At 29.0% G+C, this 57,671-nt stretch carries 49 protein-coding genes (1 of these 49 running past the window's edge); 37 read left to right on the top strand and 12 right to left on the bottom strand.

Annotated features, from left to right (window positions below; genetic code table 11):
* The 6 genes from ABDZ60_RS10080 to ABDZ60_RS10055 form a co-directional block, all read left to right on the top strand.
* Positions 1–387 carry the 3' portion of a GNAT family N-acetyltransferase gene (locus ABDZ60_RS10080; RefSeq protein ID WP_343777900.1) on the top strand. Its footprint begins 30 nt before the window's first position, so 387 of the gene's 417 nt are visible here — the last part of the coding sequence; its start codon lies beyond the left edge, outside the window; the stop codon is at positions 385–387.
* A 121-nt stretch (positions 388–508) separates the two neighbouring features.
* A complete protein-coding gene (gene aroE, locus ABDZ60_RS10075) occupies positions 509–1,318 on the top strand; it encodes a shikimate dehydrogenase (RefSeq protein ID WP_016205994.1) in 810 nt (269 codons plus the stop codon).
* Between the two features lie 18 nt (positions 1,319–1,336).
* Positions 1,337–1,828: a shikimate kinase gene (locus tag ABDZ60_RS10070; RefSeq protein ID WP_016205993.1), complete on the top strand. Its 492-nt coding sequence runs from the start codon at positions 1,337–1,339 to the stop codon at positions 1,826–1,828.
* Positions 1,829–2,026: 198 nt separating this feature from the next.
* Positions 2,027–2,482 carry a type II 3-dehydroquinate dehydratase gene (gene aroQ, locus ABDZ60_RS10065; protein WP_016205992.1) on the top strand — a complete coding sequence of 152 codons (456 nt, stop codon included), beginning with the start codon at positions 2,027–2,029 and terminating at the stop codon, positions 2,480–2,482.
* Positions 2,483–2,625: 143 nt separating this feature from the next.
* Complete coding sequence (aroF, locus tag ABDZ60_RS10060; RefSeq protein ID WP_016205991.1) at positions 2,626–3,642, top strand: 3-deoxy-7-phosphoheptulonate synthase; 1,017 nt, start codon at positions 2,626–2,628, stop codon at positions 3,640–3,642.
* A gap of 121 nt (positions 3,643–3,763) precedes the next feature.
* Positions 3,764–4,597, top strand: a complete 834-nt coding sequence (locus ABDZ60_RS10055) for a prephenate dehydrogenase (protein ID WP_047001755.1) — start codon at positions 3,764–3,766, stop codon at positions 4,595–4,597.
* Between the two features lie 415 nt (positions 4,598–5,012).
* On the opposite strand, the gene ABDZ60_RS10050 is transcribed toward ABDZ60_RS10055, so the two are convergent.
* Positions 5,013–6,059: an HD-GYP domain-containing protein gene (locus ABDZ60_RS10050; protein WP_047001754.1), complete on the bottom strand. Its 1,047-nt coding sequence runs from the start codon at positions 6,057–6,059 to the stop codon at positions 5,013–5,015.
* Between the two features lie 244 nt (positions 6,060–6,303).
* Here ABDZ60_RS10050 and ABDZ60_RS10045 point away from each other — a divergent pair, with 244 nt between their 5' ends.
* On the top strand, positions 6,304–6,864 hold the full coding sequence (locus ABDZ60_RS10045; protein ID WP_016205987.1) for a class IV adenylate cyclase: 561 nt from the start codon (positions 6,304–6,306) through the stop codon (positions 6,862–6,864).
* Between the two features lie 131 nt (positions 6,865–6,995).
* Complete coding sequence (locus tag ABDZ60_RS10040) at positions 6,996–7,811, top strand: ZIP family metal transporter (RefSeq protein ID WP_016205986.1); 816 nt, start codon at positions 6,996–6,998, stop codon at positions 7,809–7,811.
* A 128-nt stretch (positions 7,812–7,939) separates the two neighbouring features.
* Here ABDZ60_RS10040 and fba read toward each other — a convergent pair whose 3' ends face one another.
* The gene (fba, locus tag ABDZ60_RS10035; protein ID WP_016205985.1) at positions 7,940–8,803 is read right to left on the bottom strand and encodes a class II fructose-1,6-bisphosphate aldolase; all 864 of its coding nucleotides are present in this window, start codon (positions 8,801–8,803) and stop codon (positions 7,940–7,942) included.
* A 468-nt stretch (positions 8,804–9,271) separates the two neighbouring features.
* On the opposite strand from fba, the gene ABDZ60_RS10030 reads away from it, so the two are divergent.
* The 24 genes from ABDZ60_RS10030 to ABDZ60_RS09915 all read left to right on the top strand — a co-directional run bounded on the left by ABDZ60_RS10030 (position 9,272) and on the right by ABDZ60_RS09915 (position 39,750).
* Positions 9,272–10,126: a MurR/RpiR family transcriptional regulator gene (locus ABDZ60_RS10030; RefSeq protein WP_016205984.1), complete on the top strand. Its 855-nt coding sequence runs from the start codon at positions 9,272–9,274 to the stop codon at positions 10,124–10,126.
* Positions 10,127–10,162: 36 nt separating this feature from the next.
* Complete coding sequence (gene murQ / locus ABDZ60_RS10025) at positions 10,163–11,059, top strand: N-acetylmuramic acid 6-phosphate etherase (RefSeq protein ID WP_016205983.1); 897 nt, start codon at positions 10,163–10,165, stop codon at positions 11,057–11,059.
* 22 nt (positions 11,060–11,081) lie between these two features.
* On the top strand, positions 11,082–12,506 hold the full coding sequence (locus ABDZ60_RS10020) for a PTS transporter subunit EIIC (protein WP_016205982.1): 1,425 nt from the start codon (positions 11,082–11,084) through the stop codon (positions 12,504–12,506).
* 165 nt (positions 12,507–12,671) lie between these two features.
* On the top strand, positions 12,672–17,888 hold the full coding sequence (pbp4b, locus tag ABDZ60_RS10015) for a penicillin binding protein PBP4B (protein ID WP_343777893.1): 5,217 nt from the start codon (positions 12,672–12,674) through the stop codon (positions 17,886–17,888).
* A 207-nt stretch (positions 17,889–18,095) separates the two neighbouring features.
* The gene (locus ABDZ60_RS10010; RefSeq protein WP_343777891.1) at positions 18,096–18,761 is read left to right on the top strand and encodes an HAD family hydrolase; all 666 of its coding nucleotides are present in this window, start codon (positions 18,096–18,098) and stop codon (positions 18,759–18,761) included.
* 232 nt (positions 18,762–18,993) lie between these two features.
* A complete protein-coding gene (locus ABDZ60_RS10005) occupies positions 18,994–20,034 on the top strand; it encodes a nucleoid-associated protein (protein WP_047001753.1) in 1,041 nt (346 codons plus the stop codon).
* Between the two features lie 298 nt (positions 20,035–20,332).
* Positions 20,333–21,223 (top strand): intracellular short-chain-length polyhydroxyalkanoate depolymerase, encoded by an 891-nt coding sequence (phaZ, locus tag ABDZ60_RS10000; RefSeq protein WP_016205976.1) that lies wholly within the window; start codon positions 20,333–20,335, stop codon positions 21,221–21,223.
* 322 nt (positions 21,224–21,545) lie between these two features.
* Positions 21,546–22,382: a BglG family transcription antiterminator LicT gene (gene licT, locus ABDZ60_RS09995; protein ID WP_016205975.1), complete on the top strand. Its 837-nt coding sequence runs from the start codon at positions 21,546–21,548 to the stop codon at positions 22,380–22,382.
* Between the two features lie 310 nt (positions 22,383–22,692).
* Positions 22,693–24,582, top strand: coding sequence for a beta-glucoside-specific PTS transporter subunit IIABC (locus tag ABDZ60_RS09990; RefSeq protein WP_016205974.1), 1,890 nt, complete (start codon positions 22,693–22,695; stop codon positions 24,580–24,582).
* A gap of 84 nt (positions 24,583–24,666) precedes the next feature.
* Positions 24,667–26,106, top strand: coding sequence for a 6-phospho-beta-glucosidase (gene ascB / locus ABDZ60_RS09985; RefSeq protein ID WP_343777887.1), 1,440 nt, complete (start codon positions 24,667–24,669; stop codon positions 26,104–26,106).
* A 284-nt stretch (positions 26,107–26,390) separates the two neighbouring features.
* Entirely contained in the window at positions 26,391–27,410 is a 1,020-nt protein-coding gene (locus tag ABDZ60_RS09980; protein WP_343777885.1) for a 3-oxoacyl-ACP synthase, read from the top strand.
* Between the two features lie 3 nt (positions 27,411–27,413).
* A complete protein-coding gene (locus ABDZ60_RS09975; protein WP_047001749.1) occupies positions 27,414–28,289 on the top strand; it encodes a branched-chain amino acid ABC transporter permease in 876 nt (291 codons plus the stop codon).
* A 13-nt stretch (positions 28,290–28,302) separates the two neighbouring features.
* Positions 28,303–29,313, top strand: coding sequence for a branched-chain amino acid ABC transporter permease (locus ABDZ60_RS09970; protein WP_047001748.1), 1,011 nt, complete (start codon positions 28,303–28,305; stop codon positions 29,311–29,313).
* Positions 29,291–30,079, top strand: a complete 789-nt coding sequence (locus ABDZ60_RS09965) for an ABC transporter ATP-binding protein (protein WP_343777882.1) — start codon at positions 29,291–29,293, stop codon at positions 30,077–30,079. Before ABDZ60_RS09970 ends, ABDZ60_RS09965 begins: the two co-directional genes overlap by 23 nt.
* Before the next feature lie 13 nt (positions 30,080–30,092).
* Complete coding sequence (locus tag ABDZ60_RS09960; RefSeq protein ID WP_016205966.1) at positions 30,093–30,800, top strand: ABC transporter ATP-binding protein; 708 nt, start codon at positions 30,093–30,095, stop codon at positions 30,798–30,800.
* 62 nt (positions 30,801–30,862) lie between these two features.
* Complete coding sequence (locus ABDZ60_RS09955; RefSeq protein WP_343777880.1) at positions 30,863–32,077, top strand: ABC transporter substrate-binding protein; 1,215 nt, start codon at positions 30,863–30,865, stop codon at positions 32,075–32,077.
* 84 nt (positions 32,078–32,161) lie between these two features.
* Positions 32,162–33,493, top strand: coding sequence for an acetyl-CoA hydrolase/transferase family protein (locus tag ABDZ60_RS09950; protein ID WP_047001747.1), 1,332 nt, complete (start codon positions 32,162–32,164; stop codon positions 33,491–33,493).
* Positions 33,494–33,517: 24 nt separating this feature from the next.
* Complete coding sequence (locus tag ABDZ60_RS09945) at positions 33,518–34,333, top strand: alpha/beta fold hydrolase (RefSeq protein WP_047001746.1); 816 nt, start codon at positions 33,518–33,520, stop codon at positions 34,331–34,333.
* A 67-nt stretch (positions 34,334–34,400) separates the two neighbouring features.
* Positions 34,401–34,976, top strand: coding sequence for a TetR/AcrR family transcriptional regulator (locus ABDZ60_RS09940; protein WP_047001745.1), 576 nt, complete (start codon positions 34,401–34,403; stop codon positions 34,974–34,976).
* Positions 34,977–35,116: 140 nt separating this feature from the next.
* Positions 35,117–35,839, top strand: coding sequence for a beta-ketoacyl-ACP reductase (locus ABDZ60_RS09935; protein ID WP_047001744.1), 723 nt, complete (start codon positions 35,117–35,119; stop codon positions 35,837–35,839).
* 10 nt (positions 35,840–35,849) lie between these two features.
* Positions 35,850–37,031: an acetyl-CoA C-acetyltransferase gene (locus ABDZ60_RS09930; protein WP_047001743.1), complete on the top strand. Its 1,182-nt coding sequence runs from the start codon at positions 35,850–35,852 to the stop codon at positions 37,029–37,031.
* An 18-nt stretch (positions 37,032–37,049) separates the two neighbouring features.
* Entirely contained in the window at positions 37,050–37,466 is a 417-nt protein-coding gene (locus ABDZ60_RS09925; protein ID WP_047001742.1) for a MaoC family dehydratase, read from the top strand.
* A gap of 58 nt (positions 37,467–37,524) precedes the next feature.
* Positions 37,525–38,532 (top strand): phosphate acetyltransferase, encoded by a 1,008-nt coding sequence (pta, locus tag ABDZ60_RS09920; protein WP_047001741.1) that lies wholly within the window; start codon positions 37,525–37,527, stop codon positions 38,530–38,532.
* Between the two features lie 18 nt (positions 38,533–38,550).
* Positions 38,551–39,750: an acetate/propionate family kinase gene (locus ABDZ60_RS09915; protein ID WP_343777874.1), complete on the top strand. Its 1,200-nt coding sequence runs from the start codon at positions 38,551–38,553 to the stop codon at positions 39,748–39,750.
* Between the two features lie 157 nt (positions 39,751–39,907).
* On the opposite strand, the gene ABDZ60_RS09910 is transcribed toward ABDZ60_RS09915, so the two are convergent.
* The 10 genes from ABDZ60_RS09910 to ABDZ60_RS09865 all read right to left on the bottom strand — a co-directional run bounded on the left by ABDZ60_RS09910 (position 39,908) and on the right by ABDZ60_RS09865 (position 51,090).
* On the bottom strand, positions 39,908–41,089 hold the full coding sequence (locus tag ABDZ60_RS09910; RefSeq protein WP_425544853.1) for a 3D domain-containing protein: 1,182 nt from the start codon (positions 41,087–41,089) through the stop codon (positions 39,908–39,910).
* A 223-nt stretch (positions 41,090–41,312) separates the two neighbouring features.
* Positions 41,313–42,233 (bottom strand): ornithine carbamoyltransferase, encoded by a 921-nt coding sequence (argF, locus tag ABDZ60_RS09905; protein ID WP_343777870.1) that lies wholly within the window; start codon positions 42,231–42,233, stop codon positions 41,313–41,315.
* A 462-nt stretch (positions 42,234–42,695) separates the two neighbouring features.
* Entirely contained in the window at positions 42,696–43,853 is a 1,158-nt protein-coding gene (locus tag ABDZ60_RS09900) for an aspartate aminotransferase family protein (protein ID WP_343777868.1), read from the bottom strand.
* 11 nt (positions 43,854–43,864) lie between these two features.
* Positions 43,865–44,722, bottom strand: a complete 858-nt coding sequence (gene argB / locus ABDZ60_RS09895; protein WP_343777908.1) for an acetylglutamate kinase — start codon at positions 44,720–44,722, stop codon at positions 43,865–43,867.
* A 13-nt stretch (positions 44,723–44,735) separates the two neighbouring features.
* A complete protein-coding gene (gene argJ / locus ABDZ60_RS09890) occupies positions 44,736–45,956 on the bottom strand; it encodes a bifunctional glutamate N-acetyltransferase/amino-acid acetyltransferase ArgJ (protein ID WP_343777866.1) in 1,221 nt (406 codons plus the stop codon).
* A gap of 103 nt (positions 45,957–46,059) precedes the next feature.
* Positions 46,060–47,094, bottom strand: a complete 1,035-nt coding sequence (gene argC / locus ABDZ60_RS09885; RefSeq protein WP_016205951.1) for an N-acetyl-gamma-glutamyl-phosphate reductase — start codon at positions 47,092–47,094, stop codon at positions 46,060–46,062.
* Positions 47,082–48,482: an argininosuccinate lyase gene (gene argH, locus ABDZ60_RS09880; RefSeq protein WP_343777863.1), complete on the bottom strand. Its 1,401-nt coding sequence runs from the start codon at positions 48,480–48,482 to the stop codon at positions 47,082–47,084. The genes argC and argH overlap by 13 nt, the downstream gene beginning before the upstream one ends.
* Before the next feature lies 1 nt (position 48,483).
* Positions 48,484–49,707 (bottom strand): argininosuccinate synthase, encoded by a 1,224-nt coding sequence (locus ABDZ60_RS09875; protein WP_343777861.1) that lies wholly within the window; start codon positions 49,705–49,707, stop codon positions 48,484–48,486.
* Between the two features lie 307 nt (positions 49,708–50,014).
* The gene (locus ABDZ60_RS09870) at positions 50,015–50,395 is read right to left on the bottom strand and encodes a DUF4363 family protein (protein ID WP_343777859.1); all 381 of its coding nucleotides are present in this window, start codon (positions 50,393–50,395) and stop codon (positions 50,015–50,017) included.
* Positions 50,395–51,090: a DUF421 domain-containing protein gene (locus ABDZ60_RS09865; protein ID WP_343777857.1), complete on the bottom strand. Its 696-nt coding sequence runs from the start codon at positions 51,088–51,090 to the stop codon at positions 50,395–50,397. The genes ABDZ60_RS09870 and ABDZ60_RS09865 overlap by 1 nt, the downstream gene beginning before the upstream one ends.
* A gap of 171 nt (positions 51,091–51,261) precedes the next feature.
* Between ABDZ60_RS09865 and ABDZ60_RS09860 the strand changes: the two genes are divergently transcribed.
* From ABDZ60_RS09860 to ABDZ60_RS09840, 5 genes are all read left to right on the top strand, one after another.
* Entirely contained in the window at positions 51,262–52,917 is a 1,656-nt protein-coding gene (locus ABDZ60_RS09860) for a nucleoside kinase (protein ID WP_343777855.1), read from the top strand.
* Between the two features lie 115 nt (positions 52,918–53,032).
* Positions 53,033–53,668, top strand: coding sequence for a hypothetical protein (locus tag ABDZ60_RS09855; RefSeq protein ID WP_016205945.1), 636 nt, complete (start codon positions 53,033–53,035; stop codon positions 53,666–53,668).
* A 303-nt stretch (positions 53,669–53,971) separates the two neighbouring features.
* Complete coding sequence (sdaAB, locus tag ABDZ60_RS09850) at positions 53,972–54,652, top strand: L-serine ammonia-lyase, iron-sulfur-dependent subunit beta (RefSeq protein WP_016205944.1); 681 nt, start codon at positions 53,972–53,974, stop codon at positions 54,650–54,652.
* A gap of 1 nt (position 54,653) precedes the next feature.
* Positions 54,654–55,532 (top strand): L-serine ammonia-lyase, iron-sulfur-dependent, subunit alpha, encoded by an 879-nt coding sequence (gene sdaAA, locus ABDZ60_RS09845; protein ID WP_343777852.1) that lies wholly within the window; start codon positions 54,654–54,656, stop codon positions 55,530–55,532.
* Positions 55,533–56,474: 942 nt separating this feature from the next.
* On the top strand, positions 56,475–57,671 hold a 1,197-nt coding region (locus tag ABDZ60_RS09840), incomplete at its 3' end, for a hypothetical protein (RefSeq protein ID WP_343777850.1).

Below are 57,671 nucleotides of genomic sequence, written 5' to 3'. Positions count from 1 at the left end.
TTAAAGGATTATGAGGATATTTATAAGCTTAATTCTAAGCTTAATTATTCAAACATAAAATCCATATCAGAGGATAATAAATCTTTAATGATAGTTGCTCAATTAAATGATGATGTTATAGGATATATTAATAGTAATTTTAATGAGGATAGTAATAACAATAAAACAATAAATATTAAAGATATAATTGTTGATGAAAAATATAGAGGACTTGGAGTTGGTCATCAGTTAATGCTAGAAGTAGAAAAAAATGCTAAGGATAATAGAGTAAATTATATTGTTTCTATTAATAAAGATTATCATAAAGAAGAAATTGAATTTTATAACAGACAAGGTTTTGAATTAGATAAAGATTTTAAATTTGTAAAGAAATCATATCTACAATAAATTATAAAAATAGGTAGTGAAAAGGTTTAATCATCCGTTTCACTACCTATTTTTATAAGCAAATAATTAATCACTATGTTATAATATTTTTAAAATAAATATAAAATAAGGGGGCAGAGTTATGGAGTTTTATGGATTATTGGGTGAAAAACTTTCTCATAGTTTATCTCCGTTAATTCACAGTGAGATATTGAAATTAATAAACAAAGAAGGAGCTTATAAATTATTTGAAGTTAATAAAAATAATCTTGAAGACTTTACAAGGGCAGTAAAGTTACTAAAGATAAAAGGAACAAATGTAACAATACCGTATAAGGAAGATATAATAAAACATATTGATATTATATCAGAAGAGGCAAAAAGAATAGGGGCAATAAATACAGTTTTATTAGAAAATGAAGTTTTGTATGGATATAATACTGATTATTATGGTTTTGGATATATGATAAAAATTAATAATATAGAAGTGAAAGATAAAAAAGCAGTTATTCTAGGAAATGGAGGAGCCTGCAAAGGTGTATTATATTATTTATTAGACAATAATATAAAAAGTGTGTATATAGTAAGCAGAAATCCAAATAGAAATGAATTTAATTTAGAAAATGTTCATGTAATAAGCTATGAAGATTTAAAAGAAGTTAAAGGAGATATTATTATAAATTCAACACCTGTTGGAATGTATCCTAATGTAGGTAAAACACCAGTTTCAGAAGATATAATACAAAATTTTAATATAGTAATGGATTTAATATATAATCCTCTGGATACTATGTTTTTAAATACAGGAAAATTACTAGGGAAAAAAAGTATTGGTGGATTATATATGCTTATTGGTCAGGCTGTTAAGGCTCAAGAAATATGGAATAAAGTTGAAATAGAAGAAGAGATAATAAAAGAAATTTATGAAAATATAAAGTTGAAATTAAATTAGAATATAGGTGAATTTAATATGAATAAAGATATAATTTTACTTATTGGAATGCCAGGCTGTGGAAAAAGTACTATAGGTAAAGAACTTTCAAGAAAAATAAATTATGATTTCTATGATATGGATGAGTACATAGAGAAAATTTCTAATAAAACAATAAAAGAATTGTTTGAAATAAATGAAGATTACTTTAGAGATTATGAAACAAAAGCTTGCAAAGAATTAAGTAATAAGAAAAAGGTAGTAATATCAAGTGGTGGTGGAATAATTAAGAGAGAAGAAAATATAAACTTTTTTAAAGAAAAGACTATCATAATATTTATAGATAGATCAGTAGAAAATATAGCTAGTGATTTAGATATATCTTCAAGACCTTTGTTAAAAGAAGGGGTAAAGAAACTTTACAATCTATATATAGAAAGATATAATTTATATAATAAATATTGCGATATTAAACTAGTTAACGATAAAACAATAGAAAATATTATAAATGAAATTACACAATTTATATAGTTCACAGTACACAATTCACAGTCTTTTGGATAAAGTAACAGTGTCAGGGAATTAGAAATATATAGTGATTTTTTGAAAATAAAATAATGATTAAATATATAATTCTATACCTACAAAATGAGAACAATTGTGAACTGTGTTTTGTGAACAGTATACTAAAAATTTTGCTTCGCAAAATATTACGAAGGTGGATGTTTTATGAAAATATTAGTTATAAATGGTCCTAATATAAATATGCTAGGAGTAAGAGAAAAAGGAATTTATGGAACTAAAGACTTTGAATATATTTGTGGATATATTAAAGAAGAAGGAAAAAAAAGAAATATAGAAATTGAGTTATTTCAAAGTAATATAGAAGGTGAAATAATAAATAGAATTCATAAAGCATATTATGAAAAATATGGTGGGATAATAATGAATCCAGGGGCATATACCCATTATAGTTATGCTATATTCGATGCAGTAAAAGCAGTAAATATACCTACTATAGAAGTTCATTTATCAAATATACATGCAAGAGAAGAGTTTAGACATAAGTCAGTAATAGCCCCTGCATGTATAGGGCAAATTTGTGGCTTTAAAGAATTTGGGTATGTAATGGCAATAGAAGCAATAGAACAATGTATAGTTGATAATGAAAGCGTGAAAGAATGAAAAATAAAGGAATAGAAAAATTAGTGAATAAGCTCTAAAGGAGTTTATAAAATAAATTACATAATTCAGCTTGTCTGAATTATTTGAATAATTATCAATTGTTAATTATTAATTATCAATTGAAGTAGTATGGAGGGATAGAAATGATTATTGTAATGAATCCAAATTGTAGTGATGATGAAGTATTGAAGGTTAAGAGAGAATTAGAAAGTAGAGGATTAGGAATCCATTTGTCTCAAGGAGAAACTTTTTGTATTATAGGTGTAGTTGGAGAAACCCGATCTATAGATTCAGATAAGCTTCTTAGATTTTCTGGAGTAGACAAAGTTCTTAAGGTAGAAGAACCTTACAAAAAGGCTAATAGATTATTTAAGCCAGAAGACACAATAATTGATGTAAAGGGTAGTTTAATCGGAGGAAATAATTTAGCTGTTATTGCAGGTCCTTGTTCTGTTGAAAGTGAAGAACAAATAATAGAAATAGCTAAAAGTGTAAAAGAATCTGGGGCAACTTTTTTAAGGGGAGGGGCCTTTAAACCAAGGACTTCACCGTATAGTTTTCAAGGGTTAGAAATGGAAGGCTTAGAATTATTAAAGAAAGCTAGAAAAGCGACAGGGTTACCTATAGTAACGGAAATAATGTCAACTGATTATATAGATATATTTGTTAGAGATGTAGATGTAATCCAAGTTGGTGCAAGAAATATGCAAAACTTTGATTTATTAAAACAACTAGGAAGAACTAATAAACCGATTTTATTGAAGAGAGGGCTTTCTGCAACGATAGAAGAATGGTTGATGTCAGCTGAATATATAATGGCTGAAGGAAATGAAAATGTAATTCTTTGTGAAAGAGGCATAAGGACTTTTGAAACTTATACAAGGAATACACTAGATTTAAGTGCAATTCCAGTTATAAAGAGAAAATCACATTTACCGGTAATTGTGGATCCAAGTCATGCTGCCGGATATTGGTATTTAGTAGAGCCGCTGGCAAAAGCAGCTGTAAGTGCAGGAGCAGATGGACTTATTATAGAAGTGCACAACAATCCACAATGCGCATTAAGTGATGGTCAACAGTCAATTAAACCAGAATCATTTAAAAATATGATGAATAAAGTTAAAGTATTGGCCGAAATGGAAGGCAAGAAAATAAAATAATTTATGATTTAAATAGATAATGCAATATAAATAATGGATAATTGACAATGTATAATAAATAATTGAGGAATAAATTATCAATTTCCATTGTCCATTGTCCATTGATAAATTGGGGGTTTTTATGAGAATATTAATAGTAGGGCTTGGTGTTATTGGAGGGAGTTATGCAATGGCACTTAAAGCAGCAGGGTATGAAGATGTTTATGGAATTGATAACAATTTAGAAACTTTAAAAAAAGCTAAAGAATTAGAAATAATAAAAGAAGGTTATGTAGATGGTAGTGAAATTGTAGAAAAATCTGATTTAATAATTCTTTCTATATATCCAATGCTTATAAAGAGTTTTATAGAAGAAAATAAAAGGTTATTAAGAGCTGGAACAATAATTACAGATGCTACAGGTATAAAGAAACCTTTTATCGAAGATATATTAAAAATACTACCGAAAGAAGTAGATTTTATATTTGGTCATCCTATGGCAGGAAGAGAAAAAAGAGGTATTGATTATGCTTCAAAGGAAGTTTTTAAGGGAGCCAACTATCTAATTACTGTAACTGATAGAAATATAGAAAGTAATATAAAAGTTTTAGAAAAGATTATATATGAAATGGGATTTAGAAAAATTAAAAGGATAGATCCATTTTTCCATGATAAGATGATAGGCTTTACAAGTCAACTTCCACATGCAATAGCTGTTGCATTAATTAATAGCGATGAAGAAGGACGAGATACTGGAAGTTTTATTGGAGACAGTTATAGAGATTTAACTAGAATTGCTAATATAAATGAAGAGCTATGGAGTGAATTATTTATTGGTAATAAGGATAATTTAATAGAATCAATAGATAAGTTTCTTATAGAGATGAATAATATAAAATCTGCATTAATTAAAAATGATGATAATGAATTAAAAAAAATATTTATAAAATCAAGCAATAGAAGAGAAAAATTGTAATAAATTGTGAATATAAAGGCTACGATAAATAGATATGTTTCATAAGCTAAATAGCTACGCAAAGAAGTACTAGGCTCGGAGAACTACTATGCCAAGAGTTTTGGTTAAACTCGCTACGCTCAGACAAACCAACAACACTAAGGCATAGTAATTCTTCCTTCACCAAGTACTTCTAGTTTCTCGCTATATGCTTATTTCACATATTCTATTTACCTTCGCCAACTTATATTAAGAATTTAAATTAATAATGAATTAAGTTATTGGTAAAAAATAATTGGTGAGGGAAATTTAAAACTTACTTAAGTGTAGCATATTCCCTGTTCTCTGTTACTTTATTCCAAAAACTGAAAACTGTGAATTGTGCACTGTGAACTGTGAACTGTGAACTGAAAAATGCTTCGCAATTTAAATCTAATTATAGTATTTCTGTGACATATAAATCGTTGGATTTACTTAAATCTATAAACTCATCATCACACAAAACAAGAGGTGAAGAGATATTATTTAAATCCATTTGTATTACTTTACATTTCTTATTGTTATTTAACAGGACTGTTTGTCCAATATAGAAATTTGACATTCCATTTAAGAATTTAGAACACAATGTATAATCCAATTTACTTAAGCTATCTTCTTTTATAATCTTAAGAATTTCAAGAGGTTGTTTCTTATCTCTATAAGCTCTATTAGAATTGGTTGCATCAAATACATCTGCAATAGCTACAATTTTTGCAAACTCATGAATTTGATTTGATTTAAGGCCAAGAGGATATCCACTTCCATCACATCTTTCATGATGCATTAAAACTGCATAAAGTACTGATTTATTTATAAAGGGCACTTTTTTTATTTCATCATATGCTATTACTGGATGGGTTTTTATTATTTCAAATTCTTCCTCAGAAAATATACGATTTTTATCTATTAAATTTTTATCTATTTTTGTTTTACCAAAGTCATGCAATAAAGAGGCATAAACAAGATTATGAAGTTTATTACTATCAAACCCATGCCATTTTCCAATTAAATAACTTAATGAAGCTACGTTAACAGAATGCCTATAGATACAATCTGAACCACTACCATTTAAAACTATATTTTTTAAAATATATTTATTTAGATTAAGTTCATTTAATAACTTTTTTGCATATTCATTTATTTCATTAGTATTTGAGCTTTCAAGGGTTTTAGCATTATCAAATATAAGTTTAACATCAATTGAAATATCCTTTAAAGTTTTATCAGCAGCCTTTAACTCTAAAATTTCATTAGAATTATCCTTTTCATCACTATATACTTCAATACTATCGAAAAGAAAAAATGTATTCAATTTCTCTAACATTTGCGCGTTAATAGTAATCCCCTCTCCAATTAGGATCATACCATTATAAACAACTTCGTTAGCAGTAATCATACCTATTTTTAAATCTCTTACAGGTATAAGTTTTTTATTATTACTCATAAAATATAACCTCACAAAATAATTGATAATTGAAATAAATTATTTCTCAATTTACTTATAATCTCGTATAAGATACATATTTTTTTATACCTTAATAGCAAAATTATTAAAAAATACTAAAATTTTCTTGTTAATAAACATAATGCAACAATGTGTACATATAGTCTTATCTTAAGGATCTATTAATTGATGTGCATAATTTTTATATGATATAATAATGTAAAAATAGAAATGGAGAATAAATATGAAAGAGTTAGAAACTAGAATAATTGATATAGATGTAGATTTTATTAGGAAAAGGCTTAAGGAATTGGGAGCTGAAAAAGTAAAGGAAGAATATCAAATAAATAATATTTATGATTTTGATGACAATAGATTATTAACTTCTAAGGGATATGCAAGAATAAGAATAACTGATAATAGAATAGACAATAAAGAAATTGTTTATATGACTACCAAAAAGATGTTGAGTCAAGAAACATTTAAAGTCATGGAAGAAAATGAAACTATTGTTGAAGATAAAGAAGCTGCAAGTAAGATTTTTACCTCTTTAGGACTAAAACTTAAGCAATCTATAAAAAAATATAGAGAAAGCTATAAATTAAAAAATTCTTTGATTGAAATTGATATAAATGATAAGGAGTTTTGTCCATTTCCATATATAGAAATTGAAACAGGCTCTGAAAATGAATTAGAAGAAATATTAAGCTTAATAGGATATACAATAAAGGATACTACTTCAAAAACTATCTATGAAATATTAGAAGAAAAAGGATTGAAGTTAGAGAATAGAAAAGGTTTATAAAAAAGACAAACTAAATTATAAACAAATAAATTATAAAAAAGTAATGTAAAAAAATGTATTTATTTGTAACCAAAACTCATTCTTCTTAGTAGATTATAATTAGGAAATTTAATTACTAAGGAGGATTTAAAATGTATTGGTTTAGTGAACTTAATCCTATAATTCAAGGACTTCTTGCAACTCTATTCACTTGGTTTATTACTGCATTAGGTGCGGCACTAGTATTTTTCTTTAAGAATGTTGATAAAAAAATTTTAAATACAATGCTAGGATTTGGTGCTGGAGTAATGGTTGCAGCAAGTTTCTGGTCTCTATTAAATCCAGCTATAGAACTTTGCAATGAACTCGGTTATAGTGGAGTTATTATTCCGGCAGCAGGATTTTTTTTAGGAGGATTATTTTTAATTTTTGCAGATAAATTAATGGATACTTATTCTTATGGGGTAATTACAGATAAGAATGAAGAAAAGTTACCTAAAACAACTAAATATAAAAAAAGTATATTACTAGTTCTAGCAGTAACACTTCATAATATACCAGAAGGGCTTGCGGTTGGAGTTGCATTTGGAGGAGTTGCAGCAGGAATACCTGGGACAAGTTTAATTGCAGCAATTACATTAGCATTAGGAATAGGACTTCAAAATTTCCCAGAGGGAGCGGCAGTATCATTACCATTAAGAAGGGAAGGAATATCTAGGTGGAGAAGCTTTCTTTATGGACAAGCATCAGGATTAGTGGAACCTATGGCAGGTGTAATTGGAGTAATAGCAGCTTTATCTGTAAGAAGTATTTTACCATTTTTATTATCTTTTTCAGCAGGAGCAATGATTGCAGTAGTAGGGGCCGAATTATTGCCAGAAGCGTCTATGGAAAACAAAAAATTAACAACTTTAGGATTAATTTTAGGCTTCATAGTTATGATGGTATTAGATGTAACCTTAGGGTAGGTGTTTGAATAAAATAAATTTAAATAAATCTACCTTAAAATTTAGACTAGGTTAAAATTTTTAGATGTAATTAAAAGATATAAAATAAAAGGTAGAAAGAAAATCTTTCTACCTTTATATTAGTAAAATTATGCTTTATTTACTGAACCGAATAGTTCCATTTTTTCTTTAACTGTAGCTTTTATAGCTTCAAATCCTGGAGCTAATAACTTTCTTGGGTCAAAGCCTTTTCCTTCTAAGTCTTTTCCAGCTTCAATATACTTTCTAGTACCTTCAGCAAATGCTAATTGACACTCAGTATTAACATTTATCTTAGAAACACCTAAAGAAATAGCTCTTTGTATCATATCTTCTGGAATTCCAGTACCACCGTGTAATACTAAAGGCATATCACCAGTAAGATTGCTTATAGCTTCTAGAGCTTCAAAGCTTAATCCCTTCCAGTTAGCAGGATATTTTCCGTGGATATTACCGATACCAGCAGCTAACATAGTAACGCCTAGGTCTGCTATAGCTTTGCACTCATTAGCATCAGCTATTTCACCAGCACCTACAACTCCATCTTCTTCTCCACCAATTGAACCAACTTCTGCTTCTAAAGAAAGACCTTTTTCAGAAGTTAATTTAACCATTTCTGTTGTTTTAGCTATATTTTCGTCTATTGGATAGTGAGATCCATCAAACATAATTGAAGAGAAGCCAGCTTCCATAGCCTTTAAAGCTCCTTCATAGCTACCGTGATCTAGATGTAATGCAACAGGAACAGTAATTTTTAACTCTTCCATTATGCCATTTACCATTCCAACTATAGTTTTATAACCACACATGTATTTAGCAGCACCTTCTGAAACTCCTAATATAACAGGTGAATTATTTTCTTGAGCAGTTAGTAAAACAGCTTTAGTCCATTCTAAATTATTAATATTGAATTGTCCTACAGCATATTTTCCCGCTTTAGCCTTGTTTAACATTTCTTTTGCTGAAACTAACATGGTATAAACCTCCATAACTTTAAATTTTATTACAATTAAGCTGTAAAGCTAAAATGTATCAAAAACATATGATTTACATATTTGTTCTTGTTAATAATATTATAACTCAAAATAAATTTATTTTAAACAAAAATGTAAGAAATTAATTACCAAGTAATAAAAATTATGAATATACATCCATAATTTCTTAAAATATGTTGAAATACAAAGAAATATAAAATTAAATTGTTAATATTTTATCTATGAATTATTCAAATTAATAATTTAAATAATTTAAAATTAAATAGTTAATTAATTTATTTAAGTAATATAATAGAATTAAAAGTATATAATTTTCATTATAATTCATAAAACATATATGAAGGTAATAAAATTTACCAAAAGATGAAACAAAATTCCAAAGGTATGGTAAAATGTTGAAAAGAAAAAATATAAGTTGTAAAATTAAAACATAGATGGAGGTATCTTATGAAAAGTGTAATTGTTAAATTACGAGATTATATCGATAAAGCTAGTGAAACTGAAAGGACGATAATCGAATATATACTGCGAAGTCCGGATTCAGCAGTAGAAAGTAATATATATAGGTTATCTGAAAATACTTTTGCTTCTCCGTCTACTATAATTCGCCTTTGTAAAAAAGTTGGCTTTAATGGATATAAAGAGTTAATACATGCATTATTGTATGAACTAGCAATTATAAGATCAGCTGATGAAGAGAAAGTAAAAAACATTGATAAGGAAGATAGTTTAGAAAAGATTGTTGAGAAAGTTACTTTGAAGAGTATTACCTCTTTAGAAAAAAGTCAAAAGTTAATTGATATAAATGTATTAAAAGATTGTGTGGATATTTTAGATAGTTCTAGAAACATTTGTTTATTTGGAGTAGGAGCATCACTATTAGTTGCTAAAGATGCTTATTTAAAATTTTTAAGAATAAACAAGAGCTGCCACTTAAATGATGATTTTCATGCTCAGCTATTAGAAGCTAAGAATATGGATAAAAATGATGTAGCTATTATTATTAGTTATTCTGGTTTTACAGAAGAAATGATTAAATGTGCTAATATAGTCAAAGAAATAGGAGCCCCTATTATTGCTATTACGAGGCTTGAGGAATCACCGATTTCAAATATAGCAGACTATAAGCTATTAGTAGCACCTACAGAACTTGTTTTTAGAGAAGGGGCAATATCTTCAAGAATAGCTCAGCTAAATATAATAGATATATTATATACAGCTTTTGTAAATAAGCATTATGACTCAAATGTGAAGCAATTTAATAGAACCCATATACAAAAACCAAATTTAAACTTAAAGTAAACGTTAACTTGATAAAATTATATTAGGAGGCCTGTTATGGTAGATTTAACCAAATTAACTACGGAAACCAGAAATAGAGATACTATTAATTTAGATAGAATGACTTCAATAGAAATTGCAACAATAATGAATAAAGAGGACGAGAAAGTAATAAAATCAGTTAGAGATGCTTTGCCTAAAATTGCAGAGGTTATAGATATGTGTACTGAAACTTTGGAGGGAGGTGGAAGAATAATTTATATGGGCGCAGGTACAAGTGGGAGACTTGGATTGTTAGATGCAGTTGAGTGTCCCCCTACATTTGGAGTATCTAGTGATTTAGTAGTTGGATTAATAGCAGGAGGTCAATCAGCATTTATAAAAGCTGTTGAAGGTGCAGAAGATAGTAAAACTTTAGGTGTTGATGAATTAAAAGAATTAAATTTAACTAACAAAGATATAGTAATTGGACTAGCAGCTAGTGGTAGAACTCCTTATGCAATTCATGGACTAAAATATGCTAGAGAAATTGGTTGCAAAACAGCGGTTGTTGTTTGCAATAAGAACTCCGAAATGGCAAAGTATTCAGATGTAGCTATAGAGCTTGTTGTAGGCCCAGAAGTACTTACAGGATCAACAAGATTGAAAGCTGGAACAGCACAAAAGATGGTATTGAATATGATATCTACTGGAAGTATGGTAGGTATAGGAAAAACTTATGAGAATCTTATGGTAGATGTTATGCAAACTAATGAAAAGTTAGTAACAAGATCAGAAAATATAATTATTGAAGCAACTGCAGCAGATAGAGATACAGCAAGAAGAGCCTTAAAGGATGCGAAAGGTAAAGTTAAAACTGCTATTATAATGATACTTCTTAAATGTAATTATGACGAAGCTGAAAAAAGGCTAAATATGGTTAATGGGCATGTACGATATGCTCTAGAAAATTAATTAAAAGAAAGAGGGAGATTATATGACAAACTTAGAATTAGCTAAGGTAATTGTTAATTTAGTTGGTGGAAAAGACAATGTTGTAAAGGCTGCAAATTGCATGACTAGACTTAGACTTACAATAAAAAATATTGATTTAGTTAAAATGGAAGAATTAAAAAATACAGAGGGCGTATTAGGTGTAGTTGAAGCTAATAATTATCTACAAGTAGTACTAGGTCCAGGTAAAGCAAAAAAAGTTACAGATATCTGTATAGAGGAATTAGGACTTCCAAGTGATGGAGTAGTAACAGAAAACTGGCAGGAAAATAAACAAGCAATAAAAGATAATCAAAAACAAAGTAAATTCAAGAAAGTAGTAAATACTATTGCTAATATTTTTATTCCTCTAATACCAGCAATTATTGCTGCAGGTATATTTAACGGATTAGCAAGTTTAGTTTCTACATTACAAGGACAAGGAACTTTACCAGCAGAAGGATTTTGGAAAGCTACTCAATTAATGTTTGCATTAATTGGTGGTGGATTCTTATCATACTTTGCAATTTATACAGGAATTAATTCAGCAAAACAATTTGGAGCAACTGAAGCATTAGGTGGTATGCTCGGAGCTATTTCAATAAGTGCAAATATAGTAGCATTATCAACTATGTTAGGATTATACGATGAAGCAGTTCCACTAAATTCTATTTTAACAACAGGAAAAGGCGGTATTATAGGTGTTATTTTTGGTGTATATATCCTTGCTAAAGTAGAAAAGGCAATTAGAAAGAGAATACCAGATGTTTTAGATTTAATTTTAACTCCACTATTAACATTACTTATAACAGGACTAGTTTTTGTGTTTGCAATAATGCCTTTAGCAGGTTTCTTATCAGATGGACTAGTTTCTGCATTAAGTGTAATTATTAATTCTTCAAATCCAGTTGTTAGCGTAATTAGTGGATTTGTATTATCAGCATTATTCTTACCAATGGTATTACTTGGATTACATCATGGATTAATTCCAATTTATGCGGTTCAACTAGAAGCAATGGGTGGAGTTTCATTATTCCCAGTACTTGCAATGGCTGGAGCTGGACAAGTTGGTGCTGCAATTGCTATATATTTAATAGCAAGAAAAGTTAAAAATACTAGATTACAAAAAGTTATTACAGGTGCACTTCCAGCAGGATTCTTAGGAGTTGGAGAACCTTTAATATATGGAGTTACACTTCCTATGTTTAAGCCATTTATCACTGCAGGATTAGGAGCAGGATTTGGTGGAGCATATGTAATGTTAACACATGTACTAGCTACAGCGTGGGGGCCATCAGGATTAGTAGCTATTCCAATAATGCAACCACAAAGTATGTTAAATTACTTCATAGGACTAGTTATATCTTATATAGCAGGATTCATTATAACTTACTTTGTAATTAAGGAATCCGACGTTAAAAATGCTTAAAAATAATTAATATATAAATATAAGTTGCAATAAATATTCTATGCTTAAATAAATTACCTTGAAATTAATACTATTTAAGTGAAAGTAGTATTTTTGCAACTTATATTATATAAAACAAGTTAAGGTAATAAATTATTAAAATTTTTAAGAGGTAAGGTGGTAAATTTGAAAACCAAGAAAAGATTATGTTGCATGGCTATAGCACTAACATTTATGGCATCAATTGTATCTACACCTACTAAGAAAATAAATGCATTAGAAAACAGTTATGGAACTATAAAAGAAACTGGTGAAAATATGAACATTTCAGGATTACAAGCAGATATAACATTTCCAGACTACATGAATTATGTAGACGATACTCTTATAGTAAACAACATGTTCACTTTCAAAGGATATGAAGGGCAAGGTAAACTATATATAAAATGTAGTGACGGATTAGAAAGTGTAAGAGTTTTTATTAATGGTAAAGAAATAAATGTTACAGAAGCCTGTAAAAATAATGGCAAGACTTATGAAGTGGATTTCTCAGATATTTCAGTAAATGATAGAAATACTATTCAAGTTACAAATTTTGTACCTGAAACAGGTAAGGTGAATATAAAGATACCATATCCAGAAGTTATAGAGGGAAATGCCGAATCAGTCGGAATGGATCAAAACACTTTAGATTTAATAGACACTTTAATAAATAATGATGTTAAATATGGTTTTACAAGTGCACAATTAGCTGTTATTAAAGATGGAGTTTTAGTTAAAAATAGTGCATACGGCACTGTAAACGCTTACAATAAGGATGGCAGTTTAAAAACAGATTCACCAAAGGTTACAACAGATACTCTTTATGATTTAGCATCAAATACAAAGATGTATTCAACAAACTATGCTATACAAAAATTAGTAAGTGATGGACAAATAAATATATCAGATAAGATAACAAAATATTTTCCAGACTTTAAAGATGCAGAAAATGATCCAATAAAGGGTAAGGCAGGACTAACAATACAACATTTGTTAGAACATCAAGGAGGATTCCCAGCTGATCCACAATATCATAATAATAAATTTAACCAAGCGACGCAAAAACCTGATCAAACTGTGGATAATCCATTATATTCACAAGATAAGGCAACAACCTTACAAATGATTTTAAAAACACCTTTGCAATATGCACCTGGAACAAAAACAGTTTACTCAGACGTAGACTATATGCTTTTAGGACTTATTGTGGAAAAGGTAACAGGAAAGGCTTTAGATGAATATGTAGAAAATACATTTTATAAGCCATTAGGACTGAACAATATAGTTTATAATCCGTTACAAAAGGGCTTCGATAAAGATAACATAGCAGCAACAGAGCTAAACGGAAACACAAGAGATGGAGCTATAAGTTTTGAAAATATTCGTGATTATACACTTCAAGGAGAAGTACATGATGAAAAGGCTTATTACTCAATGGACGGAGTTTCAGGGCATGCAGGATTATTCTCAAATGCAGAAGATTTAGCCAAATTAGCTCAAGTTATGCTAAATGACGGCGGATACGGAAATAATAAATTCTTTTCAAAAAATACTGTAGAAGAATTTACAAAGAGAAAAGCATCTAGTCCAATTTGGGGATTAGGATGGTGGAGAGAAGGAGATAACGGAAGGTTATGGTACTTTGGAACTCAATCATCAAGCAATACCTTTGGACATCAAGGATGGACAGGAACCTTAACAGTTATAGATCCTGAAAGTGATTTAATAGTTGTTTTACTAACAAACAAAATTAACTCACCAGTTATAGATAATGCTATAAATGCAAACATGTTCTTAGGAAATAAATTTACTACCTCAACTCTTGGTACAATACCAACTCTTGTTTATGAATCTATAGAGCATAGTAATAAGAAAGCAATAGATGCTAACCTTTCTAATATGGTAACAGAAAAATTAAAGCTGTATAATCCATCAAATTATCAAGGCGAAGCAATATTAAAGGCTGCTTATGCTGTAGCTGATACAATGGTTACAAGAGCAGAAGAATGCAAAGTTAAGTCTACAGTTGACTATGCATATGCATCAATAGAAGAAATAAACAAATTAGACAGTAATAAAACTATTATTAATGAGTTAAAGAGTAGAGTAGATAATATACAGCTAGAAGAAGAAGCTTCAAGTGATTTATCTAAAATTACTTTATCAAAACTAAGCGAATCTCCAAATGCACAATGGCAAGCAGATATAGCTTTCCCAGATTACTTAAATTATGTAGATGATACTTTAATAGTAAATGGCATGTTCACTTTTAATGGGTATCAAAATCAAGGAAAATTATATATAAAAGCTGAGCCAGGAATAACATCTGTAAGGATATTTGTAAATGGTGTTGAAATGGATACAACTGAAATTTGTAGTAATACAGGAAAAACCTTTGAAATAGATTATTCTCAGGTAGCTAATAATGGAAGAAATACAATACAAGTTACGAATATAGAACCTAAGAATACAGCTATGAAAAAGGGAATATCAGTTAAAATACCATATCCAGAAGTTATAGAGGGAAATGCCGAATCAGTTGGAATGGAGCAAAACACTTTAGATTTAATAGACACTTTAATTAATAATGATGTTAAATATGGTTTTACAAGTGCACAACTAGCTGTTATTAAAGATGGAGTTTTAGTTAAAAATAGTGCATACGGTACTGTAAATGCTTATAACCAAGATGGCAGTTTAAAAACAGATTCACCAAAGGTTACAACAGATACTCTTTATGATTTAGCATCAAATACAAAGATGTATTCAACAAACTATGCTATACAAAAATTAGTAAGTGATGGGCAAATAAATATATCAGATAAGATAACAAAATATTTTCCAGACTTTAAAGATGGAGAAAATGATCCAATAAAGGGTAAAGCAGGACTAACAATACAACATTTGTTAGAACATCAAGGAGGATTCCCAGCTGATCCACAATATCATAATAATAAATTTAACCAAGCGACGCAAAAACCTGATCAAACTGTAGATAATCCATTATATTCACAAGATAAGGCAACAACCTTACAAATGATTTTAAGAACACCTTTGCAATATGCACCTGGAACAAAAACAGTTTACTCAGACGTAGACTATATGCTTTTAGGACTTATTGTGGAAAAGGTAACAGGAAAGGCTTTAGATGAATATGTAGAAAATACATTTTATAAGCCATTAGGACTGAACAATATAGTTTATAATCCGTTACAAAAGGGCTTCGATAAAGATAACATAGCAGCAACAGAGCTAAACGGAAACACAAGAGATGGAGCTATAAGTTTTGAAAATATTCGTGATTATACACTTCAAGGAGAAGTACATGATGAAAAGGCTTATTACTCAATGGATGGAGTTTCAGGACATGCAGGATTATTCTCAAATGCAGAAGATTTAGCGAAATTAGCTCAAGTTATGCTAAATGACGGCGGATACGGAAATAATAAATTCTTCTCTAAAAATACTGTAGAAGAATTTACAAAGAGAAAAGCATCTAGTCCAATTTGGGGATTAGGATGGTGGAGAGAGGGAGATAACGGAAGATTATGGTACTTTGGAACTCAATCATCAAGTAATACCTTTGGACATCAAGGATGGACAGGAACCTTAACAGTTATAGATCCTGAAAGTGATTTAATAGTTGTTTTACTAACAAACAAAATTAACTCACCAGTTATAGATAATTCTATAAATGCAAATATGTTCTTAGGAAATAAATTTACAACATCAACATTAGGTACAATACCAACTCTTATTTATGAATCTATGATTCATAATAATGATGATGCAATAGATGCAAATCTTGCTCAAATGGTATCAGAAAACTTAAAATTATACAATTCAAACAACTATACAGGAGAAGCTATATTGAAATCTGTTTATTCTAAGATTGATACTGTTATTACAAGGGCAGAAGAAAATAAGACTAGCTCTAATATAGCATATGCTGAAGAGGCTGTAGCAAAATTGAATGTTGAAGAGAATCGTAAGCAAATAATAAAATTCAATGAAAGAATTAAAAATAGTGGAGGTACTCCTATAGAACTTCCAAACTATAGTTCTGAAATTGAAACATTAAATAAGCTTGCTGAAGAATCAAAGGTTATAGTTGATAAAGGGCAACATTTAGCAGAACATGTTCATTATCAAACTAGTACTTGGGACAAATTTATTAAGGTTTATAATAGTTCAATGGATGTACTATCAAAAGGAATTGAAGCCAATAACAAGGAGTTAAATACAGCAATTGAAGAATTATCAACAGCAAAGAATGCTTTAGTTAAATTAGATAAAACTAACTTAAATAAAGCTATAGAAGCTGCTAATGCTAAAATTGCAGAGGGAATATTAGAAGAATTAGACGAGGAAATTAAGATTTCATTTAATGATGCTTTAGAAGTTGCGAAGACTATTTATAATAACAAAGATACAAACATTCAAGATATAGTAAAGGCATATAACGATATTTTAGTTGAATATAAGAAACTAGGTATTCCAGTAGGAGATAAGAATAATTTATCTGACTTAGTAAATATGGCAGAAGCTATCAATTTAGATAGATTCTTAAATAAAGGTCAAGATGAATTTAAAAAAGCTTTGCAAGGAGCAAAAGATATATTAGGTAAAGAGGATGTATCAGAAATAGATGCTTATACTTCTTATGAATTACTATATAACTCTATGATTCAACTAGTATTAAAGGCAGATAAATCAGAATTATGTAAGGCAATTGCGAATGCTGAAGAAATTAACTTAAGCTTATATACTGAAAATAGTAAAGCAGAACTACTATCAGTACTTGAAACAGTTAAATTAATAAAAGAAAATCAAGAAGCTACTCAAGAAGAAGTTGAAGTTGCTTTAGAAAGTTTGAATAATGCAATAAAAGCGCTAGTAAAATCAGCTGATAAGAGTGAACTTGAGTCTTTGATAAAGAAAGCAGAAGGAATTGATGCTAACAAATATAAGGCAGAAGGTGTAGAAATATTTATAAAGGCTTTAAATGAAGCCAAAAGTATTATGGAAGATAAAAATATTTCAGAAGACAATCAAGCGCTTGTAAATACATCTTATAGTAATTTAAATAGTGCAATTGAATCTCTTCAATTAAAAGAATCATCAAATGGTAATAATGGAAGTGGTTCAAATAATGGAGGTAAAGAAGACAATAAGGATCAAGAAGACTCAAATATAGATAATAAAAATAATGACAAAGGGACAAACAATAATGGTAAAGGAAATAGTGATTTACCAGGTACTGGAGGAACATCACCAATTATTTATGTAGTTATTGGAGCTTTAGCTATAGGATTTGGTGCATATATATTTAGGAAAAAAAGTACATTAGATAAAGTATAATAATTTTAAATAAATAATAGGATTTATATTTCAAATAAGGTTTGTACCTAAAAAGAAATATAAGTCCTATTTTTTTGTAAAAGTATAGTATAAAATATATATAAGCTGAAATAAATATTTTACACTTAACTAAATTAACATTGAAGTTTATAATATTTAAATAAAACCAGCATTTAATATAATAAACAAAAGACGGGAGAAGAAAACATGAAAAATGTAAAATTAGTTATATTTGATATGGATGGATTAATATTCGATACAGAAAGGCTTTCTTATGAAGCATGGAAAGAAGCAGCAGATAAATTTGATATATACTTTGATCTAAATTTACATTATAAATTACTTGGAACTAATCATGAAAGTGTTAGAAGAACTTTAGATAATGAATTTGGTAGTAAAGTAAATTTAGATGATTATATAATGGAAAGAAATAATATATATATGGCTAAAATATTAAATGGAGAAGTTAAAAAGAAAAAGGGAGTAGATAAGTTGTTAAAATATTTAACTGAAAAAAATATAAAAAGAGCAGTTGCTACATCTTCCAATAGAGAGCTGGCAACCAAGATTTTAAAAGAAGCTAATATATACGATTATTATGACTATGTATTATGTGGAGATGAAGTCGCTAAATCAAAACCAAATCCAGAAGTATTTTTAAAAGTAGCAGAAAAATTAGATGTACCAAGTGAAGAATGTATAGTATTAGAAGATTCTGAAGCAGGGACTATAGCAGCTAGTAGAGCAAGAATGACTACTATAATTATTCCTGATTTAAAAGAACCTAACGAAGATATAGAAAGACTTGCATTTAAAAAAGTGAGAAACCTGGAAGAAGTGATAGACGTAGTTGAGAAATTGCATAAGGCATAATAAAGGGTGATTTAGTGTACAGTGCGCAGTTTGCGATTATAAGAAGTGAAGGTAACAAGTAACAGGGAATTTAATTTTACAGTGCAAAAATTAAAAAATCCCTTAAGGATTTTTATCCATAATTTTTTAACTCCTTCATTTTTTCATTAAATAATATTAAATATTATGTAGATTATTGATTAAAATATATATTTTAAAATTATAGATAACTAGTAGTATAGGCGGTGTAATAATGGAATACATAAGTGATATAAATATACAAGAAGGAATAATTCATATAGTAGATTCAAATTCTGATGAACCAATTTTAAATGAATACAGCCTTGAATTAAATGAAGATATTTATAAGTTTCTTCATAAGCATATAGAAAAGTGTTTTAATGATGAAGAGCTAAAGTATGCTGTTTTTAATCCAGAAAGAAATATAGTAAAAGAATTAGTTCAAGATTATTTAAATGGAATAGAAAATGATCTAATAGGGTTATCTCAAGAGTTAGCAAGACAATTATTTATAATAATGAAGGGAAACGTAAATATTCCTTCATGTGATTTAATAATAGTCTCTATAATAACAGATCAAGGCCCAATGATTGGTATACTTAAAATGGACTATGTAAAGAATTTTACTCATCAAGTTGAATTTAAAGAAAGTAAAATAGGTATAGATATAGTTCCACAATCAGCAGGTCTTCCAGCTAGTAGTCAAAGAATACAAAAAGCAGCATTTATAAAGCCTATAAGAGAAGAACAACGATATAACCTTATGGTAATAGACAAACAACGGAAAAGCAAAGATGAAGAGGAATATGGAGCAAATTATTTTATAAGCAACTTTTTAGGCTGTTCAATAATAAATAATGAAAGAGATATGACCAAGACCTTTTTAAAAGCTACAGAAAATTGGACTAGAAGTAATATAGTGGAAGATGCAGATAAAGCAGAAAGAATAAGAACAACAGTTAAAGCAAAATTAAAAGAAGAAGATACTATAAATATAGATGAGCTTTCAAATGAATTATTCAAGGAAAATCCACAAGTAAAAAATGATTTTTCAAGTTTCGTGAAAAGTCATGGATTAGAAGATGAAGTAGCTATAGATAAGCAATGGATAGAGAAGAAGTTGAAGAGAGTAAGGCTAAAGATTGATAGAGATATAGATTTATACATAAATGAAGAAGCTTATCACGATAATACTAGGTTTGAAATACAAAGAAATGGTGATGGAAGTATAAATATGATAATAAAGCACGTTATGAATTACTTAGAAAAATAATTATAAGTAATATTTTGTGAAGTAATTTTCTGGTGCGCAGTTCATAGTTTCATATTATAAGGGGTTAAGGTAATAAGCAACAAGTAATAGGTAACAGGTAAAAGGAAGTTTAATTTTAAATTTATAAACTGTTCTTTGATACCTGTTATTTTATTTGAAAAAATGCAAACAGTGAATTGTACACTGGTAACTGAATTAATTTTGCTTTACAAAATTTCATTTACCTATTGTAACTTTATAAATATTGTAATATGATATAAATGTAAGCGATTACTTTAATATTTTAGGGGGGATTTATATGGTCAATATTCTTGAATTAAAAAAAGTAACTTTATCAAATGGAGAAATTATAGCTTATAGGGAAGAAGGCTTAGGAGAAAAGAATTTATTACTTATTCATGGGAATATGTCATCATCAAAACACTGGGATATTCTTATAAATGAAATTAAGGATAAGTATAAAATAACGGCAGTGGATATGAGGGGCTTTGGTGAATCTAGCTATAATGCACCTATTAATTCATTAAATGATTTTGCTAAAGATATAGAAGAATTTTTAAATATTATAGGAATAAATTCTTGCTCAGTTATTGGATGGTCAACAGGAGGCGGAGTTGCTCTAGAACTAGCAGCTAATTGCCAAGAAAAAGTAGAAAATGTAGTGTTATTGGAGTCTGTAGGGGTTAAAGGATATCCTATATATAAAAAGGACCAAAATGGACAACCTATGAATGAATTATTAAGAACTAAAGAAGAAATTGCTAAAGATCCAGTACAAGTTAAACCGGTATTGGATGCCTTAGAAAATAAAAATAAAGAGTTCTATAGAACATTATGGAATATGGCTATTTATACACATAACAAACCAGAAGAAGAGAAATACAATGAGTATTTAGAGGATATGCTTACTCAAAGGAATTTAGTTGATGTGGATTATGCATTGGCACATTTTAATATGACAAATGAAAATAATGGAGTTATAGAAGGTAATAATAAATGTGAGCTAGTTAAAGCTCCAGTATTAATATTGCAAGGGGATAGAGATTATGTAGTTCCAATGTATATGGCAGAAGATATAAATAAATATATTAAAAATTCCAAATTAGTTATATTAAAGGATTCCGGACATTCACCTATGATAGACGCTTTAGATAAAGTAGTAGAAGAAATAAATAAATTTATACAATAATTATTATAAATATTATTTATACCAGGTAATATTTTTAGTAAAGTTACAACATAAAATATGTTGACAATGTTTACAAAAGATATTAAAATATATTTATATTAAATATGAATCCATTTATGGATTGTTACTGGAAAGCAGGCAAAACCTAAATTGATACCAAATTTGTTATAGTAATAAAACTATAGCTGTTTGATGTTGATTTAGGTTTATTTTTATATAAATGCAAAATAATACATATTAATATATGAAATATGTAATCAGGCTATTTTAGGTAAGGCTTAAATATTTCTAATAAAAAATTACTATAAAGGAGATTAGAGATATGATAATAAATAAGGTGTTAAATAATAATGTTATTACAATTATAAACGAAAATAATGAAGAATCAGTTGTTATGGGAAGAGGAATAGCCTTTCAAAAAAAGAAAGGTGATGAAATTGATCAGGAAAAAGTAGATAAGATATTTGTTTTAAAGAATAAAAGCATAAATGATAAGTTAATAGCATTAGTTAATGATATTTCTGTAGAGAATTTAGAAATAGCTGAAGAAGTAATTAAATATGCAGAAAAAAAGTTAGACACAAAACTAAATGAAAATATATATTTAACACTTACTGATCATATAAGCTTTTCTATAAACAGATATAAAAGTAATTTGGAAATGAAAAATGTGATGCTTTGGGATATTAAAAGATTACATAAGGCAGAATTTGAAGTTGGTTTAAAAGCATTAGAAATTATAAAAAATAGAATAAATATAGAATTACCAGAAGATGAGGCTGCTTCAATAGCAATGCATATTCTAAATGGAGAATTAAGTCAAGATATGCCTCAAATAGTTGATATTATAAATTTAATTAATGAAATTCTTAAGATTGTAAAATATCATTTCAATGTTGATTTTGATGAAGAATCAATAAATTACTATAGATTTATTACTCATTTAAAATTCTTTGCTCAAAGATTAGTTAATGGAAAATACTATGAAGATAATGATAATGATTTATTTGAAATGATTAAAAATAAGTACCCAAAATCATATGAATGTACAAGAAAAATAGAAGGATTTATAAAACAAAAGTTTAATAATGAATTAACAAAAGAAGAAAAATTATATCTTATAGTGCATACAGCAAGAGTTGTAAAAGAAAATTATTAAAACTTAATAAGTTCTAACATTTTTTAGGATTGTAACTGATTCGATCAGGCAAAACCTAAGTTAATTATTAAAATTTTACTAATAGATTTATACTATATTTAAGTATTGTTATATTTATAGTGATTAGTGGAATTCAAAGTTAATTTAGGTTTTTTATTATATAAACTGATAAATAAATACGTTAGGAGGAGATAATAGGAAAATTAATTTTTAACCGGAAGTTTCATAGGATTGTAACTGATTCGATCAGGCAAAACCTTAATTCTTCAAAACTTAAATATATTAAATTTTGAAAGTGAGGAATTAAGCTATGAATTATGAAAATTTAGCTAAGTCAATATTAAAAAAAGTAGGCGGAGAAAATAACATATCAAATTTAACACATTGTGCAACAAGATTAAGATTTAATTTAAAGGACAAATCTAAGGCAAATACAGAGGAACTAAAAACTACTCAAGGTGTTATGGGTGTTGTTGATAAGGGTGGACAATACCAAGTTATAATAGGAAATGATGTAAATAATGTTTATAAAGAAATTATTAAAATTAGTAATATAGAAAGTCAAAATAGTCATGTATCAAATGAAGCAGATGATCGTAAACCTATTGCCAAAATCATAGATACTATTACAGGGATATTTACACCTATATTACCAGCTATAACAGCAGCAGGTATGATGAAGGCAGTTCTTTCATTATTAAATGCATTCAAATTAGTAACACCACAATCACAAAGCTATCAAGTTATAAATTTTATGGCTGATGCTGCATTTTATTTCTTACCAATACTTCTTGCTAATTCAGCAGCAAAGAAGTTTAAAACTAATCAGTATTTAGCAATGATGCTTGGAGGAATGTTACTTCATCCAACATTTGTTACAATGGTAAGTACAGCAAAAGAAGCAGGAACATCTATAGGTGTATTTGGACTACCTATTTCTTTAGCATCATATAGTTCAAGTGTTTTACCAATAATACTTGGAGTTTGGTTTATGTCATATGTTGAACCAATTGCAGATAAAATATCACCAAAAGCAATTAAGTTTTTCACAAAACCATTAATTACAGCATTAGTTACAGGAATAGTTTTATTAGTAGTAATAGGACCTTTAGGATATATAATAAGTGATAAAATAGGATTAGCTATAAGAACTTTAGAATCTTATGCTAGTTGGGTAGTACCAACTATAGTAGGTGGATTAACACCATTATTAGTTATGACAGGTACTCATTATGGACTTATACCAATAGGAATAAATAATCGTATGACTATGGGATACGATACAATAATATATCCAGGAATGTTAGCATCAAATGTTTCTCAAGGGGGAGCAGCTTTAGCAGTAGCTCTTAAAACTAAAAATCAAGAAATAAGACAATTAGCATCTTCAGCTGGTATTACAGCAGTTTGTGGTATTACAGAGCCAGCTCTATATGGGGTTAACTTAAGATTTAAAACACCATTATATTCAGCAATGATAGGAGGAACAGTTGGAGGATTATTTCTAGGATTATTCCGTGTATCAAACTATTCAGGTGGTTCTCCGGGATTCTTAACCTTACCAAGTTATATTGGTGGAGATTCTATGATGAATTTTGCATATGCTTGCATAGGAGCGGCAATAAGTGTAGTTGTAGCATTTGTAGCTTGTTTAATATTATATAAGGATAAGGCTGAAGTTATTGATAATGTTGATAAAGAAGTTGCTGTTAATAAAGATGAAGATAATAAAAAGAAGCCTTTAGTTAATAAAATCACTATTGCTAGCCCGATGGATGGAGAAATTATGCCTTTAAAAGAAGTTAAAGATGAAACTTTTGCATCAGAAATGATGGGAAAGGGAGTAGCAATTAAGCCAATAGAAGGTAAGGTAGTATCACCAATAAATGGAACTGTTGAAACAATATTTAAAACTAAACATGCTATAGGATTAAGATCAAGTGACGGAGTAGAAGTTTTAATTCATATAGGTATAGATACAGTCCAATTGGAAGGAAAACATTTTACATCATATATTAATGATGGAGATGAGGTAAAGGTTGGAGATACTTTAATAGAATTTGATATGGAAGCTATAAAAAAGGAAGGTTATGAATTAGTCACACCTGTTATAGTTACTAATACAGTAGATTATTTAGAAGTTTTACCTATGAATTTAAAAAATGCTAAGGTTGGAGATACTATTATAAGTATTATTTAGTTATATAAATTTTAGTTAAAATATAAGGAAGTATCTTTAAGTTAATTTATAGATACTTCCTTAAAAAATAGTGGAGGAATTAATATGAACAAAGATTTTAATAGATTTCCAGAAAACTTTTTATGGGGAGGAGCTTTAGCGGCAAATCAATGTGAAGGTGGATACAAAGAAGGTGGTAAGGGGCTAACAACTGTAGATTTATGTCCAGCGGGTTTAAATCGTAGAAAAGTTATGGAAGGTAAAATAGATGTTTTAAAACCTTTAGAAAATGAGTATTATCCATCTCATGAAGCTATAGATTTTTATCATAGATATAAAGAAGATATTGCTTTATTTGCAGAAATGGGTTTTAAATGTTTAAGAGTTTCTATAGCGTGGTCAAGAATATTCCCTAATGGAGATGAAGAAATTCCAAATGAAGAAGGATTAAAATTTTATGATTCTATGTTTGATGAAATGATAAGATTTGGAATAGAGCCTGTTGTAACTATTTGTCACTTTGATACACCAATTGGAATTATAGAAAAGTTTGGTGGATGGAAAAACAGAAAGTTTATAAATTTCTATTTAAATTATTGTGAAGCTATCTTCAAAAGATATAAGAATAAAGTTAAGTATTGGATGACATTTAATGAAATAAATATGATATTGCATTTACCTTTCATGGGAGCTGGTGTTAGATTTGAAAAAAGAGATAATGAACTTCAAATTAAATATCAATCAGCTCATCATGAACTTATAGCAAGTGCACTAGCTACTAAGATGGCCCATGAAATAATACCAAATTCAAAGGTAGGATGTATGCTTGCAGCGGGAGAATTCTATCCATATTCATGTAATCCAGAAGATGTATTATTAGCAAAAGAAAAGGATAGAGAAAATTTGTTTTTTATAGATGTACAGTCAAGAGGAGAATATCCTGGATATGCCAAGAGATTTTTAAGAGAAAATGGAATAGAAATAGTCTTTAAAGAAGATGATGAAGAAATATTAAAAAATAATACAGTTGATTTTATAGGATTTAGCTATTATTCAAGTAGATGTGCAAGCTCAGATTCAGAAGTATTAAAGGGTCAAACTGCAGGAAATGTATTTAAGACTGTTAGGAATCCAAATTTAAAGGTTTCAGAATGGGGATGGCAAATAGATCCATTAGGGCTTAGAATAACATGTAATTCTTTATATGATAGATATCAAAAGCCATTATTTATAGTAGAAAATGGTCTTGGAGCTAATGATGTAATAGAAGAAGATGGCTCTATAAATGATGATTATAGAATTGAATATTTAAAAGAACACGTTAGGGCAATGAAAGAAGCAATAATTGATGGTGTGGATTTAATAGGGTACACACCATGGGGATGCATAGATATAGTGTCCGCATCTACAGGAGAAATGAAAAAACGTTATGGGTTTATATATGTTGATAAAGATAATAAAGGAAATGGAACATTAAAGAGAAGTAAAAAGAAGAGTTTTTATTGGTATAAGAAAGTTATAGAGAGTAATGGAGAAGAAATTTAGCAATAAACACTAAGACATTAAAACAGAAGTTAATTTAAACTTCTGTTTTAATGTCTTTTTTATTTTTAAGTTATTATGATCTTATAGTTAGTGTAAAATAACAAATTATAAAAGTATTAAATATAAAATTAGTAAATTATTAAAAATAATTCATAAAAAATATTTTATCAAGAATTATCAGAAAATTCATTAAAAGGATATTGACAGTTAAAAGGGAAAAGGTTTACAATAAAATTGAAAGTAAATACTTACATACTATAAAATTATTGAAATGGAGGATTAATATGATTAATGTAGGAATAGTAGGGTTAGGACTTTATATACCAGAAACTAAAATGACAGCAAAAGAGATTTCAGAAGCAACAAATGGTATTTGGAGTGAAGAAGCTGTAATAAAAAAATTAGGAATAGAAGAAAAGACTATACCAGGAGAAAGTGATGGAACTCAAGAGATGGGAGTAAAGGCAGCTTTAGATGCACTAAAAGATGCTAATATGTCTCCAGAAGAAATAGATGTAATTTTATGTATGGGAGAGGAGTGGAAGGAGTATCCACTTACAACATCAGCTCTTTATATACAAGGAAAAATAGGTGCAAAAAATGCATGGGGAATAGATGTTCAAAATAGATGTTGCACAACAGTATCTGCATTAAAAATAGCTAAAGATATGCTTTTAGCAGATGAATCAATAAATACCATTATGGTAGTTGGAGGATATAGAAACGGAGACTTTGTTGATTATTCAGATTCAAACATGTCAATGATGTACAACCTATCAGCTGGGGGAGGTGCAATAATATTAAAGAAAAATGCAGGCAAAAATATTTTACTAGGATCACATATAAAAGCAGATGGAACCTTTTCAAGGGATGCAGGGGTAGAAATAGGTGGAATAGCCAATCCATTCAATTCAAATAATGTTGAAGAGGGATATAAGTCATTAAGACTAATGGATCCAAAACATATGAAAGATGGATTAAATGCAGTTTCAATGCCAAATTGGTTTGAATGTATTGATAAAGCTCTAGAAAAATCAGGATTAAAAAGAGAAGATATAGATTATCTTGCAGTACTACATTTTAAAAAATCTATGCATGATTTTATGCTAAAAGAACTAGGGCTAAAAGATGAGCAATCAATTTATTTATCAGATTACGGACATATGGGACAAGTAGATCAAATATTATCATTAAAACTTGCATTAAAAGATGGAAAGGTAAAGAAGGGTTCGGTAGTATTGATGATAGCTGCTGGAATCGGCTATGTATGGTCGGCAAACGTAATAAAATGGGGAGAGTGTTAAAGCATGGATACATTTTTTCAAATATTATTTAGTAGTTTAGAAACTGGAAGCGTTTATGCCTTGGCTGCACTTGGAATAATAATAATTTTTAGAACAAGTAAAACTACTAATTTTGCACAAGGTTCAATAGGAATGTTCAATGCTTTTGCTGCAACATTTGCTTTAATTCATTTTGGATTACCGTCATGGGGAGCAGCTATAATTGGAATGATTGCAGCTTTTGTATCTGGGGTATTAGTAGATATCATAATTATTAGAAAAGCTAAAAAGACATCAGCAGTAGGAAAGCAAATTATAACTTTTGGAATAATAATGCTATTTTTAGGAATAGCACCAATGATATTTGGTTCAACACCACTAAATTTTCCTAAATTCATAGAAAGTGGAGCAGTTAATATATTCGGAGCATCTATATCTTATAATGCATTATTAAATATAATAGTTGGACTAATTATAATGGCAGTACTATTTTATTTTTTACAGAATACAAAATGGGGACTTGCTGTAAGAGTTACAGCATCTAATGAACAAACAGCTAGATTAATGGGAGTACCTACTTCATTAGTAACAATGGGAGCTTGGGCAATAGCTGCAGCATTAGGAACATTAGCAGCTTTAATGCTTGCACCAGCAATAACTGTAAATGTATCTATGATGGATAATGTTCAAACTAATGCACTTATAGCCTGTGTACTAGGTGGATTCCAAACCTTCTATGGCCCAGTACTTGGAGCATATATAATTGGACTTGGTAGAAATGTACTTATATATTATGTTTCATCAACCTGGGGGGAGCCTATATTATTTACTTTAATTTTACTATTTATAGTTTTAAGACCGAATGGAATAATAGGCAAGAAAATAATAAAGAAGGTATAGGAGGCGCAAAAGTATGAAAAAACTATTTGAAAATAGATATAGTAAATATATTCTGCTTGGAATTATATTAGCATCATTACCATTATTACAAGATATGGGAATTATAAAAAGTTCAACTATAACTACTTTTGGAACAATACTATTTTATGCAATAGTAGCTGTAGGATTAAATGTTCTTTTAGGATATTCAGGTTTAATATCATTAGGTACTGCAGGATTTATGGGGCTTGGTGCATATTTATCTGCATACTTAACTCAAGATCTAAAATTACCATTTTTGGTTTCATTAATAATATCAATAATAGTTCCTTTAATAATAGGACTTTTAATAGGACTTGTATCATTAAGGATTTCAGGAATGTATCTAGCGATAGCAACCTTAGCAGTATCAGAAATATTTAAAAAGATATTCATTGAATTTGATAATATAACAGGAGGATTTTCGGGGAAAACAGCTTCATACCCAGAAATTTTTGGATTTGGCTTAAATAGGGATACAACGTTCATATTGATTGTAGTTATATTAATCATAGTCATGATACTTACAGATAATTTTATACATTCATCAACAGGAAGAGCACTACTTACAATGAGAGTTAGTGAGCCAGCTGCTCAAGCTATGGGAATTAATTTATTAAAATACAAACTTACAGCATTCGCAATAGCAACAGTATATGCATCTTTAGGAGGAGTGTTATACGTTCATTTTATAAGATTTTCTTATCCAGCCACATGGAATTTACTTTTATCTCTACAAATACTAGCGGTAATAGTTATTGGAGGGTTAAGAACTATTACGGGCCCTATTATAGGTTCAATAATAGTATTTGGGGTGCCAGAATTAATATTAAAGCAGCTTCCGGTAATAGGTAGTATAGATGGACTTGCTTATATTTTTACAGGAATATTAATAATCATCGTAATACTATTTTATCCACACGGATTGATCTATATAGGAAAAGATATTAAAAAATATATTAATAAGAAGAAGGTGAAAGTAAATGAGCTTAATGCAAACACTTAAGGTTGAAAATTTATCAATAGCATTTGGAGGGTTAAAAGCTGTTGATGATTTAAGCTTTCATATAAATCAAGGAGAAATATATGGATTAATAGGACCAAATGGGGCAGGTAAAACTACTGTATTTAATTGCATAACTCAATTTTATAAGCCTAATAGTGGAAAAGTAATATTTAAAACAATAGAAGATAAAGATGTAAATTTAGTAGAAAAAAGTACTCATGACATTATAAGGCTTGGCTTAGTTAGAACATTCCAGAATGTTGAGGTTATTCAAGATTTAAGTTTATTAGAAAATCTACTTATAGGAGCACATATTGATTATAAGTCAGGACTATTTTCTAATTCATTAAGAACTAGAAAGTCTAAAAAGGAAGAAGAAAAAAATATAGAAAAGGCAGAAAAAATTTTAGAATTCTTAGGAATCGAAAGTAAGAAAAATGAACTTGCAGGTGGACAACCTTATGGAATATTAAAAAAGATAGAACTAGGAAGAACTCTTATGAGCAACCCTAAATTAATAATTCTAGATGAACCTGCAGCCGGACTAAATGATACTGAAACTTTAGAATTAGCAAAATTAATTAGGAATATAAGAGATGAATACAAATGTAACATTTTATTAGTAGAACATGATATGAGACTTGTAATGGATATCTGTGATCGAATATGTGCAATATCTTTTGGAAAAAAATTAGCTGAAGGAACTCCAAAGGAAATTCAATGTAATAAAGATGTTCAAGAAGCTTATTTAGGAAAGGAGGAGTAAGATGGATAAAATAGTGTTAAAAATTAATAATCTTACTGTTTCTTATGGAAGTATAAAAGCCTTAAAAGGAATAGATATAGAGGTTCCAGAAGGCCAAATAGTTGCCTTACTTGGAGCAAATGGTGCTGGTAAAACAACTACTTTAAAGACTATATCTGGAATAGTAGAAGCAGAAAGTGGAAGTATAGAGTTTTGTGAAAAAAACATAACTAATTTATCAGCAGAAAAAATTACATCTTTAGGAATCGTTCAATCACCAGAAGGGAGACAAGTTTTTCCTGATATAACAGTTGAAGAAAATTTAAGAATAGGTGCATTTACAGTAAAGAAGAAAAAAGAAATAGAACGCAATTTTGAAAGAGTATATAGATATTTTCCAATATTAAAAGAAAGAAGAAAACAAATAGCAGGAACCTTAAGTGGAGGAGAACAACAAATGCTTGCAATAGCAAGAGCACTAATGGCAAGTCCAAAGCTACTACTTTTAGATGAGCCATCTTTAGGATTAGCTCCACTTATAGTAAAAAATATATTTGAAATTGTAAAAGAGATAAATCAAGAAGGAACAACGGTGCTAATAATTGAGCAAAATGCTCTTCAAACATTAAAGATAGCGGACTATGCTTATGTATTAGAGGTTGGAGAAATAAATATGAAAGGAAAAGCTGGTGAATTAATTCAAGATAAGAGATTATTAGAGGCTTATCTTGGAGGAGAGTAAAGTTTTTAGGGAGTAATCCTTAATATAATTAAAAATAAAAATAATGTATGGAGGGAATTTTTATGAGAAAAAAAATTGCATTGCTTTTAGCTTCGCTTACTTTAACAATGACTTTTGCTGGTTGTGGCAAAAAAGAGGAAGCAGCACAAGGTGTTACTGAAACATCAATAAAGGTAGGAAATAGTATAGCTACTTCAGGAGCATTTGCTCCAGTAGGAGTTCCATTTAAAGCTGGTATTGAAGCTTACTTTAAGATGGTAAATGAAGGGGGAGGAGTTAAAGGAAGAAAAATAGAATATGTTCATCAAGATGACGAGTTCAATCCAGAAAAAGGAAAAGCTATTTTAGATAAGCTTGTAAATGATGAGAAAGTATTTGCTATAGTAGGGCACTTTGGAACTCCAGTTGTAGGAGCAACACTAGATGACCTTAAAGAAATAGGTATCCCTTCAGTTTATTTTGCTACAGGTACAGGAATATTATATAACGAAAATGCTACAAAAGGTAAAGGCGATAATATATTTCCAGTACAACCTGTATATCCAATGGAAGGTCGTATAATGGCTGCTTGGGCAAAGGGAGAATTTAAGGCAGACAAAATAGGTGTAATCTACACTAATGACGATGCAGGTAAGGATTTAGTTAAGGGTGTTGAAACAGAAGCTAAAAACATGGGCGGAGTTGAAGTTATAAGTGAGCAAGTTGCGCCAGGAGCAGAAGATGTTTCAGCAGCAGTAACTAAAATTAAGAACTCAGATGTAGATGCAATAATAATAGCTGGGATTCAAGGAACTTTCCCTCAAATAGCTAAAGAACTAGCTAAGCAAGGAAATACAAAACCAGCTATAACTACTTACGTAAATGGCGATAAAACAATGGTTGAAGCAATAAAATCAGATGTAGCTGATAAATTTGAAATTTATAGTAATTGTTGGGTAGATGTAACAACTCCAGCAATGGCAGAATTTCAAAAATGGGTTAAACAAGCATCAACTGAAGATTTTTCAGCAAATGCGTATGCTATGACTGGTTGGATAGCGGCTGATTTCTTTGTAAAAGGCTTAGAAAAAGTCGATGGAGAAATAACTTGGGAAAATTATATAAAGGCTATGGAAAAAGAGCCAATAAAGAATCCTTTTGGAGGTAACATAGATTTTGCGGATGGCAAGAGACTTGGTACACAAGAAATGTCTTTAGTAAAAATGGATATAAAAAGTGCAATAGGTTGGTCTCCATATATTGGATTTAAGAGTATAAATGATATATTAGGAAAATAAATTATCTTTATGTTTTGTCTATCAGCCAAGAAACACATAAGAAATCTTGGCTGATAGTATAAAAAACTTATAGGAGGGTTTAATATGTTACAAACAGTTAAATCAAAAGACGTAATTAATGGGAAATATATAACTATTGAAGAGGCATTAGGCAAAATAAAAACTGGAGATATTATAGTTTCTGCTCTTGCAGCAGCAGAACCAAGAGAAATATTAAGAAATTTGCATAATATATCTGATAGAGTGAAAGATGTTACAGTAACAACATGCTTACCTATAGAAATGGCAGAATATTTTATAAATCCAAGCTATAAAGAATCATTTAAAATGGATGGATGGTTTTATACCGCAGCAATGAGAAAAGCACATGGGAATGGAAATATTTCATTTATACCCAACCATTTACATTTAGCCGCAATAAAAAGATTAGTTCATAAAAGGCCAAATATATTTATAGGAACTGCAACTATGCCAGATAAACATGGATATGTTTCTTTATCCTTAAGCAATGTATATGAAAAAAGAATGATAGAGGAAGCAGAGTTAGTAATTTTAGAGATAAATCCAAACTATCCAAGAACCTTTGGAGATGTAGAGGTTCATATAAATGATATAGATTATATGATAGAAACAAATTATGATGTTCCAGAACTTTTAGATGTTGAGCCAAATGAAAAAGATTTAAGGATAGGTAAGTTTATATCAGATAGGATTAATGATGGTGATTGTATTCAACTAGGAATTGGTGGAATACCTAATGCAGTTGCAGCTTCATTAGTTAACAAAAAGGACTTGGGAATTCATACGGAAATGTTTACAACAGGTATGATGAAACTTGTAAAATCAGGTGCAGTAAATGGCAAAAATAAAAATTTATATAAAGGAAAACATATAGCAGCTTTTGCTCTTGGAACAAAAGAATTGTATGACTTTATAAATGATAATCCATCAGTTATGATAATGGATGGACATTGGACAAATGATCCATATATAATTGGATTAAATGATAATCAAGTTTCTATAAATACAACAATAGAAATAGACTTAACAGGACAATGTGCGTCAGAATCAATAGGAACAATACAATTTAGCGGAACTGGTGGACAAGCAGATACAGCAATAGGAGCACAAAGATCAAAAAATGGACGTTCTTTTATAGCTTTGTATTCAACAGCTATGGTTAAAAATAAGGACACTGGTGAAAGAGAAGAAATATCGAAAATAGTTCCATTTTTAAAACCAGGGGCAGCTGTAAGTTTATCAAGAAATGATGTTGATATGGTTGTTACTGAATATGGAATAGCAGAATTAAGAGGAACTACTATTAGTGAGAGAGTTTATAGATTAATAAATATAGCTCATCCAAAATTTAAGGAAGAACTTTTAAATAGTGCAAAGAGGCTAGGTCTAATTTAGAAAAGTTTAATTGGGGGTGTTAATATGCCTTTTATAAAATATAATGAAAAAAACATTTATTATGAAGTTCATGGAGAAGGAGAAGTTATAGTAATTTTAAATGGTATAATGATGTCACATATGAGTTGGAAAGCTTTTATTCCAGAACTCAGTAGAAATAATAAAGTTGTACTTTTAGATTTTCTAGATCAAGGAAAATCAGACAAAATGGATAGCTTATACAAACAAGATTTACAAGTTGAAGTAGTCAAGGCAGTAATAGATAAACTAGAATTAAATAAAATTAATTTATTCGGAATATCCTATGGAGGAGAAGTAGCACTTCAATTTGCACTAAAGTACAAAAATTTATTAAATAAATTAATATTATTTAACACTACAAGTAACACAAATTCATGGCTCCAAGATATTGGAAGAGGATGGATTAATGCAGCGGAAACAAAAGATGCAGAAACATTTTATAATGTAACAATACCAATAATATATTCACCAAGTTTTTATAATAAAAATATAGATTGGATGAATAAAAGAAGAGAAATTTTATATAAAGTATTTAAAGAAGACTTTCTTATATCGATGATAAGACTTATAAAAAGTGCAGAAGGATATGATGTTAAAGAAAAGCTAAATAAAATTGATATAAGTACATTAATAGTAAGCAGTGAATATGATTTTATAACTCCAGTTGCAGAGCAGGAGGATATTTACAAAGGTATTCCTAATTCCCAATATATATTAATAAGAGAATGTGGGCATGCATCTATGTATGAAAAGCCTAATGAATTTATTAACATATTAAAAGGATATTTATTTGTTGAGAAAGAAATAAAAATAGTATAATATAGTAATATAAAGAATGTAAGGGAGTACTTACTATATAACTAAACTGCTGAAAGGGAGAAAAATAATGAAATACAACAATGATACAAGTAAAAAGATAATGAAAGTGGCATTAAAGTTATTTTCTGAGCAGGGATATTATCCGACTACAACAAAGCAAATAGCAGAGGAAGCAGGAGTAAATGAATTAACTATTTTTAGGCATTTTGGGTCAAAAAGTAACTTGTTTCAAGTAACTACGGAACATTATGTAGTAGATTCTCATGTTGATTATATATTAAATGATACAGAAGAATTAAATTTTGAAGATAGTATGATGTTAATTTCAAAGAGAATTTATGATTTACTTGTTCAAAATACTAAACTTTATAAAGTTCAAATGAAGCTTGCAGATAATGAAAAAGATTTTGTTAAACTTAAGCTTTCAAGAAAGTTAATAAGTGTTCTTATTGAATACTTTATAAAATTAAATGAAGAAAATATAACAAAGGGAAATCCGGAGATAATGGCTGTAACATTAATTAATAGCCTTTTAGGAGCATTTACAGTTGAGCTATTAAGTGATAACACCATAACAAAAATATCATGGGAAGATTTAGTTAAAGAACATACAAGACAATTTATTGCATTATATAAATTATAATCAATATTCTACAATTAGAAATTCATACAAAATTTAAAAAATATATTAATAAATAAAATTAATTAATCTTACTCCAAAAGGAAGGATTAATTTTTTTAAAACAATATGTAAGTAAGTACTTACAAATATGGAGGGTTAAAATGTTAAGATTAGAAAATAAAATTGCTATAGTTACAGGAGCATCTCAAGGAATTGGAAGATGTATTGCAGAGACCTTTGCTAGAGAAGGAGCTAAAGTAATAGCTGTTGATATGAATAAGTTACCTTATGAAAATAAGAATATATATGGATATGAAGTAAATGTTACAGATAGAAATGGAATAAAAGTATTTTTTGATACTATAATAGAGAAATTTGGACGAGTAGATATTTTAGTTAATAATGCAGGAATAACTAGAGATGCATTAATTCAAAAAATGACAGAAGAAATGTGGGATTTAGTTATAAATGTTAATTTAAAGGGATTATTTAATATTGCACAATTAGTAGGACCTCACATGATGGAACAAGGGATAGGTTCAATAATTAATATAGCATCTATAGTTGGTGAGTATGGTAATGTTGGACAAACTAATTATGCTGCAACAAAAGCAGGTGTAATAGGAATGACAAAGACTTGGGCTAAGGAATTTGCAAGAAAAGGGGCAAAGGTAAGAGTTAATTCAGTAGCACCCGGCTATATAAATACAGATATGATGAAAACTGTACCAGAAAAGGTATTAGAGAATATGAGAGGAAAAACTATGCTTGGAAGACTTGGAGAGCCAGAGGAAATTGCAAATGCAGTTTTATTCTTAGCTAGTGATGAATCATCATATATAACAGGACATAATTTATCAGTTAATGGTGGAATGAGATTGTAGGAGGATGAATATGAGAGATGTAGTTATAGTATCAGCAGTAAGAACTCCAATTGGAAGTTTTGGAGGAAGTTTATCTAAGTTTACTGCTGTAGATTTAGGAGTATTTGCAGCTAAGGAAGCTATAAAGAGAGCAAAGATAAACCCAGAAGAAATAAATGAAGTATTAATAGGAAATGTTCTTGGGAGTGGGCTTGGGCAAAATATAGCAAGACAAATATCAGTAAAGTCAGGAATTCCAGTTGAAGTACCAAGTATGACATTAAATAAACTTTGTGGATCAGGGCTCAGATCAATTACCTTAGCAGTACAAGAAATCATGCTAGGAGATGCTGATGTGATTTTATGCGGAGGAACTGAAAGTATGAGTAATGCCCCATATATAATTCCTTCAGCTAGGTTTGGACAAAGAATGGGACATGGGAAATTAGTAGATACGATGATAGAAGATGGATTAACAGATGCTTTTAATAAATATCACATGGGTATAACAGCAGAAAATATAGCAGAAAAATGGAACATATCAAGAGAAGAACAAGACAAATTTGCAGTAGAAAGCCAAAGAAAGGCAATAGAAGCTCAAGAGTTAGGAAAATTTAATGAGGAAATAGTTAAAATTGAAATTCCAAATAAAAAGGGAGAACCTAGTATATTTGATAAAGATGAGTATATAAAGCCAGGTGTAACTTTAGAGAAATTAAGTAAGTTAAAAACTGCTTTTAAGAAAGATGGTACTGTAACGGCAGGAAATGCATCAGGAATCAATGATGGAGCAGCTATTCTTATAGTAATGAGTAAAGAAAAAGCAGATAATTTAGGATTAAAATCATTAGCAACGATAAGAGGATATGGTTCAGCGGGAGTAGATCCATCAATAATGGGCTATGGACCTGTGCCAGCAACTAGAAATGCTTTAAAAAAGGCAAATTGGACAGTAAAGGATTTAGATTTAATTGAAGCTAATGAAGCCTTTGCAGCACAATCAATTTCAGTAGTCAATGATTTAGAATTAGATTTATCTAAAGTTAATGTAAATGGCGGAGCAATAGCATTAGGACATCCTATAGGTTGTTCAGGTGCCAGAATAGTGGTTACATTACTTCATGAAATGCAAAGAAGAGATGCTAAAAAAGGATTAGCCACACTTTGCATAGGCGGAGGAATGGGAACTGCAATATTGGTTGAAAGAGAGTAATAGGAGGATAGGATTAATATGAAAGGTAAAACTATAAATGAAATAAATTTAGGAGATAAATCTAGTTATAGCAGAACAGTATGTGAGGCTGATGTAATTTTATTTGGAGGTGTGAGTGGTGATTTAAATCCAGCACATTTCAATGAAGAATATTCTAAAGACACTATGTTTAAGGGAAGAATAGCTCATGGTATGTTATCAGCTGGATATATATCAACTGTTCTTGGAATGCAGCTTCCTGGTCCAGGAACTATATATCTTTCACAGGAATTAAAATTTACATCTCCAGTTAGATTTGGAGATACTATAACAGCAACAGTGGAAGTTATTGAAAAATTAGAAGAAAAAAATAGAATAACTCTTGAAACAATTTGTACAAACCAAAGAGGCGAAGTTGTAGTTAAAGGAAAGGCTGTAGTAATGCCTCCTAAATAATATTTTTACAACTTATATATAGTCTTTATAAAAATATCCTAACATTAGGGGGAAAGACATGGAACTTTTAAATAAATTATATGAACTTGCTAAAGAGAATATAAAGAAGATTGTTTTACCAGAAGGAGAAGAGGAAAGAACTATATTAGCTGCTAGTAAAATAAAAGATATAAATGTAGCACATCCTATATTAATTGGTAATTATGAAACTATTTTAAATAAGGCAAAAAAATTAAATGCAGATATTGATGAAATAGATATAATAGATCCAGAAAAATCAGATAAACTTCAATATTATATAGAGAAGTTTTACGAGTTAAGAAAAAATAAGGGAGTGACTATAGAAAAAGCTAAGAGCATAGTTAGGGATCCACTATATTTTGGTACAATGATGGTAAAATGTAATGATGCAGATGGAATGGTATCGGGAGCAATTCATACAACAGGAGATTTATTAAGACCGGGGCTTCAAGTAATAAAAACTTTAAAAGGTGTTTCAGTAGTATCAAGTTTCTTTATAATGATGGTTCCTAATTCATGTTATGGAGAAGAAGGGATGTTATTATTTGCTGATTGTGCTGTAAATCCAAATCCAGATTATAAAGAACTTGCAGAAATAGCAATAGCAACAGCAGATACAGCAAGAAATGTTTGTAAAATAGAGCCAAGAGTTGCAATGTTAAGTTTTTCAACTATGGGATCAGCAGATCATGAAACAGTGGAAAAAGTAAGAATGGCAACAGAACTAGCTAAGAATATGAGACCAGATTTATTAATTGATGGAGAATTACAGCTAGATTCTGCAATAGTACAAAAAGTTGCAAAGCAAAAAGCACCAAATAGTAGTGTAGCTGGAAGAGCTAATGTTTTAATATTTCCAGATTTGCAATCAGGTAATATAGGATACAAACTTGTACAAAGATTTGCTAATGCTGAAGCTATAGGACCGATATGTCAAGGGTTTGCTAAACCTATAAATGATTTATCTAGAGGGTGCTCAGTAGAGGATATAGTAAATGTAGTAGTTTTGACTTCTGTACAATCCCAATCAAAAATTACATTGTAGTAGAGGTGAAGATAAAATATGAAAATACTAGTTATTAATTGTGGAAGTTCATCATTAAAATATCAACTAATAGAGATGAATACTGAGGAGGTTATGTGCCAAGGTTTAGTTGAAAGAATTGGCTTAGCTGACTCTGTATTAACTCATAAGAATCCTATTGGAAAAAAGTATGTTGTAAATGGAAAATTCACAAATCATAAAGAGGCTATTAATATAGTTCTGGAAACATTGCTTGATAAAAAATATGGTGTTATACAAGATATAAATGAAATTTATGCTGTAGGCCATAGAGTAGTTCATGGTGGAGAAAAATATTCTAATTCAGTTCTTATAGATGATGAAGTTTTATGTCATTTAGAGGAATGTATAAAATTAGCACCAATTCATAATCCACCTAATATAACAGGAATAAAAGCATGTAAAGAATTAATGCCAAATACTCCTATGATAGCAGTATTTGATACTTCATTCCATCAAACTATGCCACAGGAAGCTTATATATATCCTATAGAGTATAGTTTGTATGAGAAATATGGTATAAGAAAATATGGATTTCATGGAACTTCTCATAAATATGTTTCACAAAAGCTTGGAGAAGTATTAAACAGAGATATTAAAGATATGAAAATAATTAGTTGTCATTTAGGAAATGGGGCTAGTATATGTGCAATAAAAGATGGTAAATCTATAGATACTTCTATGGGCTTTACTCCTCTTGCTGGAATAGCTATGGGAACAAGATGCGGTAATATTGATCCATCAATATCCACATTCTTAATTGAGGAGTGTGGATATACGCCAGAAGAAGCAAGTGATTCTCTTAATAAAAAGTCAGGAGTATTAGGGATATCTGGAGTTAGTTCAGATTTTAGAGATTTAGAAAAATCTGCATTAGAGGGAAATAGAAGAGCAAAATTAGCTTTAGATATTTTTTATTACAGAATAAGAGGTCAAATAGCTGCTTATGCTGCACATATGGGTGGAGTAGATGCAATTATCTTCACAGCAGGTATAGGTGAAAATTCAAGTATAACAAGAAAATCTTGTTTAGAAGGAATGGATTTCTTAGGAATAAAAATTGATGATAAGTGGAATGACGTAAGAGGAGAGATAGTTGAAATAAGTACTGAAGATTCTCAAGTTAAAGTATTTGTTATTCCAACTAACGAAGAACTAATGATAGCAAATGAAACATTAGAAGTTCTAAATAATATTTAGCTCTCAATACTTATATATAAAAGGATGTAGATATATAGTTTTATTAGATAACTAATAAAAACCCCTTAAACTACATCCTTTATTTTTACTTATAAATTAAATTAGTATTTAAACTTAATATTTAGCTTTTAATATCTGTATATTAAGTTTTAGATGTTTACCATTGTCCAGGATATGCAATAACATTGACTGTAACAGTTCTTCGACCAAAGGCAAAGCATTCTTCATTGGAATTCATATAAACATCTATTTTATTTCCTTTAATTGCTCCACCTGTATCAGAAGCAATAGCATAGCCATAACCTTCAACATAAACTTTAGAACCTAAAGGAATAACGCTTGGATCAACAGCAACTGTACTTAATCCATTAGGATCGCGGACAGGCTTAAGGCCCATTATAGTAAGTCCATGTCCGGTATAAGCTGTTGCAATCATAGAATATGTGGATAAATATTCACTGGAATTTCCCACTGAATTGGAAGTTGCCTGATCACTTTCGCTTAAAGAAATTATATAATTACCAGAATCAATAGCAGCATTTACTAAATCTATGACATAATCACTGTTAAGTTGAGGTAACATATATTGTAGTGTATTAATAGCATTTTGAATTTCTGAAATTGATGAGGAATCTGAGTTTATAATTGACAATGGATAAGAAACTAAATTTTCCTCATTTGCTTCAATTATAGCCATAATCTCATCTTTTCTTGAATTTAATTCATCTAAAAGCTTTTGTTGATTTTCTTTTTTATTATTTACTTCATTTAAATTAGTTTCAATAGATTTTTTTAATTGAAGCAAATTATCTTGTTTTTTTTGGATTTCATTTGCATCTTTATCAAGAGATTCTCTTTTCTCATTTACTTCTAAAATCATTTCTTTATCTACTGAAATTATTTTACTCATAGTTTGAACTCTATCAAACATATCAAATATATTTTCAGAAGTTATTAAATAAACAATCATATCTGTAGCCATATTACTTTTATACATGGAACGAACACGTCCATCAATATTTTTTTGCTTGTCCTCAATTTCTAGCTTTGCTTCCTCAATTTTATGGTTGATAGTTGTTATTTCATTTTCAGTATCTTGGATTTCAGAGTTATTTTCATCTAGCTTAGAATTAAGAGCTTCTATTTCAATATTTAATTTAGCTATTTCAGTGTCTAGCTTTAAAACATCCTCATCTAATTGTTCATATTTAACTTTATTATCTTGGATAACTTGTGTTTCCGAAGAATTAGGTTCTGCAAATGCTATATTAGTATTATTTAAAAGTAACAATAATACCATGCTTGCAGATAATAAAGTTCTTTTTGCCAAAATATACACCTCCAATTAAAATCAAGCAAAGGCTACATTCAATTATATGGAATCCATCATATAATATTCTTTGATATTTTATATCCTACAATAAATATCAAAGATTGGCAAGTTTGTAATAGAAAAGTCACAAAGCAATTTATTAGCGAATAGTGAAAGAGTGAAAAGTTAAGGATTTTTTTCTCAACTATTTCACTCTTTCACTTTTTCATTCTTTCATTTGCAATGGGTTTTATTTCATAAGTTTAACTAATATTGCTTTTTGAACATGAAGTCTATTTTCAGCTTCTTCAAAAATCGTATTTGAATGCTTTTCAAGGATTTCTTCGGTTATTTCTTCTTCTCTATGAGCAGGTAAACAATGTAGTACAATAGCATCATTCTTGGCAAGAGTCATAAGTTCAGAATTAACTTGATATCCTTTAAAAGCCATCATTCTTTCATTAACCTCTTTTTCTTTTCCCATACTTGCCCAAACATCAGTAATTACTACATCTGCATCTAGAACAACTTCTCTCGGGTTATTAACTATTTTAAAAGTTAAATCATTATTTTTAGCGATCTCATTACCTTTATTTATATAATAATCTGTTACCATATAGTCATCAGGTATTGCTAACGAAATATTCATTCCAACAGTCAAGCAGCCAATAATAAGAGATTGAGCCATATTATTTCCATCTCCTATATAAGCAACTTTTAATCCATCTAAAATATTTTTCTTTTCTCGTATAGTCATTAAATCAGCTAAAACTTGACAAGGGTGTTCGTCATCTGTAAGCCCATTTATTATAGGAATATTTGAACATTCAGCTAAACTTTCTACTTCATTTTGAGAGAATGTTCTTATCATTATTCCATTTAAATACCTAGATAATACCCTAGCTGTATCTTGGATAGGTTCCCCACGTCCAATTTGTAAATCATTTGAACTTAAAAATAATGGGTAACCTCCAAGTTGATACATACCAACTTCAAAAGAAACTCTAGTTCTAGTCGAAGATTTCTCAAAAATCATTCCAAGTGTTTTTCCTTTAAGATGATGATGTTTAATATTATGCTTTAATTCATATTTTAATTGATCCCCAAGATTTAAAATATCAAGAATTTCATCTTTAGATAAATCCTCCATTTTTAATAAGTCTTTATTCATTAAAAGCCCCCCTTTTTTTAATTAACAATTAACGATTAACAATTGATATAAAATGCGAAGCATTTTTCAGTTCACAGTTCACAGTGCACAATTTACAGTTTTCAGTTTTTGGAATAAAGTAACAGAGAACAGGGAATATGCTACACTTAACTAAGTTTTAAATTTTCCTCATCAATTATTTTTTATCAATAACGTAATTAATTATTAATTTAAATTCTTAATATAAGTTGGCGAAGGTAAATAGAATATGTGAAATAAGCATATAGTGAGAAACTAGAAGTACTTGGTGAAGGAAGAACTACTATGCCTTAGTGTTGTTGGTTTGTCTGAGCGCAGCGAGTTTAACCAAAACTCTTGGCATAGTAGTTCTCCGAGCCTAGTACTTCTTTGCGTAGCTATTTAGCTTATGAAACATGTCTATTTATCGTAGCCTTTATATTCTGAATTTTTTATAGTTGTGAATTAAATAAAAATTGATTTTAGTATTTCCACTGCTTTCTTAATTTCATCTTTTGTTATTACAAGAGGTGGAAGTAGTCTAACTACGTTTTTACCAGCAGTTAGTAGTAGAAGCCCTTTTTCTAAGGCTTTTTGTTGTATTTCTGATGATGGTATTTCTGTTTCTATTCCTATCATCAGTCCTTTGCCCCTTATATCTTTAATTAAATTAGAATTTATATTCTTTAGTGAATTCATAAGATATTCACCATTTTCGGTGATTTCATTTAATTTCTCTTGAGTACATATATTGTTCAAAACTACTAATGCACCAGCACAAGCTACTGGATTTCCACCAAAGGTTGTACCATGATCACCAGCTTCGAAAACATTTGACAAATTTTCATTACATAAAAATCCTCCAATAGGTAATCCAGCTCCAAGTCCTTTAGCTATAGTTACAATATCAGGCTTGATATTGTAATGTTCATATCCAAATAGCTTTCCAGTTCGTCCTATTCCACATTGAACTTCATCAAAAATCATAAGAATGTCCTGTTTGTTGCATATTTTATAAACTTCATTTACAAATTCATAGTCAAGGGGATAAACTCCACCTTCACCTTGAATTGATTCCATAATAACTGCACAAACATCATTAGAAAGCTTTTCTTTAAAATCTTCTATATCATTTGCACTAAAGTAGTCAAAACCTTCAACAAAAGGGAAGAAGTAGTTATGAAATTTATCTTGTCCAGTAGCAGTTAAGGTTGCTAATGTTCTTCCATGAAAGGACTGTTTTAATGTTAATATTTTATTTCTTTTATTTCCATACTTATCAAAGCTATATTTTCTAGCTAATTTAATAGCACCTTCATTTGCTTCAGCTCCAGAATTGCAAAAGAATACCTTACTCATATCAGATAGACTAGTTATTTTATCAGCCAGATTTAAAGTTGTTTTATTTAAAAATATATTTGATATATGTTGTAGAGTAGAAGCAGCATTACTAATGGCTTCAACCCATTTTGAATTACAATAACCAAGACTATTTACACCAATTCCACTTGTAAAATCTAAATATTCATTGTTTTTATCATCATAAAGAAAACATCCATTTCCTTTAATTAAATTTACAGGTAGATATGAGTAAGTAGACATTAAAGATAAATCAGTTGACATATAAAAACCTCCTAATATATCATTGTTCCTATACCTTCTTTTGAAAGAAGTTCTAATAGTATTGAGTGGGGAAGTGTGCCATCTATTATATGTGCCTTTTTCACTCCCATTCTTACAGCTTCTACACAGCAATCTATTTTAGGAATCATTCCATTTTTAATTATTCCATCCATTTGTAGTTTTTTCACTTCATGTGGTTTTAAGGATGATATTAATGTAGATTCATCACTTGGATCTATCATTAATCCAGGAACGTTTGTTAATAAAACTAATTTCTCAGCTTTTAGTGCCGAGGATATTTTTGAAGCACAAATATCAGCATTTATATTATATACTTGAGTACAATCTTCACCTATTGCAATTGATCCAATTACAGGAATATAGCCAGATTCAATAGCTGTATTTATAATATTTATGTCTATACTAGTTATTTCTCCAACATATCCAAGATCAACAGATTTTTCTATTTTTTTAGCTTTAATAAATGATCCATCCATACCACAAAGGCCAAGTGCTTTTCCCCCTGTGCTTTCTATTAAGCTAACTAAGTCTTTATTAACTTTCCCACCTAAAATCATTTTTACAATTTCTACAGTTTCATTGTCTGTATATCTAAGTCCATCAATAAACTTACTTTCTTTTCCTATTTTATTTAAAAATTCTGAAATATGTGGACCTCCACCATGAACTATAACTGGTTTTATACCAACACATTGAAGTAAAACAATATCAGTTGCTACACTTTTTCTAAGCTCATCACTTGTCATTGCATTTCCACCGTATTTTATTACAACTATTTTTCCAGATAAAGATTGAATATATGGTAGTGCTTGTGTTAATACTTTTGCATGTTCAATGTAGTTCAAAATATACACACCTTTCTTAGCTTCTATAATCGCCATTGATTTTTACATAGTCATAACTTAAATCACAGCCCCAAGCTGTGGAAGAATATTGACCAGAGTTAATATTTACACAAATAGTTATTTCATCATTTAATAATATTTCCTTTGCTTTTACCTCATCAAAAGGTAATCCCATACCACATTTGCAAATATCTATTGTTCCTACTGAACTTTTAAATGATAAATCTACTTTATTAGGATTTATATTTATACCAGAATATCCAAGAGCACATAAAATTCTGCCCCAATTAGCGTCACTTCCGAAGATAGCTGTTTTTACTAATGGTGAATTAATAACGCTTTTAGACAATATTTCAGCATCTTTAACTGATTTAGCATTATAAACTATACATTCAATTAGTTTACTAGCACCTTCACCATCTTTAGCTATCATTTTTGCTAAAGCTATATTAAGAGTATTTAAAACCTTTAAAAATAAATAGTAATTAGAATCCTTCTCTTGAATTTTTTTATTATTAGCTAATCCGTTAGCCATTACTAATACCATGTCATTTGTGCTAGTATCTCCATCAACGCTTACCCTGTTATAGCTAATTTTAGTACTTTCTTTTAAAGCTTCTTGAAGCATTTCCCCGGAAATATTCAAATCAGTAGTTATAAATGAAAGCATTGTACCCATGTTTGGTTCTATCATTCCAGAACCTTTTGCCATTGCACCTATAGTTATTTTTTTATCATCAATAGTAAATTCAAAAGCTAGCTGCTTTTTGTATGTGTCTGTTGTCATTATTGCAGTTGCAGCATCTTCATAGCCATCCTTAGATAATCTTTCAGTAAGTAAGGGTATGCCATTTTTTATAGCATCTATATTAAGAGGGATGCCTATTACCCCTGTAGATGCCACTAAAACATCATTAGCTTTTAATTTAAGAGCTTTAGCTTGAAGTTCAGTCATTTTTTTAGCTTTAGCTAATCCATCCTCACCATTACAGGTATTAGCATTTCCACTATTTATTATGATGGCTTGAGCCTTTTTATTTGATAGATGATCTTTAGTTATATATATAGGAGCCCCTTTAACTTTATTTTTAGTATAAATACCAGCAGCGGTAGCTGGAACATTTGAGTATATAAGGGCTAAATCTAACTTCAAATTATTTTTTTTAAGCCCACAATGGATTCCAGATGCAAGGAAACCTTGAGGAGCAGTAATACCTTTATTATTTATTAATTGCAATTGAAAACCCCCTTTTTATTTAGTTGGCAGTTCACAATTCACAGTTCACAGTTGTAAAGAATCAACTAAAAAAATAACTGTGCACTGTGAATTGTGAACTAAATTAGTTGCATGTTGCAACTAATTTAAGTCCTTCTGTTTCTTTTAATCCTAAAATAATATTCATATTTTGAATTGCTTGTCCTGCAGCGCCTTTTATCATATTGTCTATAGTACTTACTATTATTAAGCCATCACCTCTATGGTTTAAGTGTAGTGATATATTACAATTGTTAGTATATTTAACATCTTTAATAGAAGCTATATCTCCAAGTTCAAGAACATTTATAAAGGATTCATTTTTATAAAAGTCACAGTATAATTTATGAATTTCTTTAATATTAACTTCTTTATTTGGAGTACAATAAATTGTTGATAAAATACCTCTATTTATTGGAAGTAGGTGAGGAGTAAAAGTTATTTTTACTTCTTCCTCAGCTATATCTGAAAGACATTGTTCTATTTCTGGGATATGTCTATGACTTCCTATTCCATATGGAGAAAAGTTTTCGTTTAATTCAGCATAGTGTGATTTTAAAGTAAGTCCTCTACCTGCTCCAGTAGCTCCAGATTTTGAATCACAGATTATATTATCTAGTTTAATTAATGAATTTTTTAATAATGGCATTAACCCAAGCTCTATTGATGTTGGATAGCATCCAGGATTAGCAATTATTTTATGTTCTTTAATTTTTTCTCTATTATGCTCTGGAAGGGCATAAATGCTACTTTTGTGAAGATTCTTATATAAAAACTTTTTTCCATACCATCTTTCATACTCATATTCATTGTTTAATCTAAAATCAGCTCCAAGATCTATAAGGATTTTATTGTTTTTATTAACAAGTTCTGCAATTTCTTCACTAAGCCCATGAGGCAAAGCAGCAAATATTACATCACATTTTTCTATAACTTCTTCTTGATTTTCACATATTAAGTTTGTAACTCCATAAAAGTTTTTATATATAGAAGAAATTTCTTCACCTTCATAAGAAATTGAACTTATAGCTTCAATAGTAACTTTAGAATGATTTAGTAAAAGTCTAATTAATTCAGCGCCTACATATCCAGTTGCACCAATTATTCCTACTTTAAGCATTGTAATGCCTCCTTAGTACTTTCTATTGATTTTAAAAGTAAATCTAGCTGTATTTTAACTGAAGAGGAGCTAGGTCCACCTAATACTTTTCTTTCTTCAACACAAGTTGTTAAGCTAATTGCTTCATATATGTCTTCTTTAAAAACAAGAGAAAACTCCTTAAGCTTATCTAATGAAAGATCATCAATTGCAATATTTTCTTTTATACAATAAAGAACTATTTCACCAACTATTTCATGAGCAGTTCTAAAGGGTACATTATTTTTCACTAAATAATCAGCAACATCTGTAGCATTTGTAAATCCCATAGAAGCGCCTTTTTTCATAGTTTCTTTGTTAATTTTTAATGTGTCTAACATTCCATTAAAAGTCCTAAGAGATATAGTTACTGTATCTAAAGCATCAAATAATGCTTCTTTATCTTCTTGCATATCTTTGTTATAAGCTAGTGGAAGTCCCTTCATAACAGTAAGAAGAGTTATTAAGTCTCCATAAACTCTTCCTGTTTTACCTCTTACTAGTTCAGCAACATCAGGATTTTTCTTTTGAGGCATAATGCTACTTCCTGTACTATATTCATCAGATAACTCTATAAAATTAAATTCATTAGTAGCCCAAATGATAATTTCTTCAGAGAATCTTGATAAATGCATCATTATCAAGGACATGTTTGATAATGATTCTATGGCATAATCTCTATCAGAAACAGAATCTAAACTGTTTAATGTAATAGAAGCAAAGCCTAAATCCTTTGCTACTGAAAGCCTATCTATATTATAGGTTGAAGTTGCAAGAGCTCCACTTCCTAAGGGCATTTCATCCAATCTTTTATAGCAATCAATCAGCCTGCTTAAATCTCTTTTAAACATTTCAGAATAGGCAAGAAGATGATGAGCAAATGTAATTGGTTGTGCTTTTTGCATATGGGTATAGCCAGGCATTATAGTATCAATATTTTCTTTTGCCTTTTTATAAAGTGTTTCTTGAAGAGAGATAATATCATTTACAATATCTATAAGATATTTTTTTAGATATAGCTTAGTGTCTAAAGTGACCTGATCATTTCTACTTCTTCCAGTGTGAAGTTTTTTACCTTCTTCACCTATATAATAAGTTAAAGTTTCCTCTATAAAGCTATGAATATCTTCAGATGCTTCATTAATTTTTATAACTCCATTTTCTAATCTTTTTAAAATTGTTTCTAAACCTTCTGCTATTTTTATACTATCTTTATCAGATATAATATTTTGTCTTCCTAACATTTTTACATGGGCTAAGCTACCAAGAATATCTTCTTTATACATTCTTGAATCTGTTCTAATTGAAGAGTTAAAGTCATTAACTAATGAATTAACTCCTTTTTCAAAACGTCCACCCCAAAGCTTCATTTTACTTACCAGCCTTTTTTAAAGCTTCATTCATTTTTGCTTTAACAGTTATAGGTAGACCAAATAAATTTATAAAACCAGCAGAATCTTTTTGATCATATACAGCATCTTCTCCAAATGTTGCATATTCTTCACTATATAATGAATAAGGAGATGTCATTCCAGCATTAACTATATTTCCCTTGTATAATTTAAGTTTTACTTCACCAGTTACAGTTTCTTGAGTCTTACTTACAAAGGATGAAAGTGCCTCTCTAAGTGGAGTAAACCATTGACCGTTGTAAACTAATTCTGCAAATTTTAAAGCAACTAACTCTTTATAATGAGAAGTTTCTTTATCAAGACAAATTTCTTCAAGATCTTTATGAGCTCTATATAGGATAGTTCCACCTGGAGTTTCATAAACACCTCTTGATTTCATACCAACTAATCTATTTTCAACCATATCAATTATTCCAATGGCATTTTCTCCACCAATTTTATTAAGTTTTTCTATTAATGTAACACCATCTACTTCTTCACCATTTAGTGCAACTGGAATACCTTTTTCAAATTTTAATGTAATATAAGTTGCTTTATCTGGAGCATTTTCTAAAGTATTAGATAATTCTAAGATTTTATCGTATTTAGGTTCGTTATTTGGATCTTCTAAATCTAAACCTTCATGACTTAAATGCCATAAGTTCTTATCCTTGCTATAATTAGTTTCATAACTTATTGAAATAGGAATCTTTCTATCTAAAGCATATTCTATTTCTTCTTCTCTTGATTTAATATCCCAAATTCTCCAAGGAGCTATAATATCCATATCTGGTGCAAAGGCTTTGACAGCAAGCTCAAATCTAACTTGATCATTTCCTTTACCAGTACAACCATGGCAAATTGCATCTGCACCTTCAGCAAGTGCAATTTCAACTAATCTTTTTCCTATAATAGGTCTTGCAAAAGAAGTCCCTAAAAGATACTTTCCTTCATATATTGCATTAGCTTGAATAGTTGGAAAAATATAATCATTAACAAATTCAGAAGTTAAATCTTCGATATAACATTTTGAAGCTCCAGTTTTAATCGCTTTTTCTTCTAAACCTACTAATTCATCTTTTTGTCCAACATTTCCAACAACAGCAATAACTTCGCAGCCATAATTTTCTTTAAGCCAAGAGATGATTATTGAGGTATCAAGTCCTCCAGAATAAGCTAGTACAACTTTGTTAAATTTTTTCATATAATTAAGCCCCCTTATATATTTATAACTTTTTTATTACCAAAAAAGTTAAGTGCATTTAATAATTGCTTTTTAATCCAATAAAAGCTATGTTTATAATTATACGACTTAAGGTATAATTATGCAATAAATAATTTCATATTTATTCAATATTTATGTATAAAAATTTAAAAATGAAGGATTTTTATATACTTTAATGAATTTTTATAAGTATTAGTGAATATAAATAAAAAACTATAGCAACTTTATTCTTAGCTTTGCTATAGTTTAATTGAAATTATGTTAAATAAGTTAATTATATTAAAGTTTAAAATAAGTTTTTAATATCAGGTTTTTGTAAGTTTTTTAGATGTTCAGCATTATATCTTAGTACATGGAGAGTTGCTAAGGATTCAGCTTTATCCTCTCCCTCTATATAAAGGGAGAGCTTTAAAGATTCATTCATAAGAAAATCATAATCTGCATGATTTAAGTATATAGCAGGAATTGAATCTCTTTCTTTTATAAATTCTAATAACTCAACTGAAGTTTCATATGCTAGTAATTCATTTTTATCATCTAATAAAACTTCAATTTCTTCGCATTTCATGATTATATCATCACAAAGAGATACAAATTCATTATTAAGAAATAGTAATGAAAAAACTAATACTATAAAAAGGAGTACAGAAATAACACTGTTTTTCATTATTTTACCTCCTTATTATTATGTAATTGATAAACAAATTTACCATTTGTATCTGTCATTGCAATTAAAACATTTTTAATTGAATTTATATTGTATTTTTTCAACTCACTTTTAACCCAATCATCAGTTTTATTACAGGAAGTTAAAGCGTTTTTATTTATTTTACCATCCAGTATGTAGATGACAGGTAATTGAGGTTTAACTTCTTTAGTTTTATTATTAGAATTATTATTAGAAGAATCTTTTCTAGATTTATCAGAAGTTAAAAATGACATTTGACCATTGTTTTCTAATATTCCAAATTCTATTTCACTTAAATCAAAATATCCAGCAAGTCTTATTTCTTCCATGAGTTCATCTAAATTAATTTGTTGTTTTCTTAATGTTTCAAAATTTATTTTACCTCTAGTAATTAATATACAAGGTTCACCTTCTAAAATTTTTCTAGCTTTTTGGCTTTTTAATTGAATTATAGATAACACTGTTTTTATAAATAGTAAAGTAATAATAGGTATAATTCCTAATATTAAAGGTAATCTTGTATCTTGCATAGGTAAAGCAGCTAAGTCTGAAATCATTATAGTAATTACAAATTCATAAGGTTGTAATTCACCTATTTGTCTCTTTCCCATTAATCTAATCACAAGTATTACTAAGGCATAAAGAAAAATGGTTCTTATTAGTACAATAAACATGTAAAATCACCTCATAAAACATAGTATTCGTATAAATTAACAAGTTTATTCTTATATTAATAAAGATTAATATAGTAGGAAATTTTATAGATTTTTTTCATATACAGTATATAATATTAAATAAAGATGTTTAGAAAATATTGACAAAGTTTATTTCAAGGAGGACGAGGAATGAATACTTTTAAAATAATTTATAAAAACAAAGAGCATTTGGTTAACAAAGGAACTACTTATAAGGAATTTATAGAAAACTTTTTAAATATTGATTCAACTAAAATAGCATTATGCAGATTAGATAAAGATTATTATGAATTATTTCGCGAAATATATAGAGATGGAAAAATAGAATTAATAGAATTTGATAGTCCAATAGGATACAAAATTTATACTAGAACTCTTCAATTTATTTTTATAAAAGCTACATTAGATCTTTATGATAATTCAATTATAACAATTGAGCATAGCATTGGAGACGGTGTATTTGGTGAGCTTCATAAGGAAGAAGTATTAAATAAGGAAGATATAGATAAGATAAAGGTTCGTATGAAGGAGCTTATAGATGAAGATATTCCAATAAAAAGGATAAAAGTTAAAAGAGAAAAAGCTATTGAAATATTTACAGGATATGGCATGGAAGATAAGGTTTCATTGTTAAATCATGTGAATTTTGAAAATGTTAAGTTATATGAATTAGATGGAAGATATGATTATTTTTATGGGCAAATGGCATATTCAACAGGAATTATAAAAGCTTTTGACTTAATGTATTATGAACCAGGATTTGTGCTAAGATATCCTAAAAAAAGTGATTTAAATGTTGTAGCAGATTTTAAAGAAAATAGAAAGTTATCTCAAATATTTATAGAAACAGAAAGATGGCTTAATATTTTAGATGTTGGAGAAGTTGGTTCATTAAATGATAAAGTAGAAAATAAAGAATTTAGAGATTTGGTTATGGTTTCAGAAGCTCTTCATGAAAAGAAAATTGCTCAAATAGCAGATATGATAAATGAAAGAAAAGAAACAAAAGTTGTATTAATAGCAGGACCAAGTTCTTCTGGCAAAACAAGTTTTGCTAATAGATTATCAATACAGCTTAGAGTAAATGGACACGTACCAATCCCTATATCTTTAGATGATTACTTTGTAGATAGAGATCATACTCCAAAAGATGAAAATGGAGAATATGATTTTGAAAGTGTATATTCATTAGATTTAGATTTATTTAATAAACATTTATGCAGTTTGTTAAAAGGCGAAGAAGTAGAAATTCCAAGTTATAATTTTAGAAGAGGGGAAAGAGAATGGATAGGTCATAAACTTATTCTTCCAAGTAATGGAGTTCTTTTAATAGAAGGAATTCATGGATTAAATCCTATTTTAACATCAGCTATTTCAGATAAGCAGAAATTTAAAATATATATATCAGCATTAACACAATTAAATCTTGATAATCATAATAGAATTGCAACTACCGATATAAGAAGAGTAAGAAGAATAGTTAGAGATTACTTATCAAGGGGATATGGCGGAGAAGATACATTAAAGATGTGGCCATCTATTAGAAGAGGTGAGGAAAAAAATATTTTCGTTTTTCAAGAAGAAGCAGATGTAATGTTCAATTCTACCTTAGTTTATGAATTATGCGTATTAAAGAAATATGCCTTAGAAGAGTTAGACAAAATTAGTGAAGATAGTTCAGTGTATTTAGAAGCAAGCAGATTAAAATCTTTCTTAGGATTCTTTAAAGAAATAGATAAAGACTGTGTTCCAACAAACAGTATCCTACGAGAATTCATTGGAGGAAGCGTGTTTTATAAATACTAATATTTAGATTAGGTCACAGTTCACAAGATACAGTGCACAGTTATTAATTAACAATTAGAGAAAACTGTGAATTGTGAACTGTAAACTGTGAACTGAAATAAACTTGGGGGTTTTTATGGTATTAAAAAGTGATTATGGGAAAATAATTTTAGAGGTAAATGATAGCAATGTTATTTATAAAAAGTTATTTAAGAAGTATATTATAAAAAAGAGTGATATTAGAAGTATATTTTATGATGAAAGTGTTTTAGGGATACTAACTTATAGTGGTAGAGTTTACTCTATTAGTATAAATTCGATTTTATGGAGTGAAAGAAGTAAACTTGATGAGTTAAGAAAAGAATTAAATAAGGAAAGCATATTATTTAATTATAGTAAAATTACAAATCAAGGCTTATCATTTTTTATCTGGTGGATACCGTACACAATAATAAACATCATGAAACTTAGATTAGAAATAATGTTACTAGTTATGGTTTTTATTTTATTTATAATAGCTTATTTTTATAGAATTTCTAATAGGAATAATATCATTTATAATATTGATACAAATGAACTTGAAGTTATAAGAAAAAATAATATAGTAAAGTATAAAAAACGTGAAATAGATGAAATTAAAGTAAGAAAACAAAGTACTTATGTAACAGATATTCAATTTATAAAGAATAAGAAAAAATACGATATTTATTTTAAAGAAAGTCCATATTTAATAAAAATATATAGCGTAAGTTTAGTTAAGCTTTTCAATTAAACCGTATCTTACGTGAATTCATTGGAGGAAGCGTATTTTATAAACAATAGTTTTAATTAGTTCACCGTGAACAGATTACAAGGCACAGTGAATAGTTATTAATTATCAACTAGATAAGACTGTAAATTATGAAATACAAACTGAAGTAAATATACTAACTATTAGCATTATATTGTCTTAAATATGTAGATTATTAATTGAAACATATATATAATATTTCTGACAATAAAAAAAGATGAAGCCAGTGGATGGTGCTGATATGATTATTAATTATTAGCTTTCAACTGGAAAATGGAGGTAACAATGAGTAGCATGGGTGTTTTTGATATATTGGGACCTATAATGGTAGGACCCTCTTCTTCACATACAGCAGGGGCAGCAAGATTAGGTAAAGTTGCACGTGCAATTGCAGGGGATGAAATTGTAGAAGTTACTTTTTTATTACATGGATCTTTTGGCAAAACCTATAAAGGCCATGGTACAGATAGAGCATTAGTTGCAGGAATAATGGAAATGGATCCATCAGATAAAAGGCTTAGGGATTCTCTTGAAATTGCAAAAGAAAAGGGAATAAAAATAACATTTAGGGATGAAGATTTAGGTGATTATCATCCTAATACTGTTAGATTTTTGATGAAGTGTCAAAATGGAAAAAGTTGCGATGTTATAGGAAGTTCAGTAGGTGGAGGAAATATCGAGATAGTCGAAATAAATGGAAATAAAGTTAAATTTACTGGAGCATATGCTACTATAATAACTTCACATAAAGATATACCTGGAACTGTAGCAAAAGTAACTAATATTTTATATAGTCATAAAGTTAATATAGCCTTTTTAAATTTAGGAAGAAGTCAAAAAGGAAAAAATGCTACTATGACCTTTGAAGTAGATAGTAAAATTTCAAAGGATTTAATTGAAGAAATTAAATCTGTTGAAGGAATAGAACAAGTAATACTTATAAATAAAGTGGAGGAAGGTGAGTAGTTTGGACATAGCAAAATCAGGAGAAGAACTTATACATATATGTGAAGAGCAGTCAATTTCATTAAGTGAGTATGCAATAATAAGAGAAATGGAAGATAATGATTTATCAAGAGAAGAAGTATTTTTGAAGATGAAAAAAACATTAGATGTCATGAAAGATGCAGCATCAGAAGCAAGAGAAAAAGAAATATTTTCAGTTAGTGGTTTAATAGGTGGAGATGCATATAAAATGCAGCAATACTTAAAATCAGGAAATTCCTTAACAGGAGACACTATGGTTTTAGCAATGTCCATGGCACTTTCATCCTCAGAAGTTAATGCATCTATGGGAAAAATAGTTGCTTGCCCTACAGCAGGATCATGTGGAATTTTGCCTGCAGTAATATTGACAGCAGGAGAAAAACTTAATAAAAATGATGAAGAACTAATGAAAGCATTATTTGCAGCAGCAGCTGTTGGAATGATTATAGGAAGAAACGCTACATTTGCAGGAGCAGAAGGTGGATGCCAAGCAGAGTGTGGATCAGCCTCAGCAATGGCAGCATCAGCTGTTGTAGAAATGATGGGTGGAACACCTAAAATGTCCTTAGATGCAGGAGCTATAGTTTTTAAAAATATACTAGGATTAGTTTGTGATCCAGTTGCAGGATTAGTTGAGATTCCATGTGCTAAAAGAAATGCTTCAGGAGCTATAAGTGCATTATGTACAGTTGACTTAGTTATGGCAGGGGTAGAATCAAAAATACCTTTTGATGACACTGTATCAGCAATGTATAAGGTAGGAAGAAGCTTACCAGCTGAATTAAGAGAAACAGCTCTTGGTGGAGTTGCAGTAACTAAGGCAGGACTAGCGCTAAGGAAAAAGGTTTATGGAGAATAGTAAAGGGATTGTGAAGCAATCTCTTTTAGTTCACAGTGCACAATTCACAGTTCACAGTTTTTTGGATAAGGTAACAGGTAACAAGTTATAAACTTAAAATTAAGGATGAAAAAGTTAAGTTATGGGGAAAATCCTTAAGGGATTTTAAAAAAGATATGTACATCTACTTCAGGCAAGCTTCGTTAGATGGGCTTTCATACTAAGTTCAGTTATCGTTACACCCAACTTTACTAAGTATTCAATGCCTCGCACATAGTTTAAGTTTTGCACAGCAAAGCACCTTAATTCTTTCATTTTTTAATTTTTTCATTCTTTCATTTATAAATTGCTTCGCAATTTAAATCAATTTGAGTTGGTTTTTCTAGCAATGAATTTTATTTAAATTAAAATCTAACCTATAGAGTAGACACGATAAAAAAGTCTATTCTATGGGTTTTTCTATTTGTAATAGGGCTAGTACAGTATTATATCTATGAAATGTTTAATATATATAAATTTTATAGTGAAAATCAGGAATATTTGTAAATTATCAAAATAAGAGATTTTGATAATTTCTTAGTAAATGGACAACTAATTGGAGATAAAGGGACTAGACCTATAAAAGAAACTAAATCAATAGTAAAATCATCAGACAATACAAATGTATATAGTGCTAATTCTACTGATAACTTAATTTATAATTTAGGATTAAATAAAAACTCAGGTACTCAGAGTTTAAGGTTTAAACCTACTAAAGAAACTTATACAAGATATTTAATATTCAATAATGGTAAAAATAATGAACTATTATGTGTATATATAGGAAGTGACAATAAATTAAAGGTTGCAACAAGAAAAAGTGATGATGCGTGGAATGAAATTATAAGTACAACTGAAACAGTTAAATTTAATACTAATAATTTTATGGCATTAAGATGGCAAAATACAAAAGATGGCTTAAAGGTGATATTAAATTTAAATGATACTAAGATAGAAGCTATAGCTAATAATTTTAAGGATTTTACAGGGGCAAATACTTCCATAGGGGCAGTTACTGATGGTAGTAATAACTCAAAATCAGAAATAAGTGAATTTAAATATTCAGATAAGGTTACTAACGACAGTATAATTAAAGATGAATTAACATTAGTTAAGAATTCTAAAAGCGGATTTATAGAAAATACAACTGAAGTATTTCCGTTAGAAGGCAATTCAGCTGGATTAAATGGAAGTAAGGCTATAATAGATAAAAGTAAAGTTATAGAAAATGGGAATAATATAGCAAACTACATTGTTGATTCAAGAGAACTTGCATATAATCTAGGAATAAGAAATAATCAAGGTAATATAAACTTATGGTTTAATACTAAGGAAAAAGATAAACTAAGATATATTTTATATAGTAAAAGCATTGATAATGGAATACTAACAGCATATATAAATGCACAAAATAAAATCGACATAGCATTAAGAAATAAAGCTAGCACTTGGAAGGTTGTAAAAACATTAGATGAAACAATAGAAGTTAACAAAGATTATATGCTAAATTTAGGCTGGAGCGGCACTAATGAATCAATAAATTTAACTATTAATCTTAATGATAAAAAATATACTGTAACAACAGGAGATTATATAAATTTTTCAGGAGCAAAAACACATATAGGCTCTGCTGATGGAACATCGTCATTATCTGGAGAAGTAAAGCAGTTAATCTACAGTAATAATTATATTGGTGATGAAAAAGTTAATGAAATATATCAAAAAGGTAAGGGAAACTATTTAAAAGTAAAAAGCGAAAATGGTTATACCTATGAAAATGATAGAATAAAAACCATAAATCATAATGGATTTAATTATAAATTTAATTATGATAAGGCTGGAAATAACAGTGAAGTACTAGTTGGAACTCAAAAGCTTATAACAAATAACTATAATTTATTAACAGGAAACCTAGATTCAAGTACCTATGGAAATGGACATAGTGTAACTTACCAGTATGATAAATTAGATAGGATTATAGGCAAAAAGTTTAATGGAGATACAGAAAATAGATATACTTATGATTATGATGCAAATGGAAACTTAGCACTACAAAAAGATAATACCACTGGTATATCTACAAGATATTTATATGATTTTTCTAATAGATTATCAAAAGTT

Source organism: Clostridium sartagoforme (genome assembly GCF_039521405.1).
In the GTDB taxonomy this organism is placed as follows: Bacteria; Bacillota; Clostridia; order Clostridiales; family Clostridiaceae; genus Clostridium; species Clostridium sartagoforme.
This window is presented reverse-complemented; position numbering and strand designations above follow the sequence as displayed.

Bases quoted from the DNA above. Each gene is read 5' to 3' on its own strand.
- ABDZ60_RS10020 (WP_016205982.1), top strand. From the start codon at position 11,082: ATGACAAACTTAGAATTAGCTAAGGTAATTGTTAATTTAGTTGGTGGA.
- ABDZ60_RS09870 (WP_343777859.1), bottom strand. From the start codon at position 50,395: ATGAAAAACAGTGTTATTTCTGTACTCCTTTTTATAGTATTAGTTTTT.
- ABDZ60_RS10010 (WP_343777891.1), top strand. From the start codon at position 18,096: ATGAAAAATGTAAAATTAGTTATATTTGATATGGATGGATTAATATTC.
- ABDZ60_RS10055 (WP_047001755.1), top strand. From the start codon at position 3,764: ATGAGAATATTAATAGTAGGGCTTGGTGTTATTGGAGGGAGTTATGCA.
- ABDZ60_RS10005 (WP_047001753.1), top strand. From the start codon at position 18,994: ATGGAATACATAAGTGATATAAATATACAAGAAGGAATAATTCATATA.
- ABDZ60_RS09975 (WP_047001749.1), top strand. From the start codon at position 27,414: ATGGATACATTTTTTCAAATATTATTTAGTAGTTTAGAAACTGGAAGC.
- ABDZ60_RS09970 (WP_047001748.1), top strand. From the start codon at position 28,303: ATGAAAAAACTATTTGAAAATAGATATAGTAAATATATTCTGCTTGGA.
- argF (WP_343777870.1), bottom strand. From the start codon at position 42,233: ATGAATAAAGACTTATTAAAAATGGAGGATTTATCTAAAGATGAAATT.
- ABDZ60_RS09855 (WP_016205945.1), top strand. From the start codon at position 53,033: ATGGTATTAAAAAGTGATTATGGGAAAATAATTTTAGAGGTAAATGAT.
- ABDZ60_RS10040 (WP_016205986.1), top strand. From the start codon at position 6,996: ATGTATTGGTTTAGTGAACTTAATCCTATAATTCAAGGACTTCTTGCA.
- ABDZ60_RS09955 (WP_343777880.1), top strand. From the start codon at position 30,863: ATGAGAAAAAAAATTGCATTGCTTTTAGCTTCGCTTACTTTAACAATG.
- ABDZ60_RS10030 (WP_016205984.1), top strand. From the start codon at position 9,272: ATGAAAAGTGTAATTGTTAAATTACGAGATTATATCGATAAAGCTAGT.
- ascB (WP_343777887.1), top strand. From the start codon at position 24,667: ATGAACAAAGATTTTAATAGATTTCCAGAAAACTTTTTATGGGGAGGA.
- ABDZ60_RS09965 (WP_343777882.1), top strand. From the start codon at position 29,291: ATGAGCTTAATGCAAACACTTAAGGTTGAAAATTTATCAATAGCATTT.
- ABDZ60_RS09930 (WP_047001743.1), top strand. From the start codon at position 35,850: ATGAGAGATGTAGTTATAGTATCAGCAGTAAGAACTCCAATTGGAAGT.
- murQ (WP_016205983.1), top strand. From the start codon at position 10,163: ATGGTAGATTTAACCAAATTAACTACGGAAACCAGAAATAGAGATACT.
- licT (WP_016205975.1), top strand. From the start codon at position 21,546: ATGATAATAAATAAGGTGTTAAATAATAATGTTATTACAATTATAAAC.
- aroE (WP_016205994.1), top strand. From the start codon at position 509: ATGGAGTTTTATGGATTATTGGGTGAAAAACTTTCTCATAGTTTATCT.
- ABDZ60_RS09925 (WP_047001742.1), top strand. From the start codon at position 37,050: ATGAAAGGTAAAACTATAAATGAAATAAATTTAGGAGATAAATCTAGT.
- ABDZ60_RS10045 (WP_016205987.1), top strand. From the start codon at position 6,304: ATGAAAGAGTTAGAAACTAGAATAATTGATATAGATGTAGATTTTATT.
- ABDZ60_RS09915 (WP_343777874.1), top strand. From the start codon at position 38,551: ATGAAAATACTAGTTATTAATTGTGGAAGTTCATCATTAAAATATCAA.
- ABDZ60_RS09940 (WP_047001745.1), top strand. From the start codon at position 34,401: ATGAAATACAACAATGATACAAGTAAAAAGATAATGAAAGTGGCATTA.
- sdaAB (WP_016205944.1), top strand. From the start codon at position 53,972: ATGAGTAGCATGGGTGTTTTTGATATATTGGGACCTATAATGGTAGGA.
- ABDZ60_RS10070 (WP_016205993.1), top strand. From the start codon at position 1,337: ATGAATAAAGATATAATTTTACTTATTGGAATGCCAGGCTGTGGAAAA.
- aroQ (WP_016205992.1), top strand. From the start codon at position 2,027: ATGAAAATATTAGTTATAAATGGTCCTAATATAAATATGCTAGGAGTA.
- ABDZ60_RS09945 (WP_047001746.1), top strand. From the start codon at position 33,518: ATGCCTTTTATAAAATATAATGAAAAAAACATTTATTATGAAGTTCAT.
- ABDZ60_RS09865 (WP_343777857.1), bottom strand. From the start codon at position 51,090: ATGTTTATTGTACTAATAAGAACCATTTTTCTTTATGCCTTAGTAATA.
- aroF (WP_016205991.1), top strand. From the start codon at position 2,626: ATGATTATTGTAATGAATCCAAATTGTAGTGATGATGAAGTATTGAAG.
- phaZ (WP_016205976.1), top strand. From the start codon at position 20,333: ATGGTCAATATTCTTGAATTAAAAAAAGTAACTTTATCAAATGGAGAA.
- ABDZ60_RS09935 (WP_047001744.1), top strand. From the start codon at position 35,117: ATGTTAAGATTAGAAAATAAAATTGCTATAGTTACAGGAGCATCTCAA.
- ABDZ60_RS09990 (WP_016205974.1), top strand. From the start codon at position 22,693: ATGAATTATGAAAATTTAGCTAAGTCAATATTAAAAAAAGTAGGCGGA.
- ABDZ60_RS09950 (WP_047001747.1), top strand. From the start codon at position 32,162: ATGTTACAAACAGTTAAATCAAAAGACGTAATTAATGGGAAATATATA.
- argH (WP_343777863.1), bottom strand. From the start codon at position 48,482: ATGAAGCTTTGGGGTGGACGTTTTGAAAAAGGAGTTAATTCATTAGTT.
- ABDZ60_RS09980 (WP_343777885.1), top strand. From the start codon at position 26,391: ATGATTAATGTAGGAATAGTAGGGTTAGGACTTTATATACCAGAAACT.
- fba (WP_016205985.1), bottom strand. From the start codon at position 8,803: ATGTTAGTTTCAGCAAAAGAAATGTTAAACAAGGCTAAAGCGGGAAAA.
- argC (WP_016205951.1), bottom strand. From the start codon at position 47,094: ATGCTTAAAGTAGGAATAATTGGTGCAACTGGATATGTAGGCGCTGAA.
- ABDZ60_RS10050 (WP_047001754.1), bottom strand. From the start codon at position 6,059: ATGAGTAATAATAAAAAACTTATACCTGTAAGAGATTTAAAAATAGGT.
- ABDZ60_RS09875 (WP_343777861.1), bottom strand. From the start codon at position 49,707: ATGAAAAAATTTAACAAAGTTGTACTAGCTTATTCTGGAGGACTTGAT.
- ABDZ60_RS09860 (WP_343777855.1), top strand. From the start codon at position 51,262: ATGAATACTTTTAAAATAATTTATAAAAACAAAGAGCATTTGGTTAAC.
- pta (WP_047001741.1), top strand. From the start codon at position 37,525: ATGGAACTTTTAAATAAATTATATGAACTTGCTAAAGAGAATATAAAG.
- ABDZ60_RS09900 (WP_343777868.1), bottom strand. From the start codon at position 43,853: ATGTCAACTGATTTATCTTTAATGTCTACTTACTCATATCTACCTGTA.